The organism is Streptomyces xiaopingdaonensis (assembly GCF_000262345.1).
Lineage (GTDB): Bacteria > Actinomycetota > Actinomycetes > Streptomycetales > Streptomycetaceae > Streptomyces > Streptomyces xiaopingdaonensis.
Genome location: NZ_AJTQ01000139.1, coordinates 57,672 through 114,395, shown reverse-complemented (window position 1 = coordinate 114,395; position 56,724 = coordinate 57,672). Strand labels below are relative to the sequence as shown.

General features: G+C 71.8%; 49 protein-coding genes and 1 pseudogene (2 of these 50 running past the window's edge). 24 read left to right on the top strand and 26 right to left on the bottom strand.

Features of this window, described 5'->3' with window-relative positions; genetic code table 11:
* On the bottom strand, positions 1-908 hold the 5' portion of the coding sequence (locus tag UWG_RS0111585; RefSeq protein ID WP_016907377.1) for an AEC family transporter. The gene continues 34 nt to the left of window position 1, outside the view; 908 of the gene's 942 nt are visible here — the first part of the coding sequence; the start codon lies at positions 906-908; its stop codon lies off the left edge, out of view.
* A 43-nt stretch (positions 909-951) separates the two neighbouring features.
* A complete protein-coding gene (locus UWG_RS0111580) occupies positions 952-1,524 on the bottom strand; it encodes a cob(I)yrinic acid a,c-diamide adenosyltransferase (protein ID WP_016907376.1) in 573 nt (190 codons plus the stop codon).
* A 282-nt stretch (positions 1,525-1,806) separates the two neighbouring features.
* Here UWG_RS0111580 and UWG_RS0111575 point away from each other — a divergent pair.
* The 5 genes and pseudogenes from UWG_RS0111575 to UWG_RS0111555 all read left to right on the top strand — a co-directional run.
* Positions 1,807-2,253 (top strand): annotated as a pseudogene (locus UWG_RS0111575) (cbb3-type cytochrome c oxidase subunit I); the annotation flags it as partial.
* Between the two features lie 235 nt (positions 2,254-2,488).
* Positions 2,489-2,650, top strand: a complete 162-nt coding sequence (locus UWG_RS33025; RefSeq protein WP_157838549.1) for a hypothetical protein — start codon at positions 2,489-2,491, stop codon at positions 2,648-2,650.
* Between the two features lie 402 nt (positions 2,651-3,052).
* Positions 3,053-3,901, top strand: a complete 849-nt coding sequence (locus tag UWG_RS0111565; RefSeq protein ID WP_016907373.1) for a 3-hydroxyacyl-CoA dehydrogenase family protein — start codon at positions 3,053-3,055, stop codon at positions 3,899-3,901.
* Positions 3,902-4,131: 230 nt separating this feature from the next.
* Positions 4,132-4,467, top strand: a complete 336-nt coding sequence (locus UWG_RS0111560) for an STAS domain-containing protein (protein ID WP_016907372.1) — start codon at positions 4,132-4,134, stop codon at positions 4,465-4,467.
* Between the two features lie 346 nt (positions 4,468-4,813).
* Positions 4,814-7,114 (top strand): P-loop NTPase family protein, encoded by a 2,301-nt coding sequence (locus tag UWG_RS0111555; RefSeq protein ID WP_016907371.1) that lies wholly within the window; start codon positions 4,814-4,816, stop codon positions 7,112-7,114.
* A 260-nt stretch (positions 7,115-7,374) separates the two neighbouring features.
* Here UWG_RS0111555 and UWG_RS0111550 read toward each other — a convergent pair whose 3' ends face one another.
* The 5 genes from UWG_RS0111550 to nucS form a co-directional block, all read right to left on the bottom strand.
* Complete coding sequence (locus UWG_RS0111550) at positions 7,375-8,742, bottom strand: GH1 family beta-glucosidase (protein WP_016907370.1); 1,368 nt, start codon at positions 8,740-8,742, stop codon at positions 7,375-7,377.
* Positions 8,743-8,803: 61 nt separating this feature from the next.
* Entirely contained in the window at positions 8,804-9,712 is a 909-nt protein-coding gene (locus tag UWG_RS0111545; protein WP_016907369.1) for a carbohydrate ABC transporter permease, read from the bottom strand.
* Entirely contained in the window at positions 9,705-10,718 is a 1,014-nt protein-coding gene (locus UWG_RS0111540; RefSeq protein ID WP_016907368.1) for a carbohydrate ABC transporter permease, read from the bottom strand. Before UWG_RS0111540 ends, UWG_RS0111545 begins: the two co-directional genes overlap by 8 nt.
* 10 nt (positions 10,719-10,728) lie before the next feature.
* Positions 10,729-12,042 (bottom strand): ABC transporter substrate-binding protein, encoded by a 1,314-nt coding sequence (locus UWG_RS0111535; RefSeq protein ID WP_016907367.1) that lies wholly within the window; start codon positions 12,040-12,042, stop codon positions 10,729-10,731.
* A 337-nt stretch (positions 12,043-12,379) separates the two neighbouring features.
* The gene (gene nucS, locus UWG_RS0111530) at positions 12,380-13,039 is read right to left on the bottom strand and encodes an endonuclease NucS (RefSeq protein ID WP_016907366.1); all 660 of its coding nucleotides are present in this window, start codon (positions 13,037-13,039) and stop codon (positions 12,380-12,382) included.
* A 362-nt stretch (positions 13,040-13,401) separates the two neighbouring features.
* Here nucS and UWG_RS0111525 point away from each other — a divergent pair, with 362 nt between their 5' ends.
* Positions 13,402-13,794, top strand: a complete 393-nt coding sequence (locus UWG_RS0111525) for an SCO5389 family protein (RefSeq protein WP_016907365.1) — start codon at positions 13,402-13,404, stop codon at positions 13,792-13,794.
* A gap of 157 nt (positions 13,795-13,951) precedes the next feature.
* On the opposite strand, the gene UWG_RS0111520 is transcribed toward UWG_RS0111525, so the two are convergent.
* On the bottom strand, positions 13,952-14,977 hold the full coding sequence (locus tag UWG_RS0111520) for an LLM class flavin-dependent oxidoreductase (protein ID WP_029391365.1): 1,026 nt from the start codon (positions 14,975-14,977) through the stop codon (positions 13,952-13,954).
* A gap of 288 nt (positions 14,978-15,265) precedes the next feature.
* On the opposite strand from UWG_RS0111520, the gene UWG_RS0111515 reads away from it, so the two are divergent.
* Positions 15,266-15,589, top strand: a complete 324-nt coding sequence (locus tag UWG_RS0111515) for a hypothetical protein (protein WP_029391364.1) — start codon at positions 15,266-15,268, stop codon at positions 15,587-15,589.
* Between the two features lie 170 nt (positions 15,590-15,759).
* On the opposite strand, the gene UWG_RS0111510 is transcribed toward UWG_RS0111515, so the two are convergent.
* From UWG_RS0111510 to mce, 5 genes are all read right to left on the bottom strand, one after another.
* Positions 15,760-16,530, bottom strand: a complete 771-nt coding sequence (locus tag UWG_RS0111510) for an ABC-2 transporter permease (RefSeq protein ID WP_016907362.1) — start codon at positions 16,528-16,530, stop codon at positions 15,760-15,762.
* A gap of 2 nt (positions 16,531-16,532) precedes the next feature.
* Complete coding sequence (locus tag UWG_RS0111505) at positions 16,533-17,516, bottom strand: ABC transporter ATP-binding protein (RefSeq protein ID WP_016907361.1); 984 nt, start codon at positions 17,514-17,516, stop codon at positions 16,533-16,535.
* A 189-nt stretch (positions 17,517-17,705) separates the two neighbouring features.
* A complete protein-coding gene (locus tag UWG_RS0111500) occupies positions 17,706-18,665 on the bottom strand; it encodes a coiled-coil domain-containing protein (RefSeq protein ID WP_016907360.1) in 960 nt (319 codons plus the stop codon).
* Positions 18,666-18,789: 124 nt separating this feature from the next.
* Entirely contained in the window at positions 18,790-22,395 is a 3,606-nt protein-coding gene (gene scy / locus UWG_RS0111495) for a polarized growth protein Scy (RefSeq protein ID WP_016907359.1), read from the bottom strand.
* Between the two features lie 270 nt (positions 22,396-22,665).
* Positions 22,666-23,109 (bottom strand): methylmalonyl-CoA epimerase, encoded by a 444-nt coding sequence (mce, locus tag UWG_RS0111490; protein ID WP_016907358.1) that lies wholly within the window; start codon positions 23,107-23,109, stop codon positions 22,666-22,668.
* A 227-nt stretch (positions 23,110-23,336) separates the two neighbouring features.
* On the opposite strand from mce, the gene UWG_RS0111485 reads away from it, so the two are divergent.
* Both UWG_RS0111485 and meaB read left to right on the top strand, forming a co-directional pair.
* Positions 23,337-24,512: an acetyl-CoA C-acetyltransferase gene (locus UWG_RS0111485; RefSeq protein ID WP_029391363.1), complete on the top strand. Its 1,176-nt coding sequence runs from the start codon at positions 23,337-23,339 to the stop codon at positions 24,510-24,512.
* A 105-nt stretch (positions 24,513-24,617) separates the two neighbouring features.
* Complete coding sequence (gene meaB, locus UWG_RS0111480; RefSeq protein WP_033196084.1) at positions 24,618-25,586, top strand: methylmalonyl Co-A mutase-associated GTPase MeaB; 969 nt, start codon at positions 24,618-24,620, stop codon at positions 25,584-25,586.
* Positions 25,587-25,710: 124 nt separating this feature from the next.
* Here the strand turns inward: meaB and UWG_RS0111475 are convergent, their stop codons facing one another.
* Positions 25,711-26,421 (bottom strand): PepSY domain-containing protein, encoded by a 711-nt coding sequence (locus tag UWG_RS0111475; protein ID WP_016907355.1) that lies wholly within the window; start codon positions 26,419-26,421, stop codon positions 25,711-25,713.
* A gap of 115 nt (positions 26,422-26,536) precedes the next feature.
* Between UWG_RS0111475 and UWG_RS0111470 the strand changes: the two genes are divergently transcribed.
* The 3 genes from UWG_RS0111470 to UWG_RS0111460 all read left to right on the top strand — a co-directional run bounded on the left by UWG_RS0111470 (position 26,537) and on the right by UWG_RS0111460 (position 29,673).
* Positions 26,537-27,208: a response regulator transcription factor gene (locus UWG_RS0111470; protein WP_016907354.1), complete on the top strand. Its 672-nt coding sequence runs from the start codon at positions 26,537-26,539 to the stop codon at positions 27,206-27,208.
* Positions 27,201-28,676: a sensor histidine kinase gene (locus UWG_RS0111465; RefSeq protein ID WP_016907353.1), complete on the top strand. Its 1,476-nt coding sequence runs from the start codon at positions 27,201-27,203 to the stop codon at positions 28,674-28,676. Before UWG_RS0111470 ends, UWG_RS0111465 begins: the two co-directional genes overlap by 8 nt.
* Positions 28,677-28,737: 61 nt before the next feature.
* Positions 28,738-29,673, top strand: a complete 936-nt coding sequence (locus tag UWG_RS0111460; RefSeq protein ID WP_029391362.1) for an LLM class flavin-dependent oxidoreductase — start codon at positions 28,738-28,740, stop codon at positions 29,671-29,673.
* Between the two features lie 3 nt (positions 29,674-29,676).
* On the opposite strand, the gene UWG_RS0111455 is transcribed toward UWG_RS0111460, so the two are convergent.
* From UWG_RS0111455 to UWG_RS0111440, 4 genes are all read right to left on the bottom strand, one after another.
* Positions 29,677-30,153: a MarR family winged helix-turn-helix transcriptional regulator gene (locus UWG_RS0111455; protein ID WP_016907351.1), complete on the bottom strand. Its 477-nt coding sequence runs from the start codon at positions 30,151-30,153 to the stop codon at positions 29,677-29,679.
* 109 nt (positions 30,154-30,262) lie between these two features.
* Complete coding sequence (locus tag UWG_RS0111450) at positions 30,263-31,000, bottom strand: AIM24 family protein (protein WP_016907350.1); 738 nt, start codon at positions 30,998-31,000, stop codon at positions 30,263-30,265.
* A complete protein-coding gene (locus UWG_RS0111445) occupies positions 30,997-31,647 on the bottom strand; it encodes an AIM24 family protein (protein WP_016907349.1) in 651 nt (216 codons plus the stop codon). Before UWG_RS0111445 ends, UWG_RS0111450 begins: the two co-directional genes overlap by 4 nt.
* Positions 31,647-32,285 carry an AIM24 family protein gene (locus UWG_RS0111440; RefSeq protein WP_016907348.1) on the bottom strand — a complete coding sequence of 213 codons (639 nt, stop codon included), beginning with the start codon at positions 32,283-32,285 and terminating at the stop codon, positions 31,647-31,649. Before UWG_RS0111440 ends, UWG_RS0111445 begins: the two co-directional genes overlap by 1 nt.
* A gap of 89 nt (positions 32,286-32,374) precedes the next feature.
* Between UWG_RS0111440 and UWG_RS0111435 the strand changes: the two genes are divergently transcribed.
* The 5 genes from UWG_RS0111435 to UWG_RS0111415 all read left to right on the top strand — a co-directional run bounded on the left by UWG_RS0111435 (position 32,375) and on the right by UWG_RS0111415 (position 35,903).
* The gene (locus UWG_RS0111435) at positions 32,375-32,761 is read left to right on the top strand and encodes a DUF3817 domain-containing protein (protein WP_016907347.1); all 387 of its coding nucleotides are present in this window, start codon (positions 32,375-32,377) and stop codon (positions 32,759-32,761) included.
* Positions 32,758-33,054 (top strand): MTH1187 family thiamine-binding protein, encoded by a 297-nt coding sequence (locus UWG_RS0111430; RefSeq protein ID WP_016907346.1) that lies wholly within the window; start codon positions 32,758-32,760, stop codon positions 33,052-33,054. The genes UWG_RS0111435 and UWG_RS0111430 overlap by 4 nt, the downstream gene beginning before the upstream one ends.
* Positions 33,055-33,171: 117 nt before the next feature.
* Positions 33,172-33,681 (top strand): MarR family winged helix-turn-helix transcriptional regulator, encoded by a 510-nt coding sequence (locus UWG_RS0111425; RefSeq protein WP_016907345.1) that lies wholly within the window; start codon positions 33,172-33,174, stop codon positions 33,679-33,681.
* Between the two features lie 63 nt (positions 33,682-33,744).
* Positions 33,745-34,077, top strand: a complete 333-nt coding sequence (locus UWG_RS0111420; RefSeq protein WP_016907344.1) for a DUF3817 domain-containing protein — start codon at positions 33,745-33,747, stop codon at positions 34,075-34,077.
* Positions 34,078-34,202: 125 nt separating this feature from the next.
* Positions 34,203-35,903, top strand: a complete 1,701-nt coding sequence (locus UWG_RS0111415) for a coenzyme B12-dependent isobutyryl-CoA mutase large subunit (protein ID WP_016907343.1) — start codon at positions 34,203-34,205, stop codon at positions 35,901-35,903.
* Positions 35,904-35,942: 39 nt separating this feature from the next.
* Here UWG_RS0111415 and UWG_RS0111410 read toward each other — a convergent pair whose 3' ends face one another.
* The gene (locus tag UWG_RS0111410) at positions 35,943-36,575 is read right to left on the bottom strand and encodes a TetR/AcrR family transcriptional regulator (RefSeq protein WP_016907342.1); all 633 of its coding nucleotides are present in this window, start codon (positions 36,573-36,575) and stop codon (positions 35,943-35,945) included.
* A gap of 280 nt (positions 36,576-36,855) precedes the next feature.
* Between UWG_RS0111410 and UWG_RS0111405 the strand changes: the two genes are divergently transcribed.
* The 4 genes from UWG_RS0111405 (at position 36,856) to UWG_RS0111390 (ending at position 41,277) form a co-directional block, all read left to right on the top strand.
* Positions 36,856-37,812 (top strand): tetratricopeptide repeat protein, encoded by a 957-nt coding sequence (locus UWG_RS0111405; protein WP_029391360.1) that lies wholly within the window; start codon positions 36,856-36,858, stop codon positions 37,810-37,812.
* 677 nt (positions 37,813-38,489) lie between these two features.
* The gene (locus UWG_RS0111400; protein WP_016907340.1) at positions 38,490-39,107 is read left to right on the top strand and encodes a DUF6230 family protein; all 618 of its coding nucleotides are present in this window, start codon (positions 38,490-38,492) and stop codon (positions 39,105-39,107) included.
* 114 nt (positions 39,108-39,221) lie between these two features.
* Positions 39,222-39,845, top strand: coding sequence for a DUF6114 domain-containing protein (locus UWG_RS0111395; RefSeq protein WP_016907339.1), 624 nt, complete (start codon positions 39,222-39,224; stop codon positions 39,843-39,845).
* Positions 39,835-41,277, top strand: coding sequence for a hypothetical protein (locus tag UWG_RS0111390; RefSeq protein ID WP_016907338.1), 1,443 nt, complete (start codon positions 39,835-39,837; stop codon positions 41,275-41,277). Before UWG_RS0111395 ends, UWG_RS0111390 begins: the two co-directional genes overlap by 11 nt.
* A 365-nt stretch (positions 41,278-41,642) precedes the next feature.
* On the opposite strand, the gene pyk is transcribed toward UWG_RS0111390, so the two are convergent.
* The 3 genes from pyk to pta all read right to left on the bottom strand — a co-directional run bounded on the left by pyk (position 41,643) and on the right by pta (position 46,481).
* A complete protein-coding gene (gene pyk, locus UWG_RS0111385; RefSeq protein ID WP_016907337.1) occupies positions 41,643-43,070 on the bottom strand; it encodes a pyruvate kinase in 1,428 nt (475 codons plus the stop codon).
* A gap of 61 nt (positions 43,071-43,131) precedes the next feature.
* On the bottom strand, positions 43,132-44,340 hold the full coding sequence (locus tag UWG_RS0111380) for an acetate kinase (RefSeq protein ID WP_016907336.1): 1,209 nt from the start codon (positions 44,338-44,340) through the stop codon (positions 43,132-43,134).
* The gene (gene pta / locus UWG_RS0111375; protein ID WP_016907335.1) at positions 44,337-46,481 is read right to left on the bottom strand and encodes a phosphate acetyltransferase; all 2,145 of its coding nucleotides are present in this window, start codon (positions 46,479-46,481) and stop codon (positions 44,337-44,339) included. The genes UWG_RS0111380 and pta overlap by 4 nt, the downstream gene beginning before the upstream one ends.
* A 404-nt stretch (positions 46,482-46,885) precedes the next feature.
* Between pta and UWG_RS0111365 the strand changes: the two genes are divergently transcribed.
* Both UWG_RS0111365 and UWG_RS0111360 read left to right on the top strand, forming a co-directional pair.
* Positions 46,886-47,911 (top strand): 6-phosphofructokinase, encoded by a 1,026-nt coding sequence (locus UWG_RS0111365; RefSeq protein WP_016907333.1) that lies wholly within the window; start codon positions 46,886-46,888, stop codon positions 47,909-47,911.
* Between the two features lie 655 nt (positions 47,912-48,566).
* Complete coding sequence (locus UWG_RS0111360) at positions 48,567-49,190, top strand: LAETG motif-containing sortase-dependent surface protein (RefSeq protein ID WP_029391359.1); 624 nt, start codon at positions 48,567-48,569, stop codon at positions 49,188-49,190.
* Positions 49,191-49,383: 193 nt separating this feature from the next.
* Here UWG_RS0111360 and UWG_RS0111355 read toward each other — a convergent pair whose 3' ends face one another.
* The 3 genes from UWG_RS0111355 to UWG_RS0111345 all read right to left on the bottom strand — a co-directional run bounded on the left by UWG_RS0111355 (position 49,384) and on the right by UWG_RS0111345 (position 53,105).
* Positions 49,384-50,418 (bottom strand): chitinase, encoded by a 1,035-nt coding sequence (locus UWG_RS0111355; RefSeq protein WP_016907331.1) that lies wholly within the window; start codon positions 50,416-50,418, stop codon positions 49,384-49,386.
* 228 nt (positions 50,419-50,646) lie between these two features.
* Positions 50,647-51,405: a response regulator gene (locus UWG_RS0111350; RefSeq protein ID WP_016907330.1), complete on the bottom strand. Its 759-nt coding sequence runs from the start codon at positions 51,403-51,405 to the stop codon at positions 50,647-50,649.
* Entirely contained in the window at positions 51,402-53,105 is a 1,704-nt protein-coding gene (locus tag UWG_RS0111345) for a sensor histidine kinase (protein WP_016907329.1), read from the bottom strand. Before UWG_RS0111345 ends, UWG_RS0111350 begins: the two co-directional genes overlap by 4 nt.
* Positions 53,106-53,236: 131 nt before the next feature.
* Here UWG_RS0111345 and UWG_RS0111340 point away from each other — a divergent pair, with 131 nt between their 5' ends.
* Positions 53,237-54,640 carry a C4-dicarboxylate transporter DctA gene (locus tag UWG_RS0111340; protein WP_016907328.1) on the top strand — a complete coding sequence of 468 codons (1,404 nt, stop codon included), beginning with the start codon at positions 53,237-53,239 and terminating at the stop codon, positions 54,638-54,640.
* A 104-nt stretch (positions 54,641-54,744) separates the two neighbouring features.
* Here the strand turns inward: UWG_RS0111340 and glgB are convergent, their stop codons facing one another.
* Positions 54,745-56,724, bottom strand: the 3' portion of a protein-coding gene (gene glgB / locus UWG_RS0111335) for a 1,4-alpha-glucan branching enzyme (RefSeq protein ID WP_016907327.1). It continues 318 nt past the right edge of the window; only the last 1,980 of its 2,298 coding nucleotides appear in the window; its start codon lies beyond the right edge, outside the window; it ends in the stop codon at positions 54,745-54,747.

Below are 56,724 nucleotides of genomic sequence, written 5' to 3'. Positions count from 1 at the left end.
AGCGGGGAGAGGACCGTGGAGAGGAGTATCGCTTCGCGCGCCAGGCGCACGCCGGTGCGGTAGTGGGAGGCGTAGGTGAAGATGTTCTGCGCGGTGGGGAGCGAGCAGAGCACGACGGCGGCGAAGAGTTCGGCCCCGCCGAGCCCGAGCACCCACGCCCCTGCCGCCCAGGCGAGTACGGGCTGCACCACCGTCTTCAGCGCCACGGCGACGAGGACGGGGACGCGCTCGGGGCCTCGCGCGGGCGCGGCGCTGCCGTGGAGCGAGATGCCGAAGGCGAGCAGCATCGCGGGCACCGACATGGCGCCGACGAGCTCGAAGGGCTCGCGCACCGGGTCGGGGATGCGGAGCCCCGTGGCGGCGACGGCGACGCCGAGGAGCGAGCCGAGCACCATGGGGTTGCGCAGCGGCCCGCTCAGCCGCCGCGCGAGGCTGCGGCGGGGCTGCTGCGCGGTGCGCCCCCCGGGGTCGCCCGTAGCGTCGAGGATCGTCAACGCGAGGGGGCCGACGACGAGTTGCTGGAAGAGCATCACCGGCGCCGCGAGGGAGGCGTCCCCGAGGACGTAGGCGGCGACGGGGATGCCCAGGTTGCCGGCGTTGACGTAGCACGCCGAGAGGGCGCCTATCGTCGAGTCGCCCGCCGGCCAGCGGCGCAGGGCGGCGAGGGCCGCGTAGAGCGCGGCGACCGCCGCCGTGGAGAGGGCCATCGCCAGGAGCGGACCCGAGGCGAGAAGGCCGAGGTCGGCCTCGGAGAGCATCGCGAAGAGCAGTGCGGGCGTGGCGATGTGGAACGCGAGGCGCGTGAGCACCTCGCGTCCGCCGGGGCCGAGGAGTTCGTACGTGCCGAGGAGCCAGCCGGCGGCGATCACCGCTGCGATCACCCCGAACCCCGTGATCACACCGCCCACTTCGCCTCCCGGCGGCCGCGGGGCAGGCCGGGCGCGGAGGGATTCAGCGCTCTCCGCCGGGGACCCAGAGCACGTCGCCCGTGGCCTTGTTGGCGATGCGGGCGAGGATGAAGAGCAGGTCGGAGAGGCGGTTGAGGTAGGTGGCCGTGAGTGCGTTCATCGTGTCGCCGTGCACCTCGAGGGCGGCCCAGGTGGAGCGCTCGGCGCGGCGTGCGACCGTCGTCGCCTGGTGGAGGAGGGCTGCTGCCGGGGTGCCGCCGGGGAGGATGAAGCTGCGGAGCTTCTCCAGTTGGGCGAGGAAGCGGTCGCAGTCCTCCTCCAGCCTGTCGACGTACTCCTGCTCGACGCGGAGCGGCGGGTACGCGGGGTTCTCCTGGACGGGTGTGGACAGGTCGGCGCCGACGTCGAAGAGGTCGTTCTGCACGCGGACCAGGACCTCGCGCACCTCCTCTTCGAGTTCGCCGAGCGCGAGGGCGGTGCCGATGACCGCGTTGGCCTCGTTGGCGTCGGCGTACGCGGTGATCCGCAGGTCCGTCTTGGGGGTACGGCTCATGTCGCCGAGCGCGGTCGTTCCCTTGTCGCCGGTCCGGGTGTAGATGCGCGTCAGATTGACCATGCGACGAGGGTAGCCACCCTGCTCGGGGGCGCCCCAGGTGGCTTCCCCCGGCGGCCCCGGTGCGGACACCTTTCGGCCCGGTGGCCGGCGCGTGCCAACGGGCCCAACGGCCCCTGTGCGCGGGGTTCCTCGCCCCTACGGAGGGGGAGTGCTCCGCGGCGAGCATGGACGGCGCCGAGGGAGCGGGGATCGCCGCCCGACTCCGTCCCCTTCGGCTTCCGTACGTGTGCGCCCCACCGCGGGCGGTGGACGGGCGACCGGTGGGTCCGGCCGCCGAGAGGCATGGTGAGTCGGCCGGTGAGTGCCATCGAGGAACCTGAGGCCGCGGACGAGGGTTCGCGCGGAGTCGAGGAGGAGCGGCCGCGGGGTGCGTCCGTCGTCGTGTGGCTGACGACCACCGACCACAAGCGGATCGGCACGCTCTACCTCGTCTCGGCGCTCGTCTTCTTCGCCGTCGGCGGGGTGCTGGCGCTGGTGATGCGCGCCGAACTCGCCGGGCCTGGTACGCAGATCATGTCGAACGAGCAGTTCAACCAGGCGTTCACGATGCACGGTTCGATCATGCTGCTGCTCTTCGCGATGCCCCTCTTCACCGGGTTCGCCAACTGGCTGATGCCGCTCCAGATCGGCGCTCCGGACGTGGCGTTCCCGCGACTGAACATGCTCGCCTACTGGCTCTTCCTCTTCGGTTCACTCATCGCGGCGAGTAGCTTCCTGACACCGGCGGGTGGTACTCGGCCGGGGGACGGGCGCCGTGCTCGCCGCCCTGCTCTTCCTCGGCACCGCGCGTGCGCTCGTCGGGTGGGCCGCGGGCGCGGGGGTCGCGGCGTGCGCCCTCCTCCGCCTCGGTGCCGTCGTGGCGCGCAGGCGGGAGCGGCGGGAGGCGGGCGCGTGGTGGGCGGCGCTCGGTGCGCGTGCGGTCGGCGGCGTGCGCTCGCCTGAACGTGCCTTTCTGTGCAGCGTGTTGTCCGGGGTGCTCGTGGCGGCGGTGGCGGCGGGGATGCTGCTGTCGCAGGGAAAGCCGTCCGTCGGGCAAGTCGTCGCGGCGGGGGTCGTCGCGGGTGCCGTGGTGCTCGGGTTCCTGTCGCTGGCGATGGCGCGTGTCCACCGCGTGCGACGGATGTGACGGGCGCCGCCCGGCGCCCCGCGCCGCCCCGCGCCGCCCCGCGTACGCCGCAGCGCGGACCTCCGTACTGTGCACGCCCGTTGGCGCCCGGGCGCTGTTCCGAGAGGCGGAGACGGCGGTTCGTGTGCGGCGCCTGTGGTCCAGCGGTGTGACGTCCGCCATGTGAGACGTGATACGTGTCTCTTCCCTGCCCACACACCGCGGATAACCAGTAATGTCCGCTCAACGGACGCTGCGTCAAAGGTCCGTTGGCGCCCGGGCTGTTCGGGCGCACCGCACCGACGGCGAGCTCTCGGGGATCGACGCCCCGGCCGCCGCACCGTGGTGCGTCGTCGCAGCCGTGCCGTGGGATGACAGCGTGCCGCAGACACGTACACGCACAGACGAGCAGAGGTGAATGCCGTGGCGAAGAAGCTCGCCGTCGTCGGAGCCGGACTGATGGGTTCCGGAATCGCGCAGGTCTCGGCGCAGGCCGGCTGGGACGTGGTCCTCCGTGACGTGACGGACGAGGCACTCGCCCGCGGCAGGGACGCGATCAGCACCTCGCTGGAGAAGTTCGCCGCGAAGGGCAAGCTCTCGACCGACGACGCCGAGGCGGCGCTCGCGCGCATCACCACCAGCACCGAACTCGACGCGGTGGCCGACGCGGACGTCGTCGTCGAGGCGGTCTTCGAGAAGATCGAGGTGAAGCGCGAGATCTTCGCCGCACTCGACCGGCTCGTACGCGAGGACGCGGTGCTCGCCTCCAACACGTCGGCGATCCCCCTCACGAAGATCGCCGCCGCCACGGAGCGGCCCGAACGCGTCGTCGGCACGCACTTCTTCTCGCCCGTCCCGATGATGGCCCTCTGCGAGCTGGTGCGCGGGCACAGGACGAGCGACGAGACGCTCGCCGCCGCGCGGTCCTTCGCGGAGTCCGTCGGCAAGACCTGCATCGTCGTCAACAGGGACGTCGCCGGCTTCGTGACGACACGGCTGATCTCCGCGCTCGTCGTCGAGGCGGCGAAGCTGGAGGAATCCGGCGTCGCCTCGGCCGAGGACATCGACACCGCCTGCCGGCTCGGCTTCGGGCACGCGATGGGCCCGCTCGCCACCACCGACCTCACGGGCGTCGACATCCTGCTGCACGCCACCGACAACATCCACGAGGAGTCGAAGGACCCCAAGTTCGCGCCGCCCGAGTCGATGCGCCGCATGGTCGACGCCGGCGACCTCGGACGCAAGAGCGGCCGCGGGTACTACACGTACTGAGGCTCCGGCCGTCCGGCAGCCCCTGTTCCCGGCCTGGTGACCGCGTGCCGGGAACGGCGGGGAGGCGCCGCCGACTGCTCACCCTGCCGGGTGAAATCGGCGCCATATCGCGCACGATCGGCAACTTCGCTGCCGCCCGGGCAGTCAGTTGTGATGGGACAACAGACGGAGAAGGTCGCATGGGCCGAGCACGGGCACGGCCGGCAGCAGCGAGAGAGCGGGGAGCAAATATGCACATCAGGGGCGACCACGCCGAGCTGGTCGTCGGGGGCCGCCTCGACGTACGCAGCGCCGCGGACGCCCGTACGGTCCTGCACTCCGCCGTCGACTCGGGCGACGGCGACCTCGTGCTCGACCTCACCGAGCTCGACTCCTGGGACGCGACGGGGCTCGGCGTCATCATGGGGGCGCACCGCAGGGCGGGCAGGTGCGGGCGGCGGCTCGTGCTGCGCGAGGTGCCGCCGCAGATGCAGCGCCTCCTCGTCGCCACCCGGCTCCACCGCATCCTGGCGATCGAGGGCGCCGAACCGCCGGCGGCCGATCCCTCGCTCCTCTCCCAGCAGTAGGCCCGTCGCCTTCCAGCGGGCGGGGAGTTCACTCGATGGTGGGGCAACTCGCCGGCGTTGCGGGCCGGTTCTCCCGCTCGGCCGCGGGCGAAGGGGTCCGCGTCCCGGGGCGGCGGTAGGGAAGCCTCGCGTCGCGCCGCTGGGCACGGCCCTGCTCTTCCCGCATCTCCCCTTCCGGGGCGGTTTGTTGCGGAGAGGTAGCGGACGAGTCAGCACCGTGAGCGCTGTCGGAGTGTGGCGATAGTGTGCTTGCACGGCACGAGGAGACGGCATCGGACGTGCTGCGCGGGGCAGGGGCAGCCCTGCGGAGGCGCCGCGTGCGCAGGACGCGACTGGGGGCACGAGCATGGAGCAGGACGGCGGCCGCTTCGGCGGCGGGGGGTCGGCCGCGGGCGGCGCGGGATCGGGGAAGGGCCCTGCCCGGATCGTCCAACTCGTCGCCGGTGAACTGCTGCTGACGGTCAATCCGGTCGACGGCAGCGAGGTCGAGCCCTGCCCTCCCGGCATGCGCCCGTCCTCTCCGACGAAGCTGCCGGCCGCCGAGCGTTCAGCCGTGCCCGGACCGGCGGGCCGACCCCCGCTGCTGGAACGGGAAGAGGAGCGCAGCCGGCTCGCCGGGCTGCTCGCGTGCGGCCGCTCGGTCCGTGTCACGGGCGCCCCCGGCTCCGGCCGCACGGCCCTCCTCGACGCGGTCGCCGTCGACGTCGCCGGGCTGCCGCCCGACGGCGTCGTCCGCCTCAGCGGCCACCACCGCACGGCCCGCGACCTCGAACACGCCCTCTACGCCGCGGTCTACGACGCCTTCGGCCACCGCCCCGAGCCCTCCGAACTCCACGCCGCGCTCGGCCGGATCGGGGCGATCGTCCTCGTCGACGATCTGGAGTTCGGCCGGGAGGCGCTGGAGTCGCTGCTGAGCCACACCCCCGAATGCGCCTTCCTGCTCTCGGCGCTGCCCGGCACTCCCGCCCCCGAGCCCGCCTCGCACGTCGAGGAGGTCCCGCTCGAAGGGCTCAGCCGCACCGCGTGCCTGGAGCTGCTGGAGCACGCCGTGCAGCGCCCTCTCCTCGACGCGGAGGCCGACTGGGCCTCGGGCCTCTGGCTCTCCTCCGAGGGCAACGCACGCACCTTCGTCCAGGCGGGCGCGCTGCTGCGGCTGGGGGGCGGCGGGGTTCCGGCCGAAGGGCCGCCGGCGCGCCAGGTCGTCGCCGCGCTCCCCGAGTCCGCGCGCGAAGTCCTGCGGTACGCCCTCGCGTTGGAGGGCGAGGTGCCCCACCATTCGCACCTCCCCGCCCTCACCGGCTCGGACGACGCCGACGACACCCTCACCGACCTTCGGGACGCGGGCCTCGTCTCGCCCGTCGGCGGGCACTTCCGCCTCGCGGCCGGTGTCGCCGAGCAGCTCACCGAGGCGGGGTACGCGGAAGGCAGCGGGGCACGCGCCCTCACCGCGGCGCGTCACTACGGCTGGTGGGCGGGCCATCCCTCCGTCACGCACGAACGCGTCACGGCCGAGGCCGATGCGCTCCTTGCCGCACTCAAGGGTGCGCAGCGCGACGGCGCCCCGAGCGCCGCGGTGCTCCTCGCCAGGGCCGCGGCCCCCGTGCTCGCCGCCGGGCTCCGTTGGGGCGACTGGGAGCGGATTCTCCGAGGAGGCCAGGAGGCGGCCCGGATAGCCGGAGAGGTCGCCGAAGAGGCGTATTTCCACCACGAGTTGGGCGTCCTCGCCCTCTGCACGGGCCAGCCGGAGAGGGCACGTGCCGAGCTGGAGGCGTCGATCGGGCTCCGCGGGGTCCTCGCCGACCAGCGCGGCACCGTCGCAGGCAGGCGCGCGCTCGCCCTCGTCGCCGATCGCCTCCTCGCCGAGGCGGCTGGGCCCGCGGATGCGGCCCCGGAGCCCGCGTCGGTGAGCACACCGCCCACCGGGGTCGCCCCCGTCCCCGTCCCCGTCGCCGAGCGGATTCCGCCGCCCGCCGCCGACCAGGCCGCCGCTTCCGCCACGGCAGGCACGCGTATGAGCCTCTCGGCGGAGGAACCCCCCGAACCGGAGAGGACCCCGGCGCTGAAAGGGAGTCGGAGGAACCTGGTGGCGGCGGGCGCGGGCGCGGTGCTCGTGGCGGTCCTCGGGACCCTCGTCACCCTCGGCAGCACGGCGGGTGACGGAGAGCCGGACTCCGTCCGGCCGCGCCAGTCGACCTCGCAGCAGGAGGGCGACGAGCAGCCGGCCGCCGACGACTCCCCGGTGGACGAGCAGTCGGACCGCTCGAGCAGACCCGTGCGGCCCGTCGAGTCCTCGACGCAGGACGGCGGTTCGGACAGCCCCAGCACCAGCGCCTCCCGACCCTCGGACGAAAAGGACGACGACCGCTCGTCCACGAAGGAGGCCCCCAGCTCCTCCGACGGTGGCGGCGGCAGCGGTGGCGGCGGCCGGCCCTCCTCGCCCGACGACCCGCCGACCTCACCGGAGGACCCGACGACGTCCCCCGACGACCCACCGTCCTCGCCGGAGGACCCGACGACCTCCCCCGACGACCCGGACCCGTCCGACCCGGAGGACGACGGGCCGGACTCCAGCTCCTCCGCCGGAGAGTCCGGGACCTCTTCCGCCCGCCATGTCCAACCGCCGGTCTCCGAGGTCTCGATGGCCTGAGTCGGAGCGGAATCGCCGGTGGGCGGCCGGGGAACGGAGTCCGCGGGCGGAGGCTCGGGGCCGGTGTTCCCGAAGTGTGGAGAGCCCGGGACTTCGTTTCCTGCGGCATCCAATCGCCGGCCGTCCAGGGTTCGACGGCCGGCGGCGGAGGGCCCCGGTTGAGGCGCTGCGGGAGACCGGGCTGCGGCGGATCGGGGCTTGGTCGAGTGGCCGGACGGCGTCCGTGCGACCGGCCACTCGCCCCCTGCCCCGCCCGCCCCTCAGGCCGCGCGGTGTCGCCGTGCGTGGTGCGAGGCGAGGATCTCCCGGTAGCGGTGGCCGCTTCCCTTGAGGGTCCGCCGCTGCGTCGGATAGTCGACGTGCACGAGGCCGAAGCGCTTCTCGTACCCGTACGCCCACTCGAAGTTGTCCAGCAGCGACCACGCGAAGTAGCCGGCGAGCGGCACCCCTTGCCGGACCGCCTCGGCGCACGCCGCCAGGTGCTCCTCCAGGTACCTGGTCCGCTCGGGGTCGTCGATCTGCCCGTCGGGTCCCACGGTGTCCTCGTAGGCGGCGCCGTTCTCGGTGACGTATATCCGGCGCGCGCCGTAGTCGTCGGTCATCCGCCGGAGCGTCCTCGTGAGCCCCTCCGCGTGCACCTCCCAGCCCATCGCGGTGCGTCGCGCGTCCTCCGCGACCACCTGGGCCGCGTACGGGAGTTCGCCGTCCGGCGCGTCGGCGAGGACGTTGCGGAAGTAGTAGTTGAGCCCGAGCCAGTCGAGCGGGGCGGCGACAGCCTCCAGATCGCCGGGGCGCACGGGCGGCTCGACGCCGTACAGCTCGACCATGTCGGCCGGGTAGCCGCGCCCGTGCAGCGGGTCCATCCACCACCGGTTGGTGTGCCCGTCGGCTCGCCTCGCGGCGGCGACGTCCGCCTCGGAGTCGCTCGCCGGCGTGTGGTCGGAGAGGTTGTTGACGATGCCGACGCGCGCGTGCGGCACGGCCGCGCGCAGCGCCTGCACCGCGAGACCGTGCCCGAGGAGCAGATGGTGGGCGGCGGGAACGGCGGCGCGGACGTCGGCGATGCCGGGCGCCATGCGGCCTTCCAGGTGCCCGATCCAGGCCGAGCAGAGCGGCTCGTTGAGCGTCGCCCACTCGGTGACGCGGTCCCCGAGCCGCTCCGCCACGACCTGCGTGTACGTGGCGAAGCGTTCCGCCGTCGCACGCTCGGGCCAGCCGCCCCGGTCCTGGAGCGCCTGCGGCAGGTCCCAGTGGTAGAGCGTGGGGAAGGGGGTGATGCCGGCTTCGAGGAGCCCGTCGACGAGCCGGTCGTAGAAGGCGAGCCCCTTCGGGTTGACGCCGTCGCCATCCGGCATCACGCGCGGCCAGGCGATCGAGAAGCGGTAGGCGTCGACGCCGAGCCGGCGCATCAGCGCGATGTCCTCCGGCCATCGGTGGTAGTGGTCGCACGCGATGTCACCGGTGTCGCCGCCGGCGACCATGCCGGGCGTGTGCGAGAAGGTGTCCCAGATCGACGGGGCGCGCCCGTCCTCGGCAGCGGCCCCTTCGACCTGGTAGGCCGCGGTGGCGACGCCCCAGACGAAGTCCTCGGGGAGAGCGCTGTGTTGCTCGGGGTACTCGGGTTGCACGCTGGTCCTTTCTTGCGGCGCCGGCCGCGGTGCGCTGCGGCGAACGCCGTTGCCTGAGGGGTCACTTGACGGCGCCGGCGGTGAGCCCGGCGACGAGGTACCGCTGGAGGAGCAGGAATCCGGCGACCACGGGCACGCTCACCACGAGCGAGGCGGCCATCACCTGGTTCCAGTAGACCTGGGTCTGCGTGGCGTAGCCCTGGAGGCCGATGGAGAGCGTGCGGGTGACGTCGTTGGTCATCATGGAGGCGAAGAGGATCTCGCCCCACGCGGTCATGAACGAGTAGACGGCGACGGCGACGATCCCCGGCACGGCCGCCGGGACGACGACCCGGAAGAGCGCTCCGATCGCTCCGCAGCCGTCGACGAGGGCGGCCTCGTCGAGGTCGCGCGGGATGGAGTCGAGGTAGCCCACGAGCATCCAGATCGAGAACGGCAGCGTGAACGTCATGTACGTGAGGATGAGTCCGCCGCGCGACCCGTAGAGCGCGATCCCCGTGGCGTTGCCGATGTTGATGAAGAGGATGAAGAGCGGCAACAGGAAGAGGATGCCGGGGAACATCTGCGTGGAGAGCACGGTGACGGTGAAGAACCGCTTGCCGCGGAACCGGTACCGGCTCACCGCGTACGCGGCGAAGACCGCGACGACCACGGAGCAGGCGGTGGCGGCGAGCGAGACGATCAGCGAGTTCATGAAGTACTTCGCCAGCGGCACCGTCTGCCAGATGTCGATGTAGGGGCGGATCGTCAGACCGCTCGGAATCCACTGGAACTTGCCCGTGACGTCCTGCAGCGGTTTCAGCGAGGAGCTGATCATGACGTAGATCGGCACCGCGGAGAAGACGGCGAGGAGGGTGAGCAGGATTCGCCGCGTCCAGAGGAACGACGGGGGCGGCGCGTTGGGGGAGCGCCGGACAGGTGCGGGCGTGCGCCGTCGCGCTTCGGTGGCGCCCTCGGTCGCGCTAGACATCGGCACCCCTCTTGTTGCGGGACGTCGCGAGCAGGTACGCCGCCGTCACCATCAGCAGGAACAGCACCAGGAGTACCGACATGGCGGTGCCGGTGCCGAAGTTCCAGGTGATGAAGGACGATTTGTAGATGTGGAGGGAGATGAGGTTCGCCGCTTCCGGCGCCGCCTTCCCGAAGAGCATGAACGGCACGTTGAAGTCGTTGAAGGTCCACAGGAAGAGGACGAGCAGCAGCACCTGGTTGACGGAGCGGAGCGAGGGAAGCGTGATCTTCCTGATCTGCTGCCAGATCCCGGCGCCGTCGATCGCCGCCGCCTCGTAGAGGTCGCGCGGGATGTTCTGGAGCGCGGCCGTGATGATCAGAAAGGCGAAGGGCCAGGTGCGCCAGACGGAGACGACGACGAGCGAGGTGAAACTGTTCCCGCCGATGAGCCAGAACGAGGGCTCGTCCGTGATCCCCAACTGCTCGTGGAGCACGTGGTTCACGAGGCCGTTGTCCCGCTGGAGCATGAACGACCAGGTGATGACGGCGGCGTAGACGGGGAGCGCGTACGGGGTGAGGAAGAGCGCCCGCAGTACACCGCGCCCCCGGAAGGCGTCCTGCATGAGGATCGAGGCGCCTGCCCCCAGCACCCAGGCGAGCCCGACCGCGAGAATGGTGAACGCGCAGGTGACGCCGAACGACTTGAGGAGCGCCGCGCCCACGGGCCCGTCGAAGTCCACGGCGACGCGGAAGTTGTCGAGCCCGCGCCAGGGGGCGTCGCCCCAGTGCCGCAGGTACTCGTCGGTCAGCTCCCGGAAGCTCATCACCACGCCGGTGGCTATCGGCACCACGTGGATGAGGAGTTCGAGGACGAGGGCGGGGAGCAGCAGCAGGTAGGGCAGGCCGCCGCGGCGTATCCGCGCGGAGAGGAACCGCCGGAAGCGGCGCCCGGTCGGCGGCCGGCCGCGCTCCCCGCCGCCCGGCGCCGACGGCGCGGCGCTGCTCGGTGTCTCGGTGGCTGTCATCGCCTTCGGCTCACTTCTGCATCTGCTGCTGGGCCTTGGTGAGCCGCTGCTTCACCGCTTCCTCGGTCACGGTGCGGCCGGCCGCCGCGTCGGCGAAGAGCTCCTTCATCGCCGTCCCGACGAGCGTCTCGAACTGGGACTCGTCGGGGACCTGCGGGAGCGGGTCCGAGGTGTTCGACAACACCTCGCGCAGGATCTTCTGTTCGGGCTTGGCGAAGGCGGCGTCCTGCTGTGCGGGCTTCACCGGCGGTATCGAGCCGTAGGTCTTGTTGAGGATCTTCTGCTCGGCGTCGGAGGTCATGAACTTCACGAACTCGAGGGCACCGTCGTGGTTGTCGGTGTTCTCGAAGACGGCGATGTTGATGCCCGCGACCATCGAGTTGACGGCGTCCTGCTGGCCCTCCCGTACGGGGATCGGCGCGACGCCGTACTCGTCCTCCTTCATCCCCAGCGGCTTCAGCGTGCTGCCCGCGGCCTGCCAGAGCATCATGGCGGCCTTGCCCGTGGCGACATCCTTGATCGTCTGGTTCTGCGCGTACTCGGCGTTGCCGGGGGCCGCGACCTTGTCGTTCGCGAGGAGGTCGATGTACTGCTTGACGCCCTTGACGTTGCCGGGCTTGTCGAAGGTGGGGTTGCCTTCGGCGTCGAAGAAGTCGGCGCCGTGCTGCTTGGCGAAGATGAAGGCGTGGTGGGCGTTCTCCACCGGGTTTCCGCCCTCCACGGCCACGCCGTAACGGCCGTCCGAGGTGAGCTTCTTCGCCGTGGCGTCGAACTCCTTCCAGGTCTTCGGGGGCCCGTCGATCCCGGCCTCCTCGAACATCTCCTTGTTGTAGTAGAGGGCGTAGGAGAGCGAGTAGAGCGGGACGGCGGACGGGGGTTCGCCCTTGGCGCCGGCGGCGGCGACGGCGCTCGGTTCGAAGCGGTCCCGGCCGCCGATCTTCTCGAAGTTCTTCTTGGTCCAGGGGAGGAGCCCGCCGCTGGACTGGAGCGAGGACGACCAGGTGTTGCCGATGTTGAGCACGTCGGGGCCCTGGCCCGAGGAAGTGGCCGCAAGGATGCGGTCGAGGAGGCTGTCCCAGGGGATCACCTCCAGTTTGACCTTGATCCCTGTCTTCTTCTCGAACTTCTTCAACTCGGGGGTGAGGATCTTCTTGTCGGCCTCGACGCTCGGTCCCTGGTTGCTCGCCCAGTAGGTGAGCGTCTTCGGGTCGTCGTTGCTGCTCCCGTCCGTGGTGGTCCCGCCGCCGCACGCGGTGGCGGTGAGCGCCGTGGTGAGGGCTGCTGCTGCGGCGAGGCGCCCGCGGCTCCTGCTGCTTCTGCTCATGGTCGTCTGCCCCTCTCAGGGGAAGCTCACTTAAGTAACTGAAGGCGGAACACCCTTAATTCGCGCAGTGAGTTAATTATTGAGAGAAGAGCGCGTCAAGAGGTGCGACACGGGCCGACGGGCCGTCAGGCCGTCCAACTCCCCTTATGGGCAGGGAAGTCGACGGAGGGCGCGCCGGTGACCTGCGGCGCGCGGTGTGGGAGCGTTCCCGGACTCGGAGAGGTAACAATGAGAGCGCTCTCTGACGGCGCCCGCCCGCCGGGCATCGCTCACCGGCCAACTGCGGACAGCCGAAGGCCGTTCGGGAGTTTTCGGGCGGGACGCGGGCGCGGGTCCGTCAGAAGAGTCGGAGCTTGTCGTCGTCGATGCCGCGGAGCGCCTCGTAGTCGAGGACGGCGCAGTCGATGCCGCGGTCGGTGGCGAGTACGCGGGCCTGCGGCTTGATCTCCTGCGCGGCGAAGACACCGCGGACGGGTGCGAGATGCGGGTCCCTGTTGAGCAACTCCAGGTAGCGGGTGAGCTGTTCGACGCCGTCGATCTCCCCGCGGCGCTTGATCTCCACGGCGACCGTGCCGCCGTCCGCGTCCCGTCCCAGGATGTCCACGGGGCCGATGGCCGTGGGGTACTCGCGCCGGACGAGCGTCCACCCCTCGCCCAGGGTCTCCATCCGGTCCGCGAGGAGCTTCTGGAGGTGCGCCTCGACACCGTCCTTGACCAGGCCCGGGTCCACGCCGAGTTCGTGGGAGGAGTCGTGGAGCACCTCCTCCATGGTGATCACCAGCTTCTCGCCCGCCTTGTTCTCCACCGTCCAGCGGTCCTCGGTCTCCTTGAGGGCGCACGGCGGGGACATCCAGTTGAGCGGCTTGTACGCGCGGTCGTCCGCGTGCACGGAGACCGAGCCGTCGGCCTTGACCAGGATCAGTCGCGGGGCCGAGGGCAGGTGGGCGGTGAGCCTCCCCGCATAGTCGACGGAGCAGCGGGCGATGACGAGACGCATGGTCGGCAACGCTACTCGAACTCCCCCTCGGCGCGCGATCCGCCCTCTCGGCCGGCGAGGGCTCCGGGGGAGCCGGCGCGTACGCGCGGTGCGGCGCGGAACGTTCTTGGAAGGGTGCGTTCGGTAATGGCGCGAGTATTCCCATTCGCATGGTGCGTCACCTCCGCGCGGCCTACGGTAAGCAGCGGGGACGTCGCCGTACGGGGTTGCGTGACTACGCGGTGCGGTGTGTCCTCCGGTCCAGCCCCCATTGCTCCCCGGCACGGGGGCGTCCCGACCCGCCTGTAGCTCCGCCGCGGCCGGTCGGGGGCCGTATCCCTAAGAGACCCGGCCCGGGGGCCGGGGCTGTGAGAGGAGAAGCCATGTCGCTCGATGTTCCACCTGCGCTTCTTGAACAGGCCGAGCGCGGTGAGGTGGATGAAGCGGCTTTCGTCGACTGCGTCCGCGCCTCTCTCCCGTACGCCTGGGAGATGGTCAGCTCGCTGGTCGCTCAACTGAAAGTGGACGGCGGAGAGTTCGCCGACAACCAGACCCCTCCGCCGGACGAGCAGGCGCGCGGCCAGTTGCTGCGCGCTCTCGCCAGCAACGCGATCCGGGGCGCGCTGGAGCGGCACTTCGGTGTACGTCTCGCCTTCCAGAACTGCCACCGGGTGGCGGTCTTCCCGCTCGACTCGGCGGTGGACGACAGGCTGGCGCGCTTCACCTCAGCCCGCGGGCAGGTGCTCAACCAGTCCCCGGAGCTGCGTGACTGCTGAGCGTACGCGAGGGTGATCCGGCCGCGCCCCCGGCTTCGTGCCGGCGGACGCGGTCGGACAGGGTCGGGACGGGTTCCCCGCGGGGCGGGAACCTCCTGGCCCGGCTGCCGTTCCGGTTGTGGTGAGCCCGACGCCCGTACCGTCAGGGCGCGTTCCCCTACCGCAGGAGCGGCAGCACCTCGCCGCCGAGGCGTGCGACGTTCGCCTCGGTCAGCGCCGGGTCGCCCGCGCCCTCGACGAGCAGCGCGAACCGCCTGATGCCCGTGCGCTCCGCCGTCGTCGCCAGGCGCTCGGCGCAGTGCTTCGGAGTGCCCACGGCGTGGAGTCCGCAGAGGTGCTCCGTGTAGCCGAGGGGATCGCGCATCGGGCGTGGGCGGCCGTCGACGGTGCGGTGCGCGCCGAGGCCCTCGCGCAGCCATCCGGGGAGGGCCCGGGTGAGCGCGTCGGTCGCCTCTTCGACGGAGTCGCCGACCTGTGCGACGCCCGCCGAGACGTGGCGGGATTCGGCCAACTCCACGCGCTCGCGCGGGTGTCCGGCGGCCGTCGCCTCGCGGCGCCAGAGCGCGGTCATCTCCGCCTTCTCCTCGTCGTCGCAGTGCATGCCGAGCAGCATCGGCAGCGCCTGCCGCGCGGCCGTCCGCACCGTGCCCGGTGAGGTGCAGGCGACCACGACCCGGGTCTCGTCCCCCTGGTCGGGGGCGCGGGGCACGACGGGGACCTCGCGGAAGCGGTAGCGCGGCCCCGTGCCCTCGACGGTCGGCCGGCGCAGCCAGCGCAGGAGGACATCGAGCGCCTCGGGGAAGTCCCGCTGGTACGCGGGGAGCCCGCCGCCGAAGACCTCCAGGTCGACCCAGGGACCGCCGCGCCCGACGCCGAGCGTGAACCGTCCGCCAGAGGTCAGGTGGAGGAGGGCCGTCTGCTCGCCGAGGGCGACGGGGTGCGTGTTGGGGAGCACGGAGACGGCCGTGCCGACGCCGATGCGCCGGGTGCGCCCGAGCAGCAGCGCGGCGAGGGTCACTGCCGAGGGGCAGACCCCGTACGGCACGAAGTGGTGCTCCGCGAACCAGACGTCGTCGAGCCCCGCCTCCTCAGCGACTTCGGCCGCCCGCACCGCTCCGGCCAGCGCCTCCTCCTGCCGCTGCCCCGGGAACTGCGCGCCCAGCACGAACGCACCAACTCGCATGTGCTGCCACCTCCTTGGTCTTCGGGACCCTCTGCGAAGTCCGTCCCCTCCAGGCACTAACGCCTGACACGTGCCAAAGGCACGCGTACTGCTCAGCTTTTCGGAAGAACACGGCCGCTCCGCGGGACGCTCCGCACAGACGGAGTAGGCGCTTCTGGTAGGAGGGTGCGTAACCTGGTGGACGGGCCGGCCGCCCGGTGCGGCCCCAGCGCCCGCCCCTCCTCGCCGAGCGGCGCGACGGCAGGGCGCGCGCCGACCGACCGCTCGCGACCCAACGAGGTGCCCGCCGTGTCCCCGCGACGCAACCGCCCCCGAGGCGCGCCCAAGGCCAGCTCGGCGCGGGAGGGACAGGACAGATACGGCCTGGAGCACACCGAGGAGTGGCGCGGCGAGGAGTGGGTCGTCCGGCGGATAAGCGGAGGCGCAGCGGCGAAGCACTACCGCTGCCCCGGGTGCGACCAGGAGATCCCGCCGGGTGTCCCGCACGTCGTCGCCTGGCAGCGGGAGGGCAGCGTCGACGACAGGCGCCACTGGCACGGCGCCTGCTGGGGTGCGCGCGAGCGCCGCAGTGCCCGGATGCGCAGGCCGGGCGGGGCGCAGCGCTGGATGTGACCCGGGCTCCGCTCAGGCGTCGTGCTTCGCCGGCAGTGCGTAAGCGCCCGTGAGCACCTTCCGGTCCCCGGACGCAGTGCGGGGCCGTTGCTCCCCGACACCGCCTGGGAGGCGCACAGGCGTCCGATCGGTTCCTCCGGCGCGACGATCGGAGGCTCACGCTCCGACGGTCAGGCGTCCCGCTCCCGGAGCACGAGATAGCCGGCGACGAGCGCGGCGGCCGTCCATCCCACCATGATCAGCAGGCCGCCCCAGGGCCCGTAGGGGCGGTCGAGCGTCTGCGGTACGACGGCCATGATCGTCGTACCCGCCTGGTCGGGGAGGTAGTGCGCGATCTTCTGCGTCGCGCTCACCGAGCTGAGGATGCCGGAGACGATGAAGAAGAACGGCATCAGCACGATGAACGCGACGACGGGGCTGCGCAGCACGAACGTCAGGCCCATCGCGAAGAGCCCGATGAGCGTCATGTAGAGACCGGCGCCGACCACGGCACGCAGCACACCGGTCTCGGTGATGCCGACGCTGTGCGGCCCGAGCAGCCACTGGCCGAGGTAGAAAGTGCCGAAGCCGGTGATCTGTCCGACGACGAAGACCAGCCCCGTCGCCACCGCCACTTTGCACACGAGGAAAAGCCCCCGCTGCGGCACGGCCGAGAGCGAGCTGCGGATCATGCCCGTGCTGTACTCCGCCGAGACGACCAGCACCCCGAAGGCCATCATCGCGAGCTGCCCGATGCCCATGCCGGTGAAGCTCACGTAGGTGGCGTCGAACGTCGCCTGCGACCGCCGGGACATGTTGTCGAAGTCGGCCCTGGAGAAGACGCAGATCAGCGCGGAGAGCCCGGCGGTGATCAGCACCGCGGCGATCAGTGTCCAGCGAGTGGCGCGGACCGACCGCAGCTTGGTCCACTCCGAGCGGAGGACCCTCGTCGCATGGCGCATCGTCAGCTCCCCTCGCCGCCGCGACCTGGGGAGCCGGGCCCCCAGCGCTCGGCGGGCTCCTGCTCGGTCTCCGGCTGGTCGCCCGAGTGTGCGTGGTACTCGACGGTCTCGGCGGTGAGCCGCATGAAGGCGTCCTCCAACGAGGCGCGCTGCGGGCTGAGTTCGTGCAGCGGGAGGCGCCACTGCGCGGCGAGGTCGCCGATCCGCGCCGTCTCGTCGCCCTCGATCTCCAGCGAGCCGTCCTCCGCCGCGACGTACGTCAGCCCGTTCGAGGTGAGCAGATCACGCATGCGCTCGGGCTCCGGGGTGCGAATGCGCACGTAGGTACGGGAGTTGCTGCTGATGAAGTCCGACATCTCGGTGTCGGCCATCAGCCTTCCGCGGCCGATCACCACCAAGTGGTCGGCAGTGAGGGCCATTTCGCTCATCAGGTGGCTCGAGACGAAGACGGTGCGCCCCTCGTCGGCCAGGTGCTTCATCAGGTTCCTGATCCACCGGATGCCCTCCGGGTCGAGCCCGTTGACCGGCTCGTCGAACATCAGGATGCGGGGATCGCCGAGCATGGCGGCGGCGATCCCGAGCCGCTGGCCCATGCCGAGGGAGAAGGACCGCGGTCGCTTGCGTGCCACAGCGGCGAGACCCACCATCTCCAGCGCCTCGTCGATCCGCCGCTCGGGCAGCCCGTTCGACTGCGCCAGGCAGAGCAGGTGGTGGTACGCGGTACGCCCGGGATGGACCGACTTCGCCTCCAGGAGCGCCCCGATGTAGCTGAGCGGTTCCTTGAGGTCGCGGTAGTGCATGCCGTCGATGCGGACGTCACCCGCCGTCGGCTTGTCGAGGCCGAGCATCATCCGCATCGTCGTGGACTTGCCCGCGCCGTTCGGTCCGAGGAAGCCGGTGACCTTCCCGGGGCGGACGGTGAACGTGAGGTCTTCGACGGCCTTCTTCTCGCCGTAGTGCTTGGTGAGCCCCAGCAGCTCGATCATGTGGGCGACGCTACGTCGGGCCGCGGCCGGCCGCGACTCGGCGCTCTGCGTACGGAGGACACCGCCGGAGCGGAGCTCGCAGGGTGCGGATACGTGCACGCCCCTGCGGGCCCGGTATGGACCGGGCCGCGCAGGGGCGGGGCCGTACGTGGGGGACGGCGCTCGGTGCTCGGCGGAGCCGCGCGGCGGTCAGCGGGACTGCTGCGCCGGGACGCCCGCCTGCTGCTGCTCGTCCTCCTCCGCGCCTTCCTCGGCGCCGGGCTGGCCGGCCGCGGCGACCGCGGCGCCCGTGAGCGTCGCCAGCATCTCGCGGACGTTGGTGAGCTGGGCGTTGATGCTGTCCCTGCGGTTGGTGAGGGCGGCCAGCTCGCGCTCCGACTCGCTGCGGACGCGGTCCGCCTTCGCCTTGGCGTCGGTGACGATGTCCTCGGCCTGGCGCTGCGCCGTCTCGACGGTCTGGCGGGCGCGGCGCTCGGCGTCCGACTTCAACTTCTCGGCCTCCAGGCGCAGTTGCTCCGCCCGGTGCTCGATCTCCGCGAGGCGCTTCTCCGCCTTCGCCTGACGCGAGGCGAGGTCGCGCTCGGACTGCTCGCGGCGCTTGGCGAGGTTGGTCTCGAAGTCGGCGGCGGCCTGGGCGGCCTTGGCGCGGGTGTCCTCGAAGAGGGAGTCGGCCTCCTCGCGCTTGGACTCCGCGTCCTTCTCCGCCTCGGTGCGCAGGTGGTTCGCCTCGCCCTGCGCCTTCTCGACGATCTGGGCGCCCTCTTCTTCCGCCTTCTGCTTGCGGTCGGCGGCGTACGACTCGGCGTCGTTGCGCACCTGTTGGGCGGCGCCCTCGGCGAGTTCGCGGTGCTGTTCGGCCGCCTTGCGCGCCTCCTCGCGGAGGTCCTTCGCCTCCTCCTCGGCGAGGCGCAGGATCTTCTCGACGCGGGCGCCGAGGCCGGCGTACGAGGGCTCGGAGTCGTTGACCTGCTGCTGGGCGTTCTGGGTCTCGAGGTGGAGCTCCTCGATCCGCTTCTCGAGGGAGGTGATGCGGGCGAGGGCGCTGTCACGGTCGGCGACGAGCTTGGTGATGCGGTCGTCAACCTGTCCGCGGTCGTAACCACGCCGCACGAGCTCGAAGCCGAAGGGGGAGGATGAGGTGTCGCTCATGGGGTTCCTGTCGATTCAGACGGGTTATCAGACGGGGGAGTGATAGGTGAATCCTAGGGGGCATAGCGGCGTGTCATCGAGCTGATGCCCGTTTGATCTGGAAAATGTGCGCTCGTTCGAGTGGCTAGCCTCTCGAACCCTTGCCACCCGAACGTGGTGCACCTGGTCCAACACCCGCTTTCACACCGCCCTTTGCCGTGCCGGTACGTGGATCCGGCCTGCCGTCACCGCGCGGTCCCGAGCCGTTGCCCGACTTCGAACCGCCGCCCGAGGAGCCCGAACTCCCGCCGCTCCCCGAGCTCTTGCCGCCGTTTCCGTTCGACCCACCGGACGGGCCCTTCGACGGACCGCTCGACGAACCGCCCGCGGGACCCTCGTCGGCCTCGCCCGGGTCGCCCTTGCCGCCCGGGTCGCCCTTGCCCGACGAGCCGCCGGAGCCGGGCGCCTCGAAGGAACCGAGTGCGTCCAACACCTCCTGGACACGGCTGATTTCGGCGTTGATGTCCTCCTGGCGGCGCTCCAGTACGTCGAGGTCCTTCTGCCCCGCCGCGACGATCCGCTCCGCCTCCGCCTCCGCGTCGGCCTTGAGCTGCTCCGCCTCGCGCTCGGTGTCCGACTTCAGCTTCTCCGCCTCGCGGTCCGTCTCCGACTTGCGCTGCTCGGCCTCCTTGAGGAGCCCCTCGGCCTTCTTCACGGCGGCGATGCGCACCTTGCCCGCCTCGGCCTCGGCCTCCGACACCAGCCGCTCCGACTCCTCGCGCGCCTCGGCGAGTTGCTCCTCAGCAGCCTTGACGAGCTTGTCGCACCGCTCGCCCGCCGACTGCATCGCCTCCGCCGACTCCCGGCGTGCGCGCTCGTGGAGCTCCTCGACCTCGCCCTCGATCCGGGAGCGCAGCTCCTCGGCGCGGGTCCTTATGGCGTTGGCGTCGTTCCGCGCCTCCTCCAGCATCGTGTTCGCGTCGGACCTGGCCTTCTCCACGGCCTCGCGGCCCTCGGCCCGCGCCTCGGCGACGAGCCGTTCGGCCTCCGTACGCGCCGCGGTGACCATCGAGTCGGCCTGCTCCTCGGCGGCGGCCTGCGCCGCGCGGGCGTCCTCCTGCGCGCGGGTGACGAGTTCGTCGGCCTGCTCCGCCGCCTCGCTGCGCTTGCGTGACGCCTCCGTGCGGGCGTCGTCGAGCGCCTGCTCCGCCTCGGCGCGGAGGCGGTCGGACTCGGCCGACGCCTCCGAAACGGTCGTCTCCGCGAGGGACTTGGCCGTCTCCGCCTCCTCGTTCGCCTCCCGGCGCAGCGTCTCGGCCGCCTGCTCGGCCTCGGAGCGCAGGGCGCGGGCCTCGGCCTCCGCCGCGGCGCGTGCCTCGGCGATCTGCGTCTCCGCCTCCTCGTGGAGACCGGCGACGGAGTCGCGCACCTGCTGCGCCGTCTCCTCGGCCGCCGCGACGAGTTCGGCCGAGCGCCGCTCCGCGTCCGCCACCGTGCGCTCCGCCTCGGCCTGCGCCTCCTCGACCCGCGTCCGCGCCTGCGCCAGCAGCTCCTCGGACTGCTCCCGCGCCGAGGTGCGCTCCTGGTGCGCCTCCTCCCGCGCGGTGGCGAGGAGTTCGTCCGCCTCGGCGCGCAGCCTTGCCGCCTCCTCGCGGGCGGCGGCGAGAACCTCGGCCGCCTCGGTGCCCCGCCGCTCGGCCGCCGCGTCCGCCTCGGCCCGCACCCGGTCCGCGGTCTCCTGCGCCTCGGCGCGGAGGCGTTCGGCCTCCGTCTCGGCCTCGGTACGCAGCTGCACCGCGTACGCCTCGCCCTCGGCCCTGCTCTGCGAAGCCTCCGACGCCGCCTCCTCGCGGAGCCGTTCGGCCTCCTCCTCGGCCTGCTGCTGCACGGTGCGGGCGCGCTCCGCCGCCTCGCTGCGGAGCCGCTCGCCCTCGCTCTTCGCCTCCTCGCGGAGCCGTTCGGCCTCGGCCCGTGCGTCGGCGAGCGCCTCTTCGGCCTCCGCGACCTGGCGCTCTCCCTCGGCACGCAGCCGCTCGGCCTCCGCTGCCATCTCCGCCCTGCGTTCCGAGGCCGCCTCCTCCGCCTCCTCGCGGACGCGGCGCGCGGCTTCGTCCGCCTCGGCGCGGGTCTCCTCGGCCTGCTGCTCGGCCTGGGTGCGCAGCTCCTCCGACTCGGTCCGCGCCCGCTCCAGGGCCTCGTCGGCCTGGTTGCGCAGCGAGGTGGCGCGCTCGATCGCCTCGGTGCGGACGCGTTCGCTCTCGCTCGTCGCGTCGGTGCGCGTCTCCTCCGCGTCGGCCTTCGCCTTGGCGAGGAGCTCCTCGGCGCGGGTCGCCGCCTCCTCGATCTGCTGGACGGCCTCCCTGCGGGCCTCGCTGCGGATGCGCTCGCCCTCTTCGACCGCCCTGGTGCGCAGCTGCTCGGCCTCGCTCCGCAGCATCCGCGCCTCCTCCTGGAGGGCGACGGTCTTGGCGCGGTACTCCTTGGTGTCGTTCTGCGCCGAGCCCTTGAGCTCTTCCGCGGTGTCGTGCGCCTCGGAACGGAGGCGGTCGGCCTCCTCCTCGGCCTCCTTGCGGAGCCGTTCGGCCTCCTCCGCCGCGGCCTTGGTGGTCGCCTTCGCCTCCTCGGCCGCCTTGGTGAGGACCTCGTCCGCGGTGCGTGCCGCCTCGGCGAGCTGGTTCGCCGACTCCTCGGCCGTCGTCGTGCGGGCCTGCTCCTTCGCCTCCGCGACGAGCCGCTCCGCCTCGGCCTTCGCCTCTTCCTTGAGCTGCTCGGCCTCGGACCTGAGCGCCTCGGCCTCCTTCGTGCCCTCGCCGACGAGGCGGGCGACCTCGGCCTTCGCGGTGCGGGTGCGCTGCTCGTTCTCCGACTCGGCGTCCGCGAGGCGCTTCTCCGCCGTCTCCTCGGCCTCGGCGCGCAGGCGCTCGGCCTCCTCGCGGAGCTGCTGCGCCTCCTCCTCGGCCTTCCGCATCCGCTCCTCGGCGGCGCGCTGGAGTTCGGCGGCCTCGCGCCGGCCGGTCTCGGCCGCCTGCGCGCTGGTGGCGCGGACCTGCTCCGCGTGGTCGCTGGCCTCCTGCGCCTGCGCGGAGGCCGCGTTGACCAGGCGCTCGGCCTCGGCGCGTGCCCGGCGGAGTACGGCGTCCGCCTCGGTGCGCGCCTCCTCGGACTCGGCACCGACGCGGCTGCGCGACTCGTCGGCGAGGCGCTGCGCCTCGGCGCGCGCCTGCGCGAGGGTGCGTTCGGCCTCGGTGCGGGTCTCCTCCATGAGGCGCCGCGCCTGCTCCTCGGTGCGGGTGCGGACCTGCTCGGCCCAGGCGACGTTCTCGTTGACGTGGTTCTCGACGGTGGTGCGGCGCTCGGCGAGTTCCTGGTCGAGTTGCTGACGGCGGCGTACGGCCTCGGCGTGCAGCTCGGACTGGAGGCGTGCCTGCTGCTCCGCCTGCTCCTGGCGCACCCGCTGGTTCTGCGCGCGTACGTCGCGGAGTTCGCGCTCCGCGTCCCCGCGCATCTGGTCGGCCTGGAGTTGGGCGTTGCGGAGCATCTGCTCCGCCTGCTGCGCGAGGTTGTCGTAGCTCGCCGGGCGCGTGGCAAGGGTGCGTCGCGCCTCGTGCAACTTGGCACGCAGCACTTCGACCTGGTAGCCGAGGTCGTCGGCGTGGTCGACGGCCTTCTCGCGTTCCTTCTTCAGCCGATCCATCTCGGCCTCGAACTGCGAGAGCTGGTCGTCAGCCTCGTAGCGGTCGTAGCCCCGCACTGCGCGGTCCCATCCGTCCCCTGGTCGTCGTGGAGGTGATCCGGGCATCTCGGTCGAACCCCCTCCGCTTGCCGGCCCGGTGGTACCGGGTCCGTCCGGGCGGAGCGGCAGTGCCCTCGGGCGCTGTCCCGTCCGGTGGAGGAGGTCCTCCCGGAAATGGTGTCAGATCGTCGGCGGAACGTGGACCGAGCCCCCAGCCGGGGACCCCACCGCAAGCGCAGCGATTCCGCCCCGGCCGAAGTGTCACTCTACCGGGCCGAGAAGCGGACGTCAGTGGTCCGCCCGGCTCGACGACCCTGCAGCGGTGACGAGTTCGGTGAGAACGCCGTGGCAGTCCTTGGGGTGGAGGAAGGTGATACGGGAATCCATCGAGCCGCGCCTCGGCTCGTCGTAGAGGACGCGGACGCCCTTCTCCCCGATCTCCTCGGAGTCCGCGTCGACGTCGGCGGTGCCGAAGGCGATGTGGTGGACGCCCTCGCCGTTCTTGGCGAGCCACTTCCCGACGGCCGAGTCCTCCCGCACCGGCTCCAGGAGCTGGAGCCAGGTGGCGCCGCCGTCGTCGGTGCCGTTGACCCTGAGCATGGCCTCCCTGACCCCCTGCTCCTCGTTGACCTCGGTGTGGGCGACCTCGAAGCCGTAGGTGCGGGCGTAGAACCCGGCGGTCTCCTCGACGTCGAAGCAGGCGATCCCGATGTGGTCGATACGCGTCAGCATGGGGACAGTGCAGCGCTTGCGCCGTGGTTACGCAACGTGCGCACGGTCACACCGTACGCGGGGTGACCGGGAAGCATACTGCTCAGTACATTGGCGCCAACCCTCGTGCGGGCGCGTGCCCGGGACCGTGTGGGCCGGGCCGGAGGCGGCCGGGCACCCGGCCGCGCCCCGACTTCACTTCCCGGCCGGAAGGGAACACCATGACTCGCACCTCCCGCACCACCTCAGTGATCGTCGCCGGCGCCCGCACCCCCATGGGGCGGCTGCTCGGGTCCCTGAAGCCCTTCTCCGGTTCCGAGTTGGGCGGCTTCGCGATCAAGGCGGCGCTCGACAGGGCCGGCATCGGCGGCGACCAGGTCGAGTACGTGATCATGGGTCAGGTCCTCACGGCCGGTGCCGGCCAGATCCCGGCGCGGCAGGCCGCCGTGCACGCCGGCGTCCCGATGAACGTCCCCGCGCTCACCGTCAACAAGGTCTGCCTCTCCGGGCTCGACGCGATCGCCCTCGCCGACCAGCTCGTGCGCGCGGGCGAGTTCGACGTCGTCGTGGCGGGCGGCCAGGAGTCGATGACCAACGCGCCGCACCTGCTGCCGAAGTCGCGCGCGGGGTACAAGTACGGCTCCCTCGAGGTGCTCGACTCGATGGCGCACGACGGGCTCACCGACTCCTTCGAGAACGTCGCCATGGGCGAGTCGACCGAGAGGCACAACACCCGGCTCGGCATCGGCCGCGCCGAGCAGGACGCCGTCGCCGCCGCCTCCCACCAGCGGGCCGCGGCGGCGCAGCAGGGCGGTCTCTTCGAGGCGGAGATCACGCCGGTGGAGATCCCGCAGCGGAAGGGCGACCCGGTCGTCTTCTCGCAGGACGAGGGGATCCGCGCGGAGACCACGGAGGAATCCCTCGGCAGGCTGCGCCCGGCCTTCGCCAAGGACGGCACGATCACGGCCGGTTCCTCCTCGCAGATCTCCGACGGTGCCGCGGCGGTCGTCGTGATGAGTCGGGCGAAGGCGGAGGAGCTCGGCCTCGAGTGGATCGCCGAGATCGGCGCGCACGGCAACGTCGCGGGGCCCGACAACTCGCTCCAGTCGCAGCCGTCCAGCGCCGTGGAGCACGCCCTGAAGAAGGACGGGCTCGCCGTCGGGGACCTCGATCTGATCGAGATCAACGAGGCGTTCGCGGCCGTCGCCGTGCAGTCGACGAAGGACCTCGGCGTCGACACCGAAAAGGTGAACGTCAACGGAGGCGCCATCGCGCTGGGTCACCCGATCGGGATGTCCGGGGCGCGTATCGCACTCCACCTCGCGCTGGAGCTGAGGCGGCGCGGCGGCGGCACGGGTGCCGCGGCGCTCTGCGGCGGCGGCGGGCAGGGCGACGCACTGCTGCTGCGCGTGCCGGGCAGGTGACGGGCGCGACCCGCCAGTCGGCGCGGGAGGCGCACGCCTCCCGCGCTCGTTTCCGCCGGTGACCTCCGGCGTGTCCAGACGTACTTACGAGGAGCGGAGCACGCGATGGCGGCCCGAGTGGACGTACCCGGTCTCGTCGCCCAGGCGCGCGAGGGGAGGCCGCGCGCGGTGGCGAGGCTGATCTCCCTCGTCGAGGGGGCGGCGCCCGAACTGCGGGCGGTGATGGCCGAGTTGGCGCCGCACTGCGGCGGGGCGCAGGTCGTCGGCGTCACGGGGGCGCCCGGTGTGGGGAAGTCGACCTCGACCTCCGCACTGGTCAGCGCCTACCGGCGGACCGGCAGGAGGGTGGGCGTCCTCGCGATAGACCCCTCCTCGCCCTTCTCCGGCGGAGCCCTCCTCGGCGACCGCGTCCGCATGAGCGAGCACGCCTCCGACTCCGGCGTCTACATCCGCTCCATGGCGACCCGCGGCCACCTCGGCGGCCTCTCCTGGTCCGCGCCGCAGGCGATCAGGGTGCTCGACGCCGCCGGCTGCGACGTGGTGCTCGTGGAGACCGTCGGCGTCGGGCAGTCGGAGGTGGACATCGCGGCGCAGGCCGACACCGCCGTCGTGCTCCTCGCACCCGGCATGGGCGACGGCATCCAGGCGGCGAAGGCCGGCATCCTGGAGATCGGCGACGTCTTCGTCGTCAACAAGGCGGACAGGGAAGGCGCCGACGCGACGGCCCGGGAGCTCAACCACATGCTCGGCCTCGGCGAGGCGCGCGCCCCCGGGGACTGGCGGCAGCCGGTGGTGAAGACCGTCGCCGCCGAGGGTGTGGGCGTCGACGAGGTGGTGGCGGCCGTGGAGAAGCACCGCGGCTGGATGGAGGAGCACGGGGTGCTCACCGAGCGCCGCGCCCGCCGGGCCGCCCGCGAGATCGAGACGATCGCGGTGACGGCCCTCCGCGAGCGGATCGGTGAATTGCGCGGCGGCGCACGGCTGGACGCCCTCGCCGGACGCGTCCTCGGCGGCACCCTCGACCCCTACGGGGCGGCGGACGAACTCCTCGCCGAGCTGACCGAGGCGGGCTGAGGGGCGCCCTCGTCAAGCGCGCCCGGTGCGGCCGTACTTCCGCCGCACCGGCACGCGAACCGGCCCGGGCGCCTGGCCCGGGCCGGTGGTGCGCGAGGTTCCGCGGATCGCAGGGGCGTACGCCTCAGTCGTCGTCCTCGTCGCCGTCCGCCTTCTGTTCCGTCTCCACGCCCTTGACCTTGCCGTCGTCGAGGCCCACCAGGACCGTCCGCTCCACGCCCGAGCCGTCGGCCGTCTCGATCTCCCAGACGGCGCCGCCCCGGCCGGACTCGACGCGCTCCAGGTCGAGTTCGGTCGCGGTGCCGTACTTCTCGGCCGTGGAGAGCGCGTCCCGCGCGTCGACGTGGCCGCCGTCGAAGGCGGCGGAGGTGTGCTTCGCCTTCGCGCGGTGCGCGGCGCGCTCCTCCGCGTCGTCCGCGCGCTCCTTGTGCTTCTCGAGGAGCCTGCCGGAGTCGGCGTCGAGCGTCACCTCGTGCCAGCCACCGCCCTTCCCGAGCACGTCGGCCTCCCAGACGTACCGGCCGTCGTCGTGGTCGAGCTCCAGCTCGGTGACGTCGCCCGGAACCGCCTTCAGCACGCGGTCGACGGCGCCGGTCGCGGAGATCCGGACGTCGCCCCTGTCCTCGCGGTCGAGCGAGGACGCGCCTGCCTGAGCGCGCTGCGAGCCCGCGGTCGCCTGCGCCGAGGAGCCGCCGTCCGAGGAGCCGCCGTCCGAGGAGCCGCCGTCCGACGAGCCGCCGCTGAACGCGACGGCCGAGGCACCGCCGCCGACCAGGACGGCCGCCGCGACGCCCGCGAGCACGGTGTTGCGCCGGGTGAATCGCTTGAGCTGCATGGTTTCCCTCCGTCGGGATCGGACCGAGTCAGGGGACCACCGTGCGACGAGGATGCTGAAGGGGACCTGAAGCGAGCTGAAGAGCGCTTCAGGCGCGCTCTGGCAAGGTGTACGGATGCGCCTGCTGATCGTGGAGGACGAACGGCGTCTCGCGCAGTCCCTCGCCAAGGGGCTCCGCGCCGAGGGCTTCGCCGTCGACCTCGCGCACGACGGAATCGAAGGACTCCACCTCGCGCGCGAAGGCGGCTACGACCTCGTCGTCCTCGACCTGATGCTCCCCGGCCTCAACGGCTACCGCGTCTGCGCCGAGCTCCGCGCCGCCGGCGACGAGACGCCGATCCTCATGCTCACGGCGAAGGACGGCGAGTACGACGAGGCCGAGGGCCTCGACACCGGCGCCGACGACTACCTCACCAAGCCGTTTTCCTACGTCGTCCTCCTCGCCCGCATCCGCGCCCTCCTCCGCCGCCGCGCCGGCCGCGGCGACGCCCTGCTCCGCCTCGGCCGCCTCACGCTCGACCCCGCCAGACGGCGCGTGACGGTGGGCGAGAGCCGACCGGAGCTGACGGCTAAGGAGTTCGCGGTCCTCGAGTACCTCGCGATGCGGGCGGGGGAGGTGGTCTCGAAGGGCGAGATCCTGGAGCACGTCTGGGACTTCGCCTACCAGGGCGACGTGAACATCGTCGAGGTCTACGTCAGCGCGCTGCGACGGAAGCTCGGCGCCGACTGGATCACGACGGTGCGCGGGGCCGGATACCGGCTCACCGAAGGGGACGCGCATGCGTAGCGGCTCCGTGCGGCTGCGTGCCGCGCTCGGTGCGACGGCCGTGGTCGCGGCCGCTCTCGTCGCCGTAGGGCTCCTCGTGGTCTCGGTGCTCCGCTCCGGGCTCGCCGACAACGCCGCACTCGCCGCGGAGGCCCAGGCCCGCGAGGTCGCCGCGCAGACCTCCGCGGCGGCCACCGGCGACGTGCACGGCCTCGACGCGCTCGACGACGACCCGATACAGGTCGTCGACGCCGACGGCCGGGTCCTCGGCGCCTCGGACCACCTGGAGGGCGAGGCACCCTTCGCCGACTTCCACCGTCCCGAACGTGCCTCGCAGGACCGCGACGACGAGGACGACGATCCCGACGACGAGGACGACCGTTCCGCCGAACCCGACGCCGACAGCGGGAGCGAGGAGGAGACCGTCACCTTCCCCGTGGACGACGACGGCGAGCCGACGCGCGCCGAAGACGCCGTGGGCGAGCAGGACTTCGGCGTCGTCGCCGTGCGCACGACGACGGCGGACGGCACCCCGGTGACCGTCTACGCCGGCGCTTCCCTCCGCGACCAGGAGGAGGCCGTCGCCACCGTCACCCGCGCGATGCTCGTCGGCCTGCCCGTGCTGCTCGTCGTGGTGGCCGGGGTGACGTGGCTCGTCGTCCGGCGTGCGCTGCGCCCCGTCGAGGGCATCCGCAGGGAGATGGGGACGATCACCGCCAGCGCCGACCTGGGACGCCGCGTCCCCGTGCCCGACTCCCGCGACGAGATCGCCCGCCTCGCACACACCACCAACGAGACCCTCGCCGCGCTGGAGACCTCGACGGAGCGCCAGCGCCGCTTCGTCGCCGACGCCTCGCACGAGCTGCGCAGCCCGATCGCCTCCCTCCGCACCCAGTTGGAGGTCGCCGAGGCGCACCCCGAACTCCTCGACCTGCCGGGCGCGGTGACCGACACGGTCCGCCTCCAGCAGCTCGCCGCCGACCTCCTGCTCCTCGCCAGGCTCGACGCGGGCGAGCGCCCGCAGCACGGCCGGTTCTCGCCGGCCGAACTCGTCCGCGAGGAGCTCTCGCAGCGCGCGGGCCACCGCGTCGCGCCCCGCGCCGAGTCCCTGGTCCCCGACGAAGTCGCGGGCTCGCGCGGCCAGTTCGGACGCGTCCTGCGCAACCTGCTCGACAACGCCGAGCGCCACGCACGGAGCGAGGTGCGCGTCCGCATGCGCCGCGAGAGCCCCGGCCGCCTCGAACTCGCCGTGGAGGACGACGGGCCCGGCGTGCCGGAGGCCGAACGCCGGCGGATCTTCGAGCGGTTCGTCCGCCTCGACGACGCGCGCAGCCGCGACGAGGGCGGCGCGGGACTCGGCCTCGCCATCGCGCGCGACGTGGCCGAACGGCACGGCGGGACGCTCACGGTGGGACAGTCACCCGCGGGCGGGGCAAGCTTCGTGCTCCGCGTGCCGACGGCCGAGGGCGGCCGGCCTCCCGTCGGCTAGCCGCCGTTCACCCGCGGCGGAACAGCCCCTGCGCCACCGGGTGCGCCTCTACGCTCCGAGCATGCCCACCCTCGCCGTACAGGCAAAGCCCCGCGACGCCGCCTCCTGGACGGCCCTCGCCCGACGCGTCGAGGCCACCGGCTACGCGGCGCTCCTCGCCGCCGACCACCCGGGCGCCGCCGCCTCCCCTTTCGTCGCCCTCGCGGCCGCCGCTCCCGTGACGGAGCGGATCGCGCTCGGGACCAACGTCGCGCAGGCCGGCGTCCGCGAACCGCTCCTCCTCGCCTCCGACGTGGCCACGCTCGACGTCGTCTCAGGGGGACGCGCACGCCTCGGCCTCGGCGCCGGACACACCCCGGCCGAGTGGCGGATGCTCGGCCGCGAACGGCCGGGGGCCGCCGCGCGCGTACGCCGGCTCATCGCCGTCGCCGAAGCCTGCCGCACCCTGCTCGACGGTGGCGAAGTCACCGCGTACGGCCCGGAGCTGGAGGCGGTCGGGGCACGTATGCCGATGCCGGAGCCGGTGCAGCGCCCGATCCCCCTCGCCGTCGGCGGCGGCAACGCCGCGCTCCTGCGCTGGGCGGGGGAGCACGCCGACATCGTGGCGCTCACCGGCCTCGGCCGCACGCTCGCGGACGGGTACGACCACGAGGTGCGCTGGAGCGGCGCGCAGATCGACCGGCAGGCCGCGCTCGTCGAGGAGGCGGCCGCGGGGCGCGAGACGCCGCCCGAGCGCGAGGCGCTCGTGCAGCACGCCGAGGTGACCGACGACGCCGAGCGCGCCGCGCACGACCTCGGCGACCGGATCGGCGCCACGGCCGCGGAGATCCTCGCCTCGCCGTACGTCTGGCTCGGCACGGTGGACGAGATCGCCGCGGCGACCGCGGTGCACGCCCGCCGCTGGGGCATCACCCGCTACATCGTGCGCGAGGAGTACCTCGACGCGGCCGACCGGGTCCTGGCGCACCTCAACGGGCCCCGCACCGAGGAGGTTTGAGGCTCACACCCGCCCGCGCCGCTCCCGCAGCTCCTCGGCGACCGGCTCCAACGTCTCGCGGAGCGCGGCGAGCCGCTCGGCGGGCAGCAGGTCGATGAAGTGCCGCCGCACGGAGTCGACATGGTGCGGTGCGACCTTGCGCATGGTCTCCCACCCCGACTCGGTGAGGACGGCGAAGAGGCCGCGCCGGTCCGACTCGCAGCTCTCCCGGTGCACGAGGCCGGCCTTCTCCATCCGCGTGACCTGGTGCGAGAGCCGGCTCTTCGACTGGAGGGTGGCCGCGGCGAGGTCGCTCATGCGCATCCTGCGGTCCTCGGACTCCGAGAGATTGACGAGGATCTCGTAGTCGTTCATCGTCAGCCCGAACGGCTGGAGGTCGCGTTCGAGTTGGTAGGTCAGCAGGCGGCTCACCTCCAGATGGGTGCGCCAGGTCCGCTGCTCCTCTTCGGACAGCCAGGCCGTGCCGTTCTCCGTCTCCATGCCGGAGACCTTACCGAGCCGGGCCGGCACCGCGCGCGCTGCGTTCACCGAAGTTGACGGTGGCGGGCGGAAGATGAGGACCCGAGCGACCTCGCCCGGGCCCCCGTCCTCAGCCGTACGAGCGCTGGAAGCCGGGGCCCGCCTGCCCCTGCTGCCCGCCCGGTACGCCGGCCTGGCCGGGCACGTTGCCGGTCTCGCGGTCGGCGAGCATCGTCTCCGTCGACTGGACGAGCACCGTTCCCTCACCCGTGAACTCGAATTGGTGCTCCTCGCCCGAGGCGCCGCCGATCCCCGTCAACGACCGTACGCCGCCGAGGAATCCGCGCAGGTAGGCGTGGTCGTAGTGGTGGCAGGGCGAGGGGCAGTCCGCCCACCCCACCAGCGCCTGCGGGTCCACGCGCACCGGTGGCTCGACGAAGTGCACCTCGCCGTTGGAGGCGGCGACGAACTTCCCCGTGCCCACCAGCGTCAGGAACCCCGGAATGATCGACTGCTTCAGCGAGAGCGAGGGCTCGAAGGCGAGCAGGTTCCCCGAGCGCACGGTGAGGTTGCCGTCGGTGAGGTCGTAGGAGTTGACGTCGAAGGCGCGGTCGGCGAGGAGCATCTTGCCGCTGCCCTCGGCGACGACCCAGTCCGCCGCGTGGAGCGGGGAGTGGAAGCTGGAGGCGATCAGCGCGTCGAGCGGGCCGTGGCCGACGCCGTGGAACTCGATCTGCCCGTAGTAGGCGATCATCTTGCCCTTCTGCAGGAACCACCGCCCGTCGAGGGCGACGCAGAAGGCGTAGTCGTTGACGTTGTCGTCCGCCGGCAGGGTACGGAAGTCCAGCGGCTCTGCCTGGTCCCTCACAGCTTCTCCTCGCTTGCCTGCACGAAAACGGCGCCGTTCCCCGAGAGCTCGAGCTGGAACGCCTCACCCGAGCCGCGCCCAACCATGTCGCGCCAACTCAGTGCGCTGGAGAGCCGGTTGCGTACGTCGCCGTGGTGCGCGACGTACGCCTGCGGATCGACGTGGACCGGGTGGTCCGGCGTGATCGGCAGCCGGATGATGCCGCCGTGCGCCATCACCGCGGCGCCGCCCTTGCCCTGGAGCGTGGTGGTGAAGAGGCCCTGGCCAGTCATCTGGCCGCGGACCATGCCCATGACGCCGCCCTCCTTGCCGAGGAACATCGTCCCCTGTTGGAGGCTGCCGTCGAAAGCGAGGAGCCGGTCGGCCTCGACGCAGAGGGTCTCCCCGTCGAGCTCGATCACCTCGACGTGGTGGCCGCCGTGCCCGAACATCACCGTGCCGCGGCCCTCGACCGTCATCAGCGGCGTCGCCTCGCCCGCGACCCGTCGCCCGATCATGGAACCGAAGCCGCCCTGTCCGCCCTGGATGTTGGGCGTGAAGCTGACCTCGCCCTTGTAGGCCACCATCGCGCCCCGCTGACTGAACATCCGCTGCCCCGGGACGAGTTGCGCCTCCACGAGTTTGGCGCTGAGCTCCTTGAACGGCATCACAGATCGCCCCCGACCGTCGCGCGCTCGCTCGGCTGCACGTACACCAGGCCCTCTCCCTCGAACCGGATCTGGAAGGACTCGCCGGATCCCTCGCCCAGCACGGTGCGGAAGTTGACGCCCGACTGGAAGCTCTGCCGCAACTCCCCCTGGTGCCCGACGTACGCTCCCGGATCGACCTGGAGCGGTGTGCCCTGCGAGACGCGCAGCAGCACGGCGGGTCCGGTCGAGAGCAGTGCCGCCCGGCCCGTCCCCTCCACCGTCGTCGTGAAGAGGCCGTTGCCCTGCGAGGCGCCGCGCAGCCCCGTGAACGTGGTGCCCGTGCGCAGCCCCGAGTCGGTGCAGAGCAGGTTGCTCGCCTCGACGTGCAGCTTCTCACCGCCGAGCCGCACCAGGTTGATGTCCCTCGCCTCGTCGGCGAAGTAGCAGACGCCCTCTCCCTTCACCTCCATCACCGTCATCTGCTCCCCTGTGAGTCTTCGGCTCACCATCCCGCGGAGCCCTTCCCCGCCTCCGGTCAACTTCTTGAAGGCCATCCGCCCTTCGTAAGCGACCATCGACCCGTTCTTCGCCTTGACGGCGTCCCCGCCCAATGAGACGGCGAGCACCTTGCTGCCGTGCAGTCGGAAGTCAGTCACGCCGCGAACTTACCCGGCGGCGTGGATCGCCGGGACTGCTGCCACAATGGAAGACGCTTGTGCATCCCTTCACAAACAAGGACCCAGCCGTGGCCATACTGGAAACTCCGAGCGGGCTGCCGCCCAAGGCCGTCTCCTCCCTCCGCCGACTCCGCCTCACCTCGGCTCCCGAGGCGGTCTCCTTCCTCCTCCTGCTGGTCTGCTCCGTCCTGAAGCGGACCACCGACTTCAACGCCGTGCCCGTGATGGGCGCGATCCACGGGATCCTCTTCATCCTCTACGTCCTCTTCTGGGCGGACGCCTGGAACAGGATCAAGTGGCCCTTCTCGAAGGCGGCTCTCTACTTCGTCCTCTCCGTCCTGCCGACGGGCGGGTTCTTCGCCGACCGGATGCTGCGTCGGGAGGAGGAGGCCGGGGTCATCGCCGCCCGCGCCCGCAAGGAGCAGACGAGCGTTCCCAGTAGCGTGGACTCATGATCGTCGCATTCTCCATCACGCCGCTGGGCGTCGGTGAGGACGTGGGGGAGTACGTCGCGGACGCCGTGCGCGTCGTCCGCGAGTCCGGGCTCCCGCACCGCACCGACGCGATGTTCACCTCCGTCGAGGGCGACTGGGATGCCTGCATGGACGTGGTCCGCAGGGCGACGGCCGCCGTCGAGGCACGTGCTCCCCGGGTGTCCGTGACGCTCAAGGCGGACATCCGTCCGGGCGTCACCAACGGCCTCGACGAGAAGGTCGAGAAGGTGGACCGCCTCCTCGGCGAGCGCTGAGCAGCCGTACCGGGACGCGTGGCGGAGGGGCCCCTCCGCCACGCGTCCTACCGCTGCGTCCGCCCGTTGCGTGAGACCGCTACAACCGCCATGTGGGCGGCCGGTAGGGTCGGCCACGTGTCGAAGCCGCTGAGCCTGACGTTCGATCCCATCGCCCGCGCCGACGAGCACTGGAAGCAGCACTGGGGCTCCGTGCCGTCGATGGCCGCGATCACCTCCGTCATGCGTGCCCAGCAGATCCTGCTCGCCGAGGTGGACGCCGTCGTCAAGCCCTACGGGCTCACCTTCGCGCGGTACGAGGCGCTGGTGCTCCTCACCTTCTCCCGCGAGGGCGAGCTGCCGATGTCCAAGATCGGCGAGCGGCTGATGGTGCATCCCACCTCGGTCACCAACACGATCGACCGCCTCCGGTCGGCCGGGCTCGTCGCCAAGCGTCCGAACCCCAACGACGGCCGCGGCACCCTCGCCTCCATCACGGACAAGGGCCGGGAGGTCTGCGAGGCGACGACGCGGGAGCTGATGGCGATCGACTTCGGCCTCGGCGTCTACGACTCCGAGGAGTGCCGCCAGATCTTCGAGATGCTGCGCCCGCTGCGGATAGCGGCGGACGACTTCCAGGAGGACTGACGCGGAGCCTTCCGTGCATACCCGCCGGAGAGTGCACGGAGCGGACCGCTTAGGCTCGTCCCCATGAAGAGGACCGTGCTGACCCGCTACCGGGTGATGGCCTACGTCACCGCCGTGATGCTGCTGGTGCTCTGCGCCTGCATGATCTTCAAGTACGGCTTCGGCGTGGGCGAGGACGTCACGTTCGTCGTCTCGCAGGCGCACGGCCTGCTCTACATCGTCTACCTCGGCTTCGCCTTCGATCTCGGGCAGAAGGCGCGCTGGTCGTTCGGCAAGCTGCTCTGGGTCCTCGTCGCCGGCACGATTCCGACGGCCGCCTTCTTCGTCGAGCGCCGGGTGCGCGCCGAAGTCGAGCCGCTCCTCGCCGACGCGAAGCAGGACCCGGTCAGGGCCTGAACTCCCCCGGCCCGGGCCGGAGTCCGGGACGCTCGTCCTCCTCCTGGAGCCGGTCCGGGACAGCCGAGTACCGGGCTGACCTGCTCCCGTAGACGGATAGTAGGACGTCCAATTAAATTGGCCGCATGGATGTTGAAGCCATCGCACAGGGCCGCGACCGCTGGCAGGCGCGCTACGACGCCGCCCACCGGCGGGACGCGGATTTCACCACGCTCAGCGGCGACCCCGTGGAGCCGGTGTACGGCCCCCGACCCACGGACACCTACGAGGGGTTCGAGCGGATCGGCTGGCCGGGCGAGTATCCGTTCACGCGCGGTCTGCACCCCACCGGGTACCGCGGACGCACCTGGACCATCCGCCAGTTCGCCGGCTTCGGCAACGCCGAACAGACCAACGAGCGCTACCGCATGATCCTCGACGCCGGCGGCGGCGGGCTCTCCGTCGCCTTCGACATGCCGACGCTCATGGGCCGCGACTCGGACGACCCCCGCTCCCTCGGCGAGGTCGGCCACTGCGGCGTCGCGATCGACTCGGCCGCGGACATGGAGGTGCTCTTCCGCGGCATCCCGCTCGACGGCGTCACCACATCGATGACGATCTCCGGGCCCGCCGTCCCGGTCTTCTGCATGTACCTCGTCGCGGCCGAGCGGCAGGGCGTCGACACGGGGGCGCTCAACGGCACGCTCCAGACCGACATCTTCAAGGAGTACATCGCGCAGAAGGAGTGGCTCTTCAAGCCAGAACCCCATCTGCGCCTCATCGGCGACCTCATGGAGTACTGCACCCGCGACGTACCGGCGTACAAGCCGCTCTCCGTCTCGGGCTACCACATCAGGGAGGCCGGCTCCACGGCCGCGCAGGAGCTCGCCTACACCCTCGCCGACGGCTTCGGCTACGTCGAGCTCGGGCTCTCCCGCGGCCTCGACGTCGACACCTTCGCACCGGGCCTCTCGTTCTTCTTCGACGCGCACCTCGACTTCTTCGAGGAGATCGCCAAGTTCCGCGCGGCGCGCCGGATCTGGGCCCGGTGGATGCGCGACGTCTACGGCGCGAAGACGGCGCGGGCGCAGTGGCTGCGGTTCCACACGCAGACCGCAGGGGTCTCGCTCACCGCGCAGCAGCCGTACAACAACGTGGTGCGCACCGCGCTCGAAGCCCTCTCCGCCGTCCTCGGCGGCACCAACTCGCTGCACACCAACGCGCTCGACGAGACGCTCGCCCTCCCCAGCGAGCAGGCGGCGGAGATCGCGCTCCGTACCCAGCAGGTGTTGATGGAGGAGACGGGGGTCACCAACGTCGCGGACCCGCTGGGGGGTTCGTGGTACGTCGAGCAGCTCACGGACCGGATCGAGGAGCAGGCCGAGGAGGTCTTCGCGCGGATACTGGAGCGTGCGGAGCGTGCTGTGCCGACGGGCGAGCACCCGGTCGGGCCGATGACCTCGGGCATCCTGCGCGGGATCGACGACGGCTGGTTCACCGGAGAGATCGCCGAGTCCGCCTTCCGGTACCAGCAGGCGCTGGAGAAGGAGGAGAAGAAGGTCGTCGGCGTCAACTGCCACACGGGTTCGGTCACGGGGGAGTTGGAGATCCTCCGCGTCGGGCACGAGGTCGAGCAGGAGCAGGTGAAGGCGCTCGGCGAGCGCAAGGCCGAGCGGGACGACGCCGCCGTCTCGGCCGCGCTCGCGGCGATGGTCGAGGCGGCGCGGGGCTCGGCGAACCTCATCGAGCCGATGCTCGCCGCTGTGCGTGCCGAGGCGACGCTCGGGGAGATCTGCGGGGCGCTGCGGGAGGAGTGGGGCGTCTACACCGAGCCGCCCGTCTTCTGAGCCACCCGGGCCGCGGCCGCGGCGGTCCGCGGCCCGGGATCACTCGGAGGTGGCGGGGAGGCCGCCGAGGAGCAGGTTGGTGAAGCGCTGTGCCCACTCGCGGTCTATCGGCTCGGTGCTGATCAGGGAGCGGTGGACGACGGCGCCCGCTATCACGTCGAAGATGAGGTCTATGGCGCGGGAGGCCTGCTCGGGACCGCCCGGGTCGGAGGGCAACTCGCCCCGTTCCTGGGCGCGTTGGCGTCCGAGCACCACGAGCCGCTTCTGCCGCCCGACGAGGATCTCCTTGATCTTGGCGCGCAGTACGGGCTCCGTCGTCGCCTCGGCGACCACGGCCATCAGCGCCGACTTCGCCTCCGGCCGGCGGAGCAGCTCGGCGAAGGCGAGCACGACGTCCTCGATGTCGGTGCGGAGGCTGCCGCTGTCGGGGAGGTGGAGCTCGTCGAAGAGCACGGAGACCGCGTCCACCACCAGCTCGCTCTTGCTCGCCCAGCGCCGGTAGAGGGTGGTCTTGGCCACGCCGGCCCGTTCGGCGACGAGCCCCATCGTCACCTTTCTCCAGCCCAGTTCCACCAGCGCGGACCGGGTGGCGTCGAGGATCGCGCGGTCGGCCTCCGGGCTCCGGGGGCGGCCGCGTCGCGGGCGGGAGGGGGCTGTCATGGTGCGCACCATACCGCCGGGTACGCGTGCGGAGTACTCCCCGGTAACCGGTTCTCCCTGGTCAGGGAAGGGAGTTGGCGGCGTTCGCCCCTCGTCCCCGGAGGGCTGCACGCCTCGGCGGCACGGTGTTACGCTACGACGCGTAGCGGAATGCAGGGCCGTGCGAGTGCGTCTCGCGTTCCTGCCCTGCCCGGTCTCCTCCGGGCGGTCACTCCTGCTGCGACAACCACGAGCCGGGTGGGGACCCGGCGCATGTGCACAACCGCCCGCGCGGAAGGGGGAGACTGGTCTTATGCAGCCACGCAACATGTCCATGAGCGGAGTCGTCGACCTCGCCGCGGTGAAGGCGGCCGGGGAGGCCAAGGAGAAGGCGGAGCAGGCGCGTACGCGCTCCGCCGAAGGGGGCGGAGCGCCCGCACCGGCGGGTCTGGTGATCGATGTGGACGAGGCCGGTTTCGAGGCCGACGTCCTCCAGCGTTCGGCCGAGGTGCCGGTCGTCATCGACTTCTGGGCCGAGTGGTGCGAGCCGTGCAAGCAGCTCTCGCCCGCGCTGGAGCGGGTGACGAAGGAGTACGCCGGTCGCGTCCTCCTCGCCAAGATCGATGTCGACAAGAACCAGATGCTGATGCAGCAGTTCGGCATCCAGGGCATCCCCGCGGTCTTCGCCGTCATCGCGGGCCAGGCACTGCCCCTCTTCCAGGGGGCCGCGGGCGACGAGCAGATCAGGCAGACCTTCGACCAACTCGTCCAGGTCGCCGAGCAGCGGTTCGGCATCACCGGGCTCCAGGGCGTCCCGGAGGAGGCCGAGGAGCCCGCCGCCGAACCCGCAGCCCCCGAGGACCCGGTGCTCGCCGCGGCCCAAGAGGCCCTGGACGCAGGCGACTTGGGCGGTGCCGTCCAGGCGTACAAGAACGTGCTCGCCGATCAGCCCAACAACACCGAGGCGAAGGTCGGCCTCGCCATGGCCGAGCTGCTCGGCCGTGTGCAGCAGCTCGACGCGCGCCAGGTGCGCCAGGAGGCCGCCGACGCCCCGCGCGACGTCGCGGCCCAACTCCGCGTGGCCGACCTCGACATGGCCGGCGGCCACGTCGAGGACGCCTTCTCGCGGCTCGTCGAGACGGTGCAGCGGAGCGCGGGGGACGAGCGGGAGCGCGCGCGGCTGCGGCTGCTCGAGCTCTTCGAGGTGATCGGCTCCGAGGACCCGCGGGTGGTCGCAGCGCGTGCGGCGCTCGCCCGGGTGTTGTTCTGACCGTGGGCGACCGGGGCTCGTCGGCGGCCGTGCTGACCAGCTCCGTCCCCGCCACTACTCATTGATTTAGCGACAACAGCGGCCGCGTTTTGCCAAAACTTGGCGAACGCGGCCGCTGTTACGTCCGGTAACGGATCTTCGTCTTCTCGTCCGGTATTGCTCCTTTCACCCCTCTTCCGCACGCCACTCTCCGGCGACGCTGCGTACCCGGTCTGCACCAGAGACTCCCACTCCGGTGACCTGAGCGTTACTCGTAAGTAACGAACCCCCTTGTGCGGAGCGTTCAGATGCACCACGATCGGCCAAGCTCGGTCCATCGCTCGCAGCCCGGCAATCCATTCGGTGCTGCGCGGCTGTGGGTCCCCACCGAGCAGACCGGCATCAGCGCCGCGCGAGCGCTGCACGGCGCGCCCGGAACATCGCCGGTCTTCCCGGACAGGGGGGTCTCTGCCCAGGCAGGGCCTGTCCGTACAAAGCAGGTTGCGCGTGAGCGTGGCCAGTGGTTGTCGCTCGGGGGTGATCGCCGACAGCTCGGACGTGACGTCTTGACGCAGACACGTCTTCGACGGCGGCGTTCCCCTTCCCGAGGACGTAGCACTTCTCCCATCCCAGGCCGGGAGCGACTGCCGCTCGGCAGTGCCCGGGCCGGAGATGTACGTCCGAGAAGGAGGAAAGTCATGGAGTCCCAGGCTCGTGGCGGGACCAGATGGAAGCGGTTCGCCGTGGTCATGGTGCCCAGCGTTGCCGCAACCGCCGCCATCGGCGTCGCGCTCTCGCAGGGCGCGTTGGCGGCATCGTTCAGCGTCTCCGGTCAGCAGTTCAAGCTCACTGCCGAGTCGCTCGACGCGAACGGCTTCGTTCAGTACGGCGCCATCGACAGCACGGCCAAGGGCCAGAAGCCCGTCACGGTCGTCGGCATGAACTCGGCGCAGATCAGGAACCTGTGCCAGTCGGTCGTCATTCCCGTGCCGGTCTTCGGCGACGTGTCGATGAACCTCGGTGCGGGTGCCAAGGGCAGCCCGAAGGTCGAGGCGAAGAAGCTCTACGTCGACGCCGACCAGATGAGCACCAATGCGACGTTCAAGAACATCGACATCGGTGTCTCGGTCGACAAGGGCACGAAGGGCCCGGGTCCGCACAAGGGCGACAAGTACCTGCCGGACTCGTTCTCGCAGCAGGCCGACAGCGTGCACTTCACCGACGTCAAGCAGCGTGCGTGGGCGACCACGGCCGGCACCTTCAAGCTGAGCGGGCTCAACATGTCCGTCAAGAAGGGCAAGCACGAGTGCTACTGACGCACTGAACGACCGTACGGGCGCGAGGACTTCGGCGTGTTTCCGTCCCGCGCCCGTGCGGCCGGCATTGCACCACCCAGTACGTTTTTGCGCCAGTTCAAGGAGCCCTACGACATGAGCGACGCCGATACGCGACAGAGGCTGATGACCGGATTCGGCCGGAAGCGCCGTTCGTTCCGGAACTGGCGCGGCAAGCGCCCGTTCTGGGGAGGGCTGCTGACGCTGCTCGCCGGCATTCCGATCATGTACATCCCCTACCAGAACCTCACACTGGGCTCGTTGACGATCCGTATGTCGACGACGGCGGGGGCCGGTTCGCTGATCATCGGCGTGCTGCTGGTCGTCCTCGGCCTCACCATGTGGTTCCAGCCGCACTCCAGGGTCTTCGCCGGCGTCGCCGCGATCCTGCTGTCGCTGGTCTCGCTGGTCGTCTCGAACGTGGGCGCGTTCCTGATCGGTTTTCTTCTCGGTCTGATAGGCGGCGCGTTGGGCGTCTCCTGGGCACCGGGCAAGCCGCAGCCGCCGGAGCAGCCCGGTACGGGCGAGAGCGGCGAGGACCCTGACGCCACGGCGGCCCCGCGCCCCGCGCAGGCCCACGGAGCCGAGGGCGCGTCCCGCGCCGAGCGACCGCAACAGGGCCCGGACGCCGAGGGCCCCGGAACGAGCACAGCAGTCTCTGGAGTGGCCCCCGCCGCGGGGGCCGACGCGATGGGGAACGGGAGGCACCGTGCCGGGTGACGAGGTGCACGAGGAGGCAGGCGGAGGTGCGGCATCCGCACCCGCCGGCCGCGGCGGAACCGGCCCCCGGCATGCTCTGCCGCGCAAGCCGCTGCTGACCCGGCTGCACATGCCGGCGGGCAAGGCGATAGCTCTGGCGGCGATGCCCACGGTCCTCCTGGGCATGGGCGTCACACCCCAGTTCGCCAACGCGAAGCCGATCCCCAAGAACCCCTTCAGGGACGGCCCTTGCGTCTCGATGCCCGACAAGGGGCAGGAGGACGAGAAGGCCACCGAGAAGGGCTCGGCTGCCGACGACCCCGGCAAGGCCCTGGAGCAGGGCGGGGATTCCGCGGCTGAGGCGGGCGAGAAGGCGACGACGGCCGTCGAGCAGGCCGCCGAGGACGCCAAGGAGCGCGCCACGAAGGCCGTCGAGGGCGCCGAGAAGGCGGCCAAGAAGTACGCGGCCGAGAAGAAGAAGCAGCAGGGCGAGGACGGCGAGGACGCCGACTCCGGTACCGACGAGGGCGAAGCGCCCGAGGAGGAGAAGCCGAAGAACCCGCTCGACCCGCTGGGGCTCGGCGAGAAGCTCAAGGATCTCTTCACGCCGAAGGAGGAGAAGGCGGCGGAGTCCGATGAGTCGGCCGAGGACGGCGAGGCCGAAAACGAGTCGGCGCCCACCGAGACCGACCCGCTCTTGAAGAAGCTCCAGAAGCAGGCGGACGACGCCAAGGAGAAGGCGGAGAAGGCGCTGGACGAGGCCGAGGCGGCGGTCGCCAAGGCGAAGAAGGCCGCGAAGTCCGGCGAGGACGACGAGAAGGGCTCCGGGAACGGCGAGACCGGCTCGGAGAACGGCAAGGAAGGCAAGGAAGGCGAGAACGGCGAGAGCGAGGCGGGCGAGGACGCCGACGCCGGCGACTCCGGCGGCGGGAAGGCCCCCGAGCTCGACGAGAACGGCCGTGACGCCAACGGCAAGCAGCCCTTCCCGTGCGTCGAGGAGAAGAAGGACGAGGGCGAGGACGAGCAGACGCCCGCGGCCGTTCCCGACGACCCATGGACGCTGGAGGCCACCTCGCTGACCCTGCACGGCCTCGACTACGAGGGCGTCGTCAACATCCGCACGGCCGGCGGGAAGACGAAGCAGGCGCTGAAGTTCACCGCCAAGGGCCTGGAGATCGGCGACCTCCACCAGATCGTCGAGGGCGCCGACGGCACCAAGTACCACGTGCAGGCGGCCGAGGGATCGACCTCGACGATCGATGACGGTCAGGTCACCATGTACACCGAGGAGCTGAAGGGGAACCTCTTCGGGCTCATCCCGATCACCTTCGACCCGGAGCACCCGCCGCCGCTCAACATCCCCGAGGCGTACTTCACCAAGGTGACGGTGAAGCAGGCCGCGCAGTTCGGAGGCACCCTCACCGTGCCGGGGCTCCAGCAGTCCATCACCTGACCCGTACCTTCCGGGAGCCGCACACCGCCGGGGCCCTGGCGCACGCCGCGTGCGCCAGGGCCCCGGCGCGTCGGGGGCCTGGCGCACGCAGGTGGGATCCGGCGGGCAGAGAGCCCGAGGACGGGGAAGGGCGTCCCGCCGGCGACGAGCGGACGGCGCATGGCGAGACCTCTCGGTGCGGCCGCACCCGGGGGGACCCGGTCACGCACACGTGGTGCGACTCCCCGTGAAGCCGGCGGAGTTGCCGATGCGCCCGTGCCGAGACAAGTCGGGGCCCGGCGCACGCAGGAAGCGCCGGGCCTCGACGGGCGGCCCTTGCGCGGCCCCGGCTCCAGTGCGTGCAGGGGACGGCGGGGGCCCGTACGTCAGTTGCCGCTGTTGCCGAGGTGGTGGACGCGGACCATGTTGGTCGTGCCGGGGACGCCGGGGGGCGACCCCGCGGTGATCAGCATCGTGTCGCCCTGCTGCAAGCGGCCCATCTTCAGCAGCTCGGCGTCGACGAGGTCGACCATCTCGTCCGTGTGGTCGACGTGCGGGACGACGTGCGCCTCGACGCCCCAGGAGAGAGTGAGTTGGTTGCCCGTCGACGCGTCGGTCGTGAAGGCGAGGATGGGCTGGCGTGCGCGGTAGCGGCTCAGGCGCCGCGCCGTGTCACCGGACTTGGTGAAGGCGACGAGGACCTTGGCGTCGAGGAAGTCGGCCATCTCGGCGGCGGCGCGCGCGACGGAACCGCCCTGCGTGCGCGGCTTCTTGCCCGGCACGAGCGGTTGGAGGCCGCGCGAGAGCAGCTCGCCCTCGGCGGCTCCGACGATCTTCGACATCGTCTTCACCGTCTCGATCGGGTACTGGCCGACCGAGGACTCCGCGGAGAGCATCACCGCGTCGGCGCCGTCGAGGATCGCGTTGGCGACGTCGCTCGCCTCGGCGCGCGTCGGGCGGGAGTTGGTGATCATCGACTCCATCATCTGGGTCGCGACGATCACGGGCTTCGCGTTCCGGCGGCAGAGCTCGACGAGGCGCTTCTGCACCATCGGCACCCGCTCGAGCGGGTACTCCACCGCGAGGTCGCCGCGCGCCACCATCACGCCGTCGAAGGCGGCGACGATCTGCTCCATGTTCGCGACCGCCTGCGGCTTCTCGACCTTCGCGATCACCGGGACGCGCCGCCCCACCTCGTCCATGACCTGGTGGACGTCGCGCACGTCCGCGGCGTCGCGCACGAAGGAGAGGGCGACGAGGTCGCACCCCATCTGCAGCGCGAACCGCAGGTCCTCGACGTCCTTGTCGCTCAGCGCGGGGACGTTGACGGCGGCGCCCGGCAGGTTGATGCCCTTGTGGTCGGAGACGACGCCGCCCTCGATCACGATGGTGTGCACCCGCGGGCCCTCGACCGAGGTGACCTGGAGCGCGACGTTCCCGTCGTTGATGAGGACCGGGTCCCCCTTGGCGACGTCGCCGGGGAGGCCCTTGTAGGTGGTGCCGCAGATGCTCTTGTCACCGGCGACGTCCTCCGTCGTGATGGTGAACTCCTCGCCGCGCACGAGCTCGACCGGCCCGTCGGCGAAGGTCTCCAGCCGGATCTTCGGGCCCTGAAGGTCGGCGAGGACGCCGATGGCGCGTCCTGACTCCTCCGAGACCTTGCGGAGGCGGTTGTACCGCTCCTGGTGCTCGGAGTGCGAACCGTGGCTCATGTTGAAACGGGCCACGTTCATTCCGGCCTCGGCGAGCATCTTCAACTGCTCGTAGGAGTCGACGGCTGGCCCGAGCGTACAGACGATTTTGGAACGGCGCATGAGGGCGATCCTATCGTTTTGTTTATGTTCGGAACGAATGGGGGCGAGGGCGCGCACCGCCTCAGGCGGTGACGAGCGCGTAGGTCTGACGGGCTATCTCCCATTCCTCGTCGGTCGGTACGACCCCCACGGCCACCCCCGCGTCCGGCGGCGAGACGAGCCGCGGCCCCGAGGCGTCCGCGGTGTTCAACTCCGGGTCCACGGCGAGCCCGAAGCCGTCGAGCCCGGCCACGGCCGCTGCGCGCACGTCGGCCGAGTTCTCCCCGACGCCCGCGGTGAAGACGAGCGCGTCGACACGGCCGAGGACGGCGAAGTACGCGCCGATGTACTTCTTCAACCGGTGTATGTAGATGTCGAACGCGAGCTGCGCCGCGGCGTCGCCCTCGGTCCGACGCTTGCGTATCTGCCGCATGTCGTTCTCGCCGCAGAGGCCCCGCAGCCCGCTGTCCCGGTTGAGGAGGGTGTCGATCTCGTCGAGCGACATCCCCGCGACCCGGTGGAGGTGGAAGACGACGGCCGGATCGACGTCGCCGGAGCGCGTCCCCATCACGAGGCCCTCCAGCGGGGTGAGACCCATCGAGGTGTCCAGGCAGCGCCCGCCGGAGACGGCGGAGGCCGAGGCGCCGTTGCCGAGGTGGAGCACGATCGTGTTGGTCTCCTCCGGCTCCGTGCCGAGGAGGTCGGCGGTGCGGCGGGCGACGTACTCGTGCGAGGTGCCGTGGAAGCCGTAGCGGCGGACGCGGTGCGCGTCGGCCGTGCGCACGTCGATCGCGTACCGGGCCGCCTCCTCCGGCATGGCGGAGTGGAAGGCGGTGTCGAAGACGGCCACCTGCGGAACGTCGGGGCGCAGCCGGCGGGCCGTCTCGATGCCGGTGAGGTTCGCCGGGTTGTGCAGCGGCGCGACGGGCACGAGCCGCTCGATCTCCGCGAGCACCGCGTCGTCGACGAGCGTCGGCTCGGTGAAGCGGAGGCCGCCGTGGACCACGCGGTGCCCGACGGCGGCGAGTTGGGGCGAGTCGAGGCCGTATCCGTCGGCTGCCAGCTCGTCGGCGACGGCCGCCAGCGCCTCGTCGTGGTCGGCGACGCGGGTGTGCCGCTCGCGGGCCCCCGTGCCGGAGAGCCGCGGCACGTGCTCCAGGCGGGACTCCCGCTCGCCGATCCGCTCCACGAGCCCCGTGGCGATGCGGACGCCCTCGGCCATGTCGAGGAGCTGGTACTTGACGGAGGAGGAACCGGAGTTGAGCACCAGCACCCGCGTGGCGGCGGTCACGGCGCTGCCTCCTCCGGCTCCGGCGGCAGGGCGCTCTGCGTCTGCGCCTGCACGGCCGTGATCGCGACGGTGTTGACGATGTCCTGCACGAGCGCTCCCCGAGAGAGGTCGTTGACGGGCTTGCGCAGACCCTGGAGCACCGGGCCGACGGCGACGGCGCCGGCCGAGCGCTGCACGGCCTTGTAGGTGTTGTTGCCGGTGTTGAGGTCGGGAAAGACGAGGACCGTCGCGCGCCCCGCGACGTGCGAGCCGGGGAGCTTGGCGGCGGCGACCGTCGGGTCGACGGCCGCGTCGTACTGGATCGGGCCCTCGGCGAGGAGGTCGGGACGACGGTCGTGCACCAGCTCGGTGGCCGTCCGCACCTTCTCGACGTCGGCACCCGAGCCCGAACTCCCCGTCGAGTACGAGAGCAGCGCGATCCGCGGCTCCACGCCGAACCGCTGCGCCGTCTGCGCCGACTGGATCGCTATGTCGGCCAACTGCTCGGCGTCCGGGTCGGGTACGACGGCGCAGTCCCCGTAGACGAGGACGCGGTCGGCGAGGCACATGAAGAAGACAGACGAGACGACGGCCGCGTCCGGCTTGGTGCGGATCACCTCGAACGCCGGGCGGATCGTGGCGGCCGTGGAGTGCGCGGCGCCCGAGACCATGCCGTCGGCGAGGCCGTGCTCGACCATGAGGGTGCCGAAGTAGGTGACGTCGGTGACGATGTCCCTGGCGAGTTCGTAGGTGACGCCCTTGTGCGCGCGCAGCCGCGCGTACGACTCGGCGAACTCGTCCCGCAGCGGCGACGCCTGGGGGTCGACGACGCGGGCCACGGGGCCGCCGGGTTCGGCCGGCTCGCCGTCCGACAACAGCCGCAGCGAGATGCCGAGTTCGGCGGCGACCTTGCGGACCTCCACCGGGTCGCCGAGGAGCGTCAGGTCGCAGACGCCGCGCCGCAGCAGCACTTCGGCGGCGCGGAGCACCCGCTCCTCCGCGCCCTCGGGAAGGACGATGTGCCGGCGCGCGGCGCGCGACCGCTCCACCAGTTCGTGCTCGAACATCAGCGGGGTGACGCGGGAGCTGCGTCCGACGGAGAGGAGCCGGGTGAGCTCCCTCGTGTCGACGTGGTTCTCGAAGAGCCCGAGCGCCACCTCGGCCTTGCGCGGTGTGGTCGACGTCAACTCGCCTTCGAGGCCGAAGAGTTCGTACGCGGTGGGGAAGGAGCTCTCGGGGACGGAGAGCAGCGGCGTCCCCGGCGCCAGTCGGGAGGCGAGCGCGAGGACCTGGTCGTCGGGGCGGTGGCCGAGGGTGAGGAGCACGCCCGCTATCGGCGGCGATCCCGCGGCGTGCGCGGCGAGCGCCCCCATGACGAGGTCGGCGCGGTCCCCTGGCGTCACGACGAGGCAGCTCTCGGTCAACGCGGGGAGGAAGGCGGGGAGATGGGCGCCGCCGAAGACGTAGTCGCGGACGTCGCGCGCGAGGCCCGCCGGGTCGCCGAGGACCACGTCCGCGTCGAGCGCCTCGCGGACCTGGGAGATGGTGGGCGCGCTGAGCGCGGGCTCCTCGGGGAGGACGTAGAGCGGGCAGGGCAGGTGCTCGCCGAGGTCGCGCAGGGCGTGCCGGGTGGCGTCGTCGAGGACGCGGTTGGCGACGAGGGCGCTGATGTCGGTGCCGAGCGAGGCGTACGCCTCGTGCGCGTTCCGGAGCTCGGCGACGGCCGACTCCGGGCCCTGGTCGCGGGCGGCGACGACGGGGACGAGGGAGGCGCCGAACTCGTTGGCGAGCCGCGCGTTGAGCGCCAGTTCGGCGGGGAGGCCCGTCTCCGCGTAGTCGGTGCCGAGGACGAGGACCGCCTCGTACTCCATGGCGACCTGGTGGTAGCGCTCCACGAGCCGGGAGACGAGTTCGTCGGTGCCGCGGTTCGCCTGGATCTCGGCAGCGTCCTCGTAGCGGAGCCCGAAGACGGAGGCGGCGGGCTGGGTGAGCCGGTAGCGGGCGCGCAGCAGTTCGCAGATCCGGTCGGGGCCCTCGTGGGCGAGCGGGCGGAAGATCCCGACGCGGTCGACCTGCCGCGAAAGCAGCTCCATCAGGCCGAGTTCGACGACCTGGCGGCCGTCGCTCCGGCCGATTCCGGAGATGTACACGCTGCGCGTCACGCGGTGGCTCCCTCCTGCCCGTGGGCTCCGTCCGTCGGCAGGTCCGACCGTACGCACGCCGCCCGTCCCGGCGCGGCTCCGGGCGCGGACGTGCGCCGTCCGGCGGCCCCGAGCTGCACTTCCGCGCAGGCGCGCTCGCGGGTGTGCAGGCGTGCCTCCGCACTGCCTCCCTGCTTCTCGACCATACCTTCGGGTGCGATCCCTCCGCGCGCGCAGTCGATCCGTGCGGGCCTGCGCTCAGGTGCGCGGACGGGTCCAGGGACCGGGACGGGCGGTGCCGATGGGTTCAAGACGTGAAACAATCGCACCGGCTCACATGGCTCACATGGAAAAGCAGTACCAGCGGAACAGCAGTACAGCGGCCCGTCTCAGCGGGCCCACAGCGAGCAGGAGAAGCTAACCCCATGCGCATCGGAGTCCTCACCGCCGGCGGTGACTGCCCTGGTCTCAACGCCGTCATCCGGTCCCTCGTCCACCGCGCCGTGCACGACCGCGGCGACGAGGTGATCGGCTTCGAGGACGGGTTCAAGGGCCTGCTCGACGGCCGCTACCGCACGCTCGACATCAACTCGGTCAGCGGCATCCTCGCCAGGGGCGGCACCATCCTCGGCTCGGCCCGGCTGGAGCAGGGGCGGCTGCGGGACGCCTGCGACAACTCCGAGGAGCTGGTGGCGCGCCTCGGGCTCGACGCGCTCATCCCGATCGGCGGCGAGGGCACGCTCACGGCCGCGCGGCTGCTCGCCGAGGCGGGGCTCCCGGTCGTCGGCGTACCGAAGACGATCGACAACGACATCTCGGCGACCGACCGCACCTTCGGCTTCGACACGGCCGTCACGGTGGCGACCGAGGCCCTCGACCGGCTGAAGACCACGGCCGAGTCCCATCAGCGCGTCATGGTCGTCGAGGTGATGGGGCGGCACGCCGGCTGGATCGCGATGGAGGCCGGCATGGCGGGCGGCGCGCACGGCATCTGCGTCCCCGAACGGCCCTTCGAGATCGACGAGTTGGCGAAGATGATCGAGGAGCGGTTCGCGCGGAACAAGAAGTTCGCGATCATCTGCGTCGCCGAGGGGGCCCGTCCCGCCGCCGGCTCGATGCCCTACGAGAAGGGCACCATCGACCAGTACGGCCACGAGCGGTTCACCGGGATCGGCAACCAGCTCGCCGTCGAGCTGGAGCACCGCCTCGGCAAGGAGGCGAAGCCGGTGATCCTCGGCCACGTCCAGCGCGGCGGCACGCCCACCGCGTACGACCGGGTCCTCGCCACCCGCTTCGGCTGGCACGCCGTCGAGGCCGCGCACCGCGGCGACTTCGGGCAGATGACGGCGCTGCGCGGCACGGAGATCGTGATGGCGCCGCTCGCCGACGCGGTCACCGAGCTCAAGCACGTGCCCCAGTACCGGATGGACGAGACCGAAGCCGTCTTCTGAGGCGGGAGCCCGGCCGTCGCGAGGGCGGTGAGCGGCTTGCGATGCGTGGGGGTCGGAGGGGGAAGGGGCCCGGTCGCCTGGTGCGCGTGCGGGAGTGTCCGAGGGCGCGTGTGTGCAGGGCACTTGGAGTGCCGGTCGCGGGGCGTTCCTGACGCCCGCTGCCCTGGCCCGCGGCCGGGTTTCTCACGACCGTCGCGAGCCCGGCGAGGTTCCTTGCGGCCAACTCCCCTCGTTGTGCGTCGCGTTGAACCTCCTCTGGAGGCACTGTGACGGGGTTGTGACGATTCTGCGGGGCGGCGGGGGCGCGGCTGCCGTATTGTGCTGGCCGACACGCAATTCCCGTACGTCGCAAGGGCATCGGTCGCTCTCGGTGGTGGCATTCCGGCGCACCGCGGAAGATCGTCCGGCGAAGTGATCCAGAATCTTGGTGAATTCTTTGCTCTTTCCGCGGCCCGACCGCTGCGGAGAACTTTCCGCCGGTGGGGAAAGTGCGCACCGCCAGCAAGCCACCGGTCCGCGCGTGATCTCGAAATGCTCCGGCGCCAGGGGGAGTTGGAACTCCCGGGTCGGTGTGTCCCGCGTTGCGCGCGGGAGTAGCGTGCTCCCTCGGCCGCGTCTTTCCCCGTGCGGCAGGAAATTACCCGGAAGGAAAACGATGACAGCAGTGAGGAAGAGGTGGCAGCGCTCCGCCGCCATCGCGGCGATGGGGGCGACGGCTTTCCTCGGCACCGCGATAGCCGCTGCTCCCGCCCAGGCGCACAGCCCGGGCTTCGACGTGGACTGCTCGACGGTCTCCGTCGACCTGACCAACTACAACGAGCAGGTCGACAACACCGTGAAGATCACGGTGGACGGCAAGGACCTCCTCGCCGAGCAGACCTTCAAGCGCGAGTTCCACAAGAAGCTCGACCTGCCCGAGCACAAGGACGAGGTGACCGTCCGCCTCGTCGTCAACGCGGGCGACGACGACAAGTTCTCCCGTGACGAGGAGAAGACGGCCCCGGCCTGCGAGGAGACCGAGCCGCCGGCCCCGACGCCGTCCGAGACCGAAAACCCGAGCACGCCGCCGTCCTCCGAGGCCCCGGCCCCGCCGGCGAGCGAGCAGCCGAGCAGCAGCGCCCCCGCCGCGGCGCCGCAGCAGGGCGGCGACTCCGCCGACCTCGCCGAGACCGGCTCCTCCAACTCCACCCCGATGCTCGCCGGCATCGCCGCGGCCGTCGTGATCATCGGCGGCGTCCTGCTCGCCGTCACCCGGAAGCGCCGCTCGGCGCGAGGCTGACGCACCGGCCCCTCCCGTCGGCGGCGACGCGGGCGGGAGGGCCGACGCGCCTGCCGTCGGCCCGCCCGGGGACATCGGCGGACGCCGAGCGCACGAACGACGAGGGCGCGTGCACCGAGCCGGTGCACGCGCCCTCGCTCCGTTCTCGCCGGGCCCGACCCGTCAGGGCGTCGGACTCATCTCCCTGGCGTGCTCAATTCCCGTACCCGGCGAGGATCTTGGAGAACTCCCACTCCTGCTGGTCGATACCGCCGCAGGAGTCGCCGGGGGCACCGCCGCCCTCGCAGGCGCGGTCCCGGTTGACGGCCCAGAAGCTGACGCGGGCCAGGTTGTGCTCCTTGGCGTAGTCGACCATCTCCTGGAAGTCGGCAGCCGAGACGACCTCGCCCTCGACGTCGGTGTGGCCGTTCATCGAGGAGAAGCCGGACTTCGCGTACGCCTCCGCCTCGGAGATCCCGTACGCGTCGGCGACCCGTCCGGCGAGCCCGTCGACCGCCGACTTGGTGGCGGCGGCCATGTCCGTCGTGCCGTCGCCGAAGTCGAACGGCATCACCGTCCAGCCGTCGACGTCGAGCCCTGCGGCGGCCCCCTTGTTGATGAGGTCCTGGCCGGCCTCGATGGGGCCGCTGGGCGCGGTGCCGAAGGTGACGTAGACCTTGATGCCCTCGTTCCGGTCCTTGACGATCTTGAGTGCGTCGACGACGCGCTGCCTGACCTCCCCGGACTCGACCTCGCTCGCCTCGATGTCGATGTCGATCGAGTCGAGCCCGTAGGCGTCGATCACCTGCTGGTAGGCGCCGGCCAACTCCTCGGCGCTGCCGCAGGCTTCGCCGAGCTTGTTGCCGCTCCAGCCGCCGATCGACGGTGTGACGTCGCCGCCCGCCGCCTGGATCGCTTCGATCGTCTGCTGGTCCTGGCCGCCCTCCAGCGGGCGCTGGCCGTCCCAGGCCGGCGAGCAGCCGCCGTCCGAGAGGATGAAGGCCATCGTCAGTTGTTCGGTGCCGGTCTCCGCCATGAAGGCGGCGGCGTCCGGCGGGTTGCCCCAGCCCAGGTACAGGTAGGGGCCGCTGGCTCCGCTGGGCGCGGCGGCGGGGGCGTCCTCGCCCGGCGCCGCCTGCGCGGTGGCGGCGAGGGCGCCGGCCGCGGTGAGCGCGCCGGCGAGGCCGAGGGCGAGCCTGCGGCGGGTGCGGGGGGCTGTTCTGCGGTGCGAAGGGGTGTGGGGGCGCACAGCAACTCTCCCGTTCTGGAGTCCAGTTGTGGGTGCTCGGCACCGTAGCGACCCCGGATTGGTCCAGACAATAGAAAGGATAGGAAACCTTCCTACGACTTTGCCGCGCCCTGCTCCGCCCGAGCCGGCCGGCGCGGTGTTTCCGGTGGTCGTGCGGCCCGGCGGCGTCTGATCGCGGACACCGAGAACATCGGCGGCCAACCGCCTCGCGGGACGCGGCCGTCGGGATCAGTCGCGCCAGGTGTAGCAGTACTCGGGCCGCCCCACCTGCCCGTAGAGCGGGGCCCTGCGCGCCCGTCCCGCCTCCACCAGGTGTTCCAGGTACCGGCGCGCCGTGATCCGGTTGACGCCGATGCGCTCGGCGGCGGACGCCGCGGTGAGCCCGTCGTCCGCCTCCCGCAGCTCGGAGACGACGCGGTCGAGCGTGGCGGCGCTCATCCCCTTCGGCGGCACGGCCCGCTTCGGCGTACGCAGCACCGCCATCGCCCTGTCCACCTCCGCCTGGCTGCGCACCTCGCTGCCCGCAGCGGCCTCCGTCGCCTTGTACCGCTCGTACTGGAGCAGCCGTTCCCGCAGCGTCCGGAAGGTGAACGGTTTCAGTACGTGCTGCACGACCCCGAGCGAGACGCCCTCCCTGACCACCGTCAGGTCCCGGGCCGACGTCACGGCGAAAACGTCGGTCGTCCGCCCGGCGCTGCGCAGCCGCCGCAGCAGCGCGAGCCCCGTCGGCGTGGCGGTGTCCCCGGCGTCCCCGGTGACCTCGCCGCCCCTGGAGGCCGCGCCCCCGCCTTCGGGCAGGTAGAGGTCGAGCAGGAGAAGGTCGACGCGGTGCCGCTCCACCGCGTGGAACGCCTCCAGCGCGGTGTGCGCGATCCCGGCGACGGCGAAGCCGGGCACCCGCGAGACGTAGAGCGCGTGCGCGTCGGCGGCCACGGGATCGTCCTCGACGACGAGCACCCGCAGCGCGTCCTCGACGGAAGGGCTCATGCGGGCACCTCCGCGTTCCGGATCGGCAGCCGTACGGTGAACTCCGCGCCGCCGCCAGGACCTTCGGCGGCGGCGACGCTGCCCCCGTGCCGCAGCGCCGCCTGCCGCACCAGCGCGAGACCGATGCCGCGGCCGGCGCCGTGCCTGCCGCCCTGCGTCTTCGTGGACCACCCGTGCTCGAAGACCGCCTCGCCGCTCACGGGCAGCCCGGGCCCGGTGTCGTGGACGCGCACGAGGAACTCGGGCGGCCCTCCGCCCGGCTCCGCCGCCGAGAGCCGCACCGTCACCGTGACGCGCGGCGGGCTCGCGTCCCCGCGCGCGGCCCCGGAGCCGACCGCCGCCTCCACCGCGTTGTCGATGAGGTTGCCGAGGACGGTGACGAGATCGCGCGCCGGCAGCTCGTCGGGGAGCAGCCCGTCGTGCACCCCGCTGTCGGGGGTGAGCACCAACTCGACGCCGTGCTCGTTGGCTTGCGCCGCCTTCCCCAGCAGCAGCGCGGCGAGCACCGGTTCCGAGACGGCTGCGACGACCTGGTCGGTGAGCTCCTGCGCGAGCTCCAACTCCTCGGTGGCGAACTCCACCGCCTCCTCGGTGCGTCCCAGTTCGACGAGGGAGACGACGGTGTGGAGGCGGTTGGCCGCCTCGTGCGCCTGGGCCCTGAGCGCCTCGGCGAGGCCGCGCGCCGAGTCCAACTCGCCTGCCAGCGACTGGATTTCCGTGTGGTCCCGGAGCGTCACCACGGTGCCCCTGCGCTCCCCGCCCGCGACGGGCGAGGTGTTGACGACGACGACCCGGTCCGCCGTCAGGTGCACCTCGTCGACCCGCGGTTCGGAGGAGAGGAGCGCACCCGCCAGCCGCCGCGGCAGCCCCAGTTGGTCCGCGCCCCGGCCGAGCACCTCGACGTCGCGGAGCCCGAGGAGCGTACGGGCGCCGTCGTTGATGAGGGCGACCCTGCGGGTGCCGTCGAGCATCAACAGGCCCTCGCGGACGGCGTGCAGGGCCGCCTCGTGGTAGTCGTGCATCCGGTTGAGCTCGGCCGCGTTCATGCCGCGGGTGTGGCGGCGGAGCCGGCGGTTGACGAGGTACGTGCCGACGCCGCCGAGCGCCAGCGCCGCCGCGGCGAAGAGCAGCAGCACGACGAGCTGCCTGCGGAGCTCCTCGCTGATCGCGTCGACCGTGATCCCCGCGGAGACGAACCCCACGACCCGCGTCCCCGCGCCCCCGTCGTCGGCCCTGATCGGGGCGACCGCGCGGACGGAAGGACCCAGCGTCCCCTCGTACTCCTCGGTGAAGACGCGGCCGCCCCGCGCCTTCTCGGTGTGGCCGAGGAAGGGCTTGCCGATCTGCGCCGTGTCGGGGTGCGTCCAGCGGACGCCTTCCGCATCCATGATCGTGACGAAGGTGACGCCCGTGTCCTTCCGGACCTGCTCGGCGTACGGCTGGAGCTGCGCCGACGGGTTGCTCCCGCCGATCGCGCCGAGCACCGAGGGCGAGTCGGCGACGGAGGAGGCGGTGGCGGAGGCCCGGTGCCTGGCGTCGTCCTCGGCCTGGACCCGGTCGCTGAGGTACGTGAAGACCGCGCACGCGGCGACCACCAGGCCGACGAGGACCACCTGCATCGCGAAGAGCTGCCCGGCGAGGCTGCGGGGCCGCCCGCTTCGCCTGGGCAGGCGGTCGAGGAGTCGGAACACGGTGCGCACCCGCCAAGTCTGCCTACAGATTTTTCATGCACGTAATGCACAGAAGCGTGACGTCGCGCACGAGCCGTTGGATAGTCACCGGGACTCGGTACGAGTCGGAGTCGCTATTGAAGGATTGACGAGGAGCCGACGTGTCGAAGAAGACACCTGAGCAGTCACCGCCGCAGCGGCGGGACCGTACGCACTACCTCTACATAGCCGTGATCCTGGCCGTGGTGGTCGGCGTGACGCTCGGTCTCGTGGCGCCCGACGCCGCCAAGGAGCTGAAGCCCATCGGTGAGGGCTTCGTCGCGCTCATCAAGATGATGATCTCGCCTGTGATCTTCTGCACCATCGTGCTCGGCGTGGGGTCGGTGCGGAAGGCCGCGAAGGTCGGTGCCGTGGGCGGCATCGCCATCGGCTACTTCATGGTGATGTCGATCGTCGCGCTCGTGATCGGTCTGGTCGTGGGCAACGTCCTGGAGCCGGGCCACGGCATGCACCTCGACGCCGCGACGCGGGACGCCGGCGCCTCGCAGGCCGAGGACGGCGGCGAGGGGATGACCGACTTCCTGCTCGGCATCATCCCGACGAGCTTCGTCTCCGCCTTCACCGAGGGCGAGGTGCTCCAGACGCTGCTGATCGCGCTGCTCGTCGGCTTCGCCCTGCAGGCGATGGGCCGCGCGGGCGAGCCGATCATCAAGGGGATCGGCCACATCCAGAAGCTCGTCTTCCGGGTGCTGGCGATGATCATGTGGGCCGCGCCCGTGGGGGCTTTCGGCGCCATGGCGGCGGTGGTCGGGGAGACCGGTCTCGACGCGCTGAAATCGCTCGCCGTGATCATGATCGGTTTCTACGTCACCTGTTTCCTCTTCGTCTTCCTCGTGCTCGGGGTGATCCTGAAGGTCTGCACGGGCGTCAACGTCTTCGCGCTCCTCAAGTACCTGGGGCGCGAGCTGCTGCTGATCCTCTCGACCTCCTCCTCGGAGTCGGCGCTGCCGCGTCTGATCGCGAAGATGGAGCACCTCGGCGTCAGCAAGCCGGTCGTCGGCATCACCGTCCCGACGGGGTACTCCTTCAACCTCGACGGTACGGCGATCTACCTGACGATGGCCTCCCTCTTCGTCGCCGAGGCGATGGGCAGCCCGCTCGGGCTCGGTGAGCAGATCTCGCTGCTCGTCTTCATGATCGTCGCCTCCAAGGGCGCGGCGGGTGTCACGGGCGCCGGCCTGGCGACCCTCGCGGGCGGCCTCAACTCGCACCGCCCCGAACTCGTCGACGGTGTGGGGCTGATCGTCGGCATCGACCGCTTCATGAGCGAGGCCCGCGCCCTCACCAACTTCGCGGGCAACGCCGTCGCCACCGTCCTCATCGGCACCTGGACGAAGGAGATCGACAGGGACCGCGTCGGCGAAGTCCTCAGCGGGCAGCACCCGTTCGACGAGCGCTCCCTCGCCGAAGCCGACGCCGACCCGGAGGACGCGCCGCCCGCGGAAGCGGCCTCCTCGACGGGCGGCACCGTCCCGGCGCAGTCGGAGGGCGCGGCCAGGAGCTGACGCCTGACGTGCCAGGGGGGCGCGGCCCGGCCGGGCCGCGCCCCCCTGACGTGCGCGGTTCTCCTCGCACGAGTGCCGCAGACCCGACTCCTCCCCGTACGCGCTCAGCCGGCCGGTCGGAACCAGACGGTGGCGAGCGGGGGCAGCGTCGGGCGGAGTGAGCGTTCCAGCCCGTGCGCGGCGACCGGCTCGGCCGTCAGCGGGCCCGAAGCGCGGACGCCGCTGCCGCCGAACCGCTCGGCGTCGGTGTTGAGCACCTCGCGCCAGGACGCCGCCGCTGGCGGTACGCCGAGCCGGTACCCCTCGCGTACGACGGGCGAGAAGTTGCTCACGGCGAGGAGCGGAGCGCCGTCCGCGTCGAAGCGGAGGAAGGCGAAGACGTTGTCGTCCGCGGCGTCCGCCTCGACCCAGCGGAACCCCGCCGGGTCGGTGTCCCGCTGCCAGAGGGCGGGTGCGTCGCGGTACTCGGCATTCAACTCCCGTACCAGGTCGCGGACTCCGCGGTGGTCCGGCTCCGCCGGGTAGCCGGGGTCGAGCAGCCACCAGTCGGGTCCGTGCTCGTGCGACCACTCGGCGCCCTGGGCGAACTCCTGCCCCATGAAGAGGAGTTGCTTTCCCGGATGGGCCCACGTGAAGCCGAGGTACGCGCGGTGCGAGGCGCGCCGCTGCCACCAGTCGCCCGGCGGCTTCGAGGCGAGCGACCGCTTGCCGTGGACGACCTCGTCGTGGGAGATCGGGAGGATGTAGTTCTCCGAGTACGCGTAGACCATCGCGAACGTCATGTCGTGGTGGTGCCAGCGGCGGTGGACGGGCTCCTCGGCGAGGTAGGCGAGGGTGTCGTGCATCCAGCCCATGTTCCACTTGAAGCCGAACCCGAGCCCGCCGAAGCCGCTCCGGCCCATCTCGTCGGTCCGCCGCGTCACACCGTCCCAGGCCGTGGACTCCTCCGCCGCGGTGAGCACGCCGGGGCAGCGGCGGTGGACGGTCGCGTTCATCTCCTGGAGGAAGGCGACGGCGTCGAGGTTCTCCCGGCCGCCGAAGGCGTTCGGGGTCCACCCGCCCTCCGGCCGCGAGTAGTCGAGGTAGAGCATCGAGGCGACGGCGTCCACGCGCAGGCCGTCGATGTGGAACTCCTCGCACCAGTAGACCGCGTTGGCGACGAGGAAGTTCCGCACCTCGCGGCGGCCGTGGTCGAACTCCAGGGTGCCCCAGTCGGGGTGCTCGGCCCTGCGCGGATCCGCGGGCTCGTAGAGCGGGGTGCCGTCGAACCGGGCAAGCGCCCAGTCGTCCTTGGGAAAGTGCGCGGGGACCCAGTCCATGAGGACGCCGATGCCCTCGCGGTGCAGCGCGTCGACGAGGCACCGGAAGTCGTCGGGCGTCCCCAGGCGGGCGGTGGGCGCGTAGAAGCCGGTGATCTGGTAGCCCCAGGAGCCGCCGAAGGGATGCTCGGCCACCGGCATCAACTCGACGTGGGTGAACCCCGACTCCTTGACGTAGGCCGGCAGTTCCTCCGCGAGCTGCCGGTAGCCGAGGCCGGGCCGCCACGAGGGGAGATGCACCTCGTAGACGGAGAGCGGCGCGTCGTGGTGGCTGCGCCCCGCGCGGGCGGCGAGCCATGCGCCGTCCTGCCACTCGTACGTCGAGGTCTCGACGACCGACGCCGTCGCCGGCGGGCACTCGGTACGCCGCGCCATGGGGTCGGCGCGCAGCGAGCGGCTGCCGTCGGGCCCCGCGATCTCGAACTTGTACCGTGCGCCGGCGCCCACGCGGGGCACGAAGAGCTCCCACACGCCGGTCGCACCGAGGGAGCGCATGGGGAGCGCCGTCCCGTCCCAGCAGTTGAAGTCCCCGGTGACGCGCACCCCTCGGGCGTTCGGCGCCCACACCGTGAACCGCGTGCCGACGACGCCCGCGACCGTCATCGGGTGCGCCCCGAGCGCCCGCCACAGCTCCTCGTGCCGCCCCTCCGCGACGAGGTGGAGGTCGAACTCGCCCAGCGCGGGCAGGAACCGGTACGGATCGGCCGTCCGCAGCTCGTCCCGTCCGGGCTCGGCGCCGTAGCGGACGAGCAGCTCGTACGGCGG

Coding starts and splice junctions, on each gene's coding strand:
- UWG_RS0111580 (WP_016907376.1), bottom strand. CDS start 1,524: ATGGTCAATCTGACGCGCATCTACACCCGGACCGGCGACAAGGGAACG.
- UWG_RS0111560 (WP_016907372.1), top strand. CDS start 4,132: ATGCACATCAGGGGCGACCACGCCGAGCTGGTCGTCGGGGGCCGCCTC.
- UWG_RS0111555 (WP_016907371.1), top strand. CDS start 4,814: ATGGAGCAGGACGGCGGCCGCTTCGGCGGCGGGGGGTCGGCCGCGGGC.
- UWG_RS0111545 (WP_016907369.1), bottom strand. CDS start 9,712: ATGTCTAGCGCGACCGAGGGCGCCACCGAAGCGCGACGGCGCACGCCC.
- UWG_RS0111540 (WP_016907368.1), bottom strand. CDS start 10,718: ATGACAGCCACCGAGACACCGAGCAGCGCCGCGCCGTCGGCGCCGGGC.
- UWG_RS0111535 (WP_016907367.1), bottom strand. CDS start 12,042: ATGAGCAGAAGCAGCAGGAGCCGCGGGCGCCTCGCCGCAGCAGCAGCC.
- nucS (WP_016907366.1), bottom strand. CDS start 13,039: ATGCGTCTCGTCATCGCCCGCTGCTCCGTCGACTATGCGGGGAGGCTC.
- UWG_RS0111525 (WP_016907365.1), top strand. CDS start 13,402: ATGTCGCTCGATGTTCCACCTGCGCTTCTTGAACAGGCCGAGCGCGGT.
- UWG_RS0111520 (WP_029391365.1), bottom strand. CDS start 14,977: ATGCGAGTTGGTGCGTTCGTGCTGGGCGCGCAGTTCCCGGGGCAGCGG.
- UWG_RS0111510 (WP_016907362.1), bottom strand. CDS start 16,530: ATGCGCCATGCGACGAGGGTCCTCCGCTCGGAGTGGACCAAGCTGCGG.
- UWG_RS0111505 (WP_016907361.1), bottom strand. CDS start 17,516: ATGATCGAGCTGCTGGGGCTCACCAAGCACTACGGCGAGAAGAAGGCC.
- UWG_RS0111500 (WP_016907360.1), bottom strand. CDS start 18,665: ATGAGCGACACCTCATCCTCCCCCTTCGGCTTCGAGCTCGTGCGGCGT.
- mce (WP_016907358.1), bottom strand. CDS start 23,109: ATGCTGACGCGTATCGACCACATCGGGATCGCCTGCTTCGACGTCGAG.
- meaB (WP_033196084.1), top strand. CDS start 24,618: ATGGCGGCCCGAGTGGACGTACCCGGTCTCGTCGCCCAGGCGCGCGAG.
- UWG_RS0111475 (WP_016907355.1), bottom strand. CDS start 26,421: ATGCAGCTCAAGCGATTCACCCGGCGCAACACCGTGCTCGCGGGCGTC.
- UWG_RS0111470 (WP_016907354.1), top strand. CDS start 26,537: ATGCGCCTGCTGATCGTGGAGGACGAACGGCGTCTCGCGCAGTCCCTC.
- UWG_RS0111465 (WP_016907353.1), top strand. CDS start 27,201: ATGCGTAGCGGCTCCGTGCGGCTGCGTGCCGCGCTCGGTGCGACGGCC.
- UWG_RS0111460 (WP_029391362.1), top strand. CDS start 28,738: ATGCCCACCCTCGCCGTACAGGCAAAGCCCCGCGACGCCGCCTCCTGG.
- UWG_RS0111455 (WP_016907351.1), bottom strand. CDS start 30,153: ATGGAGACGGAGAACGGCACGGCCTGGCTGTCCGAAGAGGAGCAGCGG.
- UWG_RS0111445 (WP_016907349.1), bottom strand. CDS start 31,647: ATGCCGTTCAAGGAGCTCAGCGCCAAACTCGTGGAGGCGCAACTCGTC.
- UWG_RS0111430 (WP_016907346.1), top strand. CDS start 32,758: ATGATCGTCGCATTCTCCATCACGCCGCTGGGCGTCGGTGAGGACGTG.
- UWG_RS0111420 (WP_016907344.1), top strand. CDS start 33,745: ATGAAGAGGACCGTGCTGACCCGCTACCGGGTGATGGCCTACGTCACC.
- UWG_RS0111415 (WP_016907343.1), top strand. CDS start 34,203: ATGGATGTTGAAGCCATCGCACAGGGCCGCGACCGCTGGCAGGCGCGC.
- UWG_RS0111410 (WP_016907342.1), bottom strand. CDS start 36,575: ATGGTGCGCACCATGACAGCCCCCTCCCGCCCGCGACGCGGCCGCCCC.
- UWG_RS0111405 (WP_029391360.1), top strand. CDS start 36,856: ATGCAGCCACGCAACATGTCCATGAGCGGAGTCGTCGACCTCGCCGCG.
- UWG_RS0111400 (WP_016907340.1), top strand. CDS start 38,490: ATGGAGTCCCAGGCTCGTGGCGGGACCAGATGGAAGCGGTTCGCCGTG.
- UWG_RS0111395 (WP_016907339.1), top strand. CDS start 39,222: ATGAGCGACGCCGATACGCGACAGAGGCTGATGACCGGATTCGGCCGG.
- pyk (WP_016907337.1), bottom strand. CDS start 43,070: ATGCGCCGTTCCAAAATCGTCTGTACGCTCGGGCCAGCCGTCGACTCC.
- UWG_RS0111365 (WP_016907333.1), top strand. CDS start 46,886: ATGCGCATCGGAGTCCTCACCGCCGGCGGTGACTGCCCTGGTCTCAAC.
- UWG_RS0111360 (WP_029391359.1), top strand. CDS start 48,567: ATGACAGCAGTGAGGAAGAGGTGGCAGCGCTCCGCCGCCATCGCGGCG.
- UWG_RS0111350 (WP_016907330.1), bottom strand. CDS start 51,405: ATGAGCCCTTCCGTCGAGGACGCGCTGCGGGTGCTCGTCGTCGAGGAC.